At 45.0% G+C, this 57,671-nt stretch carries 42 protein-coding genes and 3 tRNA genes; 25 read left to right on the forward strand and 20 right to left on the reverse strand.

What is annotated here, in order from left to right:
- Positions 1-231: 231 nt before the first annotated feature.
- Genes lpxA through DWU89_RS10345 form a run of 4 tightly spaced genes read right to left on the reverse strand, consistent with a single transcriptional unit; the run spans position 232 to position 6,879 of the window.
- A complete protein-coding gene (gene lpxA, locus DWU89_RS10330) occupies positions 232-999 on the reverse strand; it encodes an acyl-ACP--UDP-N-acetylglucosamine O-acyltransferase (RefSeq protein ID WP_115499570.1) in 768 nt (255 codons plus the stop codon).
- A gap of 22 nt (positions 1,000-1,021) precedes the next feature.
- The gene (locus tag DWU89_RS10335; protein ID WP_115499571.1) at positions 1,022-2,410 is read right to left on the reverse strand and encodes an efflux transporter outer membrane subunit; all 1,389 of its coding nucleotides are present in this window, start codon (positions 2,408-2,410) and stop codon (positions 1,022-1,024) included.
- A 3-nt stretch (positions 2,411-2,413) separates the two neighbouring features.
- Positions 2,414-5,635, reverse strand: coding sequence for an efflux RND transporter permease subunit (locus tag DWU89_RS10340; protein WP_115499572.1), 3,222 nt, complete (start codon positions 5,633-5,635; stop codon positions 2,414-2,416).
- A 32-nt stretch (positions 5,636-5,667) separates the two neighbouring features.
- Positions 5,668-6,879, reverse strand: coding sequence for an efflux RND transporter periplasmic adaptor subunit (locus DWU89_RS10345; RefSeq protein ID WP_115499625.1), 1,212 nt, complete (start codon positions 6,877-6,879; stop codon positions 5,668-5,670).
- Positions 6,880-7,352: 473 nt separating this feature from the next.
- On the opposite strand from DWU89_RS10345, the gene DWU89_RS10350 reads away from it, so the two are divergent.
- The 5 genes from DWU89_RS10350 to DWU89_RS10370 all read left to right on the forward strand — a co-directional run bounded on the left by DWU89_RS10350 (position 7,353) and on the right by DWU89_RS10370 (position 12,289).
- Positions 7,353-7,985, forward strand: a complete 633-nt coding sequence (locus DWU89_RS10350; protein WP_115499573.1) for a hypothetical protein — start codon at positions 7,353-7,355, stop codon at positions 7,983-7,985.
- Between the two features lie 65 nt (positions 7,986-8,050).
- Positions 8,051-9,106 carry a LacI family DNA-binding transcriptional regulator gene (locus tag DWU89_RS10355; protein ID WP_115499574.1) on the forward strand — a complete coding sequence of 352 codons (1,056 nt, stop codon included), beginning with the start codon at positions 8,051-8,053 and terminating at the stop codon, positions 9,104-9,106.
- A 131-nt stretch (positions 9,107-9,237) separates the two neighbouring features.
- On the forward strand, positions 9,238-10,050 hold the full coding sequence (locus DWU89_RS10360; RefSeq protein WP_115499575.1) for an SDR family oxidoreductase: 813 nt from the start codon (positions 9,238-9,240) through the stop codon (positions 10,048-10,050).
- 22 nt (positions 10,051-10,072) lie between these two features.
- Entirely contained in the window at positions 10,073-11,245 is a 1,173-nt protein-coding gene (uxuA, locus tag DWU89_RS10365; RefSeq protein WP_115499576.1) for a mannonate dehydratase, read from the forward strand.
- Between the two features lie 195 nt (positions 11,246-11,440).
- A complete protein-coding gene (locus DWU89_RS10370) occupies positions 11,441-12,289 on the forward strand; it encodes a M23 family metallopeptidase (RefSeq protein ID WP_115499577.1) in 849 nt (282 codons plus the stop codon).
- Positions 12,290-12,296: 7 nt separating this feature from the next.
- On the opposite strand, the gene DWU89_RS10375 is transcribed toward DWU89_RS10370, so the two are convergent.
- Positions 12,297-12,896, reverse strand: coding sequence for a MarC family protein (locus tag DWU89_RS10375; protein WP_115499578.1), 600 nt, complete (start codon positions 12,894-12,896; stop codon positions 12,297-12,299).
- A gap of 190 nt (positions 12,897-13,086) precedes the next feature.
- On the opposite strand from DWU89_RS10375, the gene DWU89_RS10380 reads away from it, so the two are divergent.
- The 6 genes from DWU89_RS10380 to DWU89_RS10405 all read left to right on the forward strand — a co-directional run bounded on the left by DWU89_RS10380 (position 13,087) and on the right by DWU89_RS10405 (position 22,113).
- Positions 13,087-13,758 carry a YczE/YyaS/YitT family protein gene (locus tag DWU89_RS10380; RefSeq protein WP_115499579.1) on the forward strand — a complete coding sequence of 224 codons (672 nt, stop codon included), beginning with the start codon at positions 13,087-13,089 and terminating at the stop codon, positions 13,756-13,758.
- A 102-nt stretch (positions 13,759-13,860) separates the two neighbouring features.
- Positions 13,861-14,439 (forward strand): RNA polymerase sigma factor, encoded by a 579-nt coding sequence (locus tag DWU89_RS10385; RefSeq protein ID WP_233547683.1) that lies wholly within the window; start codon positions 13,861-13,863, stop codon positions 14,437-14,439.
- 56 nt (positions 14,440-14,495) lie between these two features.
- Positions 14,496-15,656, forward strand: coding sequence for a FecR family protein (locus DWU89_RS10390; RefSeq protein WP_115499580.1), 1,161 nt, complete (start codon positions 14,496-14,498; stop codon positions 15,654-15,656).
- A 158-nt stretch (positions 15,657-15,814) separates the two neighbouring features.
- A complete protein-coding gene (locus tag DWU89_RS10395) occupies positions 15,815-19,201 on the forward strand; it encodes a SusC/RagA family TonB-linked outer membrane protein (protein ID WP_115499581.1) in 3,387 nt (1,128 codons plus the stop codon).
- 18 nt (positions 19,202-19,219) lie between these two features.
- Positions 19,220-20,935: a RagB/SusD family nutrient uptake outer membrane protein gene (locus tag DWU89_RS10400; RefSeq protein ID WP_115499582.1), complete on the forward strand. Its 1,716-nt coding sequence runs from the start codon at positions 19,220-19,222 to the stop codon at positions 20,933-20,935.
- Between the two features lie 62 nt (positions 20,936-20,997).
- Positions 20,998-22,113 carry a glycoside hydrolase family 88/105 protein gene (locus DWU89_RS10405; protein ID WP_115499583.1) on the forward strand — a complete coding sequence of 372 codons (1,116 nt, stop codon included), beginning with the start codon at positions 20,998-21,000 and terminating at the stop codon, positions 22,111-22,113.
- A 56-nt stretch (positions 22,114-22,169) separates the two neighbouring features.
- Here the strand turns inward: DWU89_RS10405 and DWU89_RS10410 are convergent, their stop codons facing one another.
- The 14 genes from DWU89_RS10410 to DWU89_RS10475 all read right to left on the reverse strand — a co-directional run bounded on the left by DWU89_RS10410 (position 22,170) and on the right by DWU89_RS10475 (position 37,557).
- Positions 22,170-22,379 (reverse strand): hypothetical protein, encoded by a 210-nt coding sequence (locus DWU89_RS10410; RefSeq protein ID WP_115499584.1) that lies wholly within the window; start codon positions 22,377-22,379, stop codon positions 22,170-22,172.
- A 10-nt stretch (positions 22,380-22,389) separates the two neighbouring features.
- On the reverse strand, positions 22,390-22,860 hold the full coding sequence (locus tag DWU89_RS10415) for a cold-shock protein (protein ID WP_115499585.1): 471 nt from the start codon (positions 22,858-22,860) through the stop codon (positions 22,390-22,392).
- Between the two features lie 198 nt (positions 22,861-23,058).
- Complete coding sequence (locus DWU89_RS10420; protein ID WP_115499586.1) at positions 23,059-23,364, reverse strand: RNA recognition motif domain-containing protein; 306 nt, start codon at positions 23,362-23,364, stop codon at positions 23,059-23,061.
- 296 nt (positions 23,365-23,660) lie between these two features.
- A tRNA-Asp gene (locus DWU89_RS10425) sits at positions 23,661-23,734 on the reverse strand.
- A 17-nt stretch (positions 23,735-23,751) separates the two neighbouring features.
- A tRNA-Asp gene (locus tag DWU89_RS10430) sits at positions 23,752-23,825 on the reverse strand.
- Positions 23,826-24,030: 205 nt separating this feature from the next.
- Positions 24,031-25,275, reverse strand: coding sequence for an ABC transporter permease (locus tag DWU89_RS10435; RefSeq protein WP_115499587.1), 1,245 nt, complete (start codon positions 25,273-25,275; stop codon positions 24,031-24,033).
- Entirely contained in the window at positions 25,275-26,474 is a 1,200-nt protein-coding gene (locus tag DWU89_RS10440; protein WP_115499588.1) for a pyridoxal phosphate-dependent aminotransferase, read from the reverse strand. The genes DWU89_RS10435 and DWU89_RS10440 overlap by 1 nt, the downstream gene beginning before the upstream one ends.
- A 145-nt stretch (positions 26,475-26,619) precedes the next feature.
- Positions 26,620-27,519 carry a YitT family protein gene (locus DWU89_RS10445; RefSeq protein WP_115499589.1) on the reverse strand — a complete coding sequence of 300 codons (900 nt, stop codon included), beginning with the start codon at positions 27,517-27,519 and terminating at the stop codon, positions 26,620-26,622.
- A 131-nt stretch (positions 27,520-27,650) separates the two neighbouring features.
- Positions 27,651-28,007 carry a hypothetical protein gene (locus DWU89_RS10450; protein ID WP_115499590.1) on the reverse strand — a complete coding sequence of 119 codons (357 nt, stop codon included), beginning with the start codon at positions 28,005-28,007 and terminating at the stop codon, positions 27,651-27,653.
- Between the two features lie 315 nt (positions 28,008-28,322).
- Positions 28,323-29,501 (reverse strand): DUF4221 family protein, encoded by a 1,179-nt coding sequence (locus DWU89_RS10455; protein WP_115499591.1) that lies wholly within the window; start codon positions 29,499-29,501, stop codon positions 28,323-28,325.
- Positions 29,502-29,507: 6 nt separating this feature from the next.
- Positions 29,508-31,820: a hypothetical protein gene (locus DWU89_RS10460; protein ID WP_115499592.1), complete on the reverse strand. Its 2,313-nt coding sequence runs from the start codon at positions 31,818-31,820 to the stop codon at positions 29,508-29,510.
- A 3-nt stretch (positions 31,821-31,823) separates the two neighbouring features.
- The gene (locus DWU89_RS10465) at positions 31,824-32,999 is read right to left on the reverse strand and encodes an MFS transporter (protein WP_115499593.1); all 1,176 of its coding nucleotides are present in this window, start codon (positions 32,997-32,999) and stop codon (positions 31,824-31,826) included.
- Between the two features lie 38 nt (positions 33,000-33,037).
- The gene (locus DWU89_RS10470) at positions 33,038-34,921 is read right to left on the reverse strand and encodes an ABC-F family ATP-binding cassette domain-containing protein (protein WP_115499594.1); all 1,884 of its coding nucleotides are present in this window, start codon (positions 34,919-34,921) and stop codon (positions 33,038-33,040) included.
- 812 nt (positions 34,922-35,733) lie between these two features.
- A complete protein-coding gene (locus DWU89_RS10475) occupies positions 35,734-37,557 on the reverse strand; it encodes a fibronectin type III domain-containing protein (RefSeq protein ID WP_115499595.1) in 1,824 nt (607 codons plus the stop codon).
- A 192-nt stretch (positions 37,558-37,749) separates the two neighbouring features.
- Between DWU89_RS10475 and nhaD the strand changes: the two genes are divergently transcribed.
- From nhaD to DWU89_RS10495, 4 genes are all read left to right on the forward strand, one after another.
- Positions 37,750-39,180 (forward strand): sodium:proton antiporter NhaD, encoded by a 1,431-nt coding sequence (nhaD, locus tag DWU89_RS10480; RefSeq protein ID WP_115499627.1) that lies wholly within the window; start codon positions 37,750-37,752, stop codon positions 39,178-39,180.
- Positions 39,177-39,839, forward strand: a complete 663-nt coding sequence (locus tag DWU89_RS10485; RefSeq protein ID WP_115499596.1) for an MgtC/SapB family protein — start codon at positions 39,177-39,179, stop codon at positions 39,837-39,839. The genes nhaD and DWU89_RS10485 overlap by 4 nt, the downstream gene beginning before the upstream one ends.
- Positions 39,840-39,906: 67 nt before the next feature.
- Positions 39,907-40,542, forward strand: coding sequence for a hypothetical protein (locus tag DWU89_RS10490; RefSeq protein WP_115499597.1), 636 nt, complete (start codon positions 39,907-39,909; stop codon positions 40,540-40,542).
- Complete coding sequence (locus DWU89_RS10495) at positions 40,542-41,126, forward strand: uracil-DNA glycosylase family protein (protein WP_115499598.1); 585 nt, start codon at positions 40,542-40,544, stop codon at positions 41,124-41,126. Before DWU89_RS10490 ends, DWU89_RS10495 begins: the two co-directional genes overlap by 1 nt.
- Before the next feature lie 80 nt (positions 41,127-41,206).
- Here the strand turns inward: DWU89_RS10495 and DWU89_RS10500 are convergent, their stop codons facing one another.
- Positions 41,207-42,709: a glutamine synthetase family protein gene (locus tag DWU89_RS10500; RefSeq protein ID WP_115499599.1), complete on the reverse strand. Its 1,503-nt coding sequence runs from the start codon at positions 42,707-42,709 to the stop codon at positions 41,207-41,209.
- 123 nt (positions 42,710-42,832) lie between these two features.
- Here DWU89_RS10500 and DWU89_RS10505 point away from each other — a divergent pair.
- The 10 genes from DWU89_RS10505 to DWU89_RS10550 all read left to right on the forward strand — a co-directional run bounded on the left by DWU89_RS10505 (position 42,833) and on the right by DWU89_RS10550 (position 57,377).
- Positions 42,833-42,905: transfer RNA gene (locus DWU89_RS10505), tRNA-Trp, on the forward strand.
- Between the two features lie 155 nt (positions 42,906-43,060).
- Complete coding sequence (locus tag DWU89_RS10510; RefSeq protein WP_115499600.1) at positions 43,061-44,227, forward strand: Gfo/Idh/MocA family protein; 1,167 nt, start codon at positions 43,061-43,063, stop codon at positions 44,225-44,227.
- A gap of 31 nt (positions 44,228-44,258) precedes the next feature.
- Positions 44,259-47,357: a glycoside hydrolase family 2 TIM barrel-domain containing protein gene (locus DWU89_RS10515; RefSeq protein ID WP_115499601.1), complete on the forward strand. Its 3,099-nt coding sequence runs from the start codon at positions 44,259-44,261 to the stop codon at positions 47,355-47,357.
- A gap of 232 nt (positions 47,358-47,589) precedes the next feature.
- Positions 47,590-49,176: an SUMF1/EgtB/PvdO family nonheme iron enzyme gene (locus tag DWU89_RS10520; protein WP_115499602.1), complete on the forward strand. Its 1,587-nt coding sequence runs from the start codon at positions 47,590-47,592 to the stop codon at positions 49,174-49,176.
- Positions 49,177-49,211: 35 nt separating this feature from the next.
- The gene (locus tag DWU89_RS10525) at positions 49,212-50,606 is read left to right on the forward strand and encodes a Gfo/Idh/MocA family oxidoreductase (RefSeq protein ID WP_115499603.1); all 1,395 of its coding nucleotides are present in this window, start codon (positions 49,212-49,214) and stop codon (positions 50,604-50,606) included.
- Positions 50,607-50,609: 3 nt separating this feature from the next.
- Positions 50,610-51,551 (forward strand): sugar phosphate isomerase/epimerase family protein, encoded by a 942-nt coding sequence (locus DWU89_RS10530; RefSeq protein WP_115499604.1) that lies wholly within the window; start codon positions 50,610-50,612, stop codon positions 51,549-51,551.
- 22 nt (positions 51,552-51,573) lie between these two features.
- Positions 51,574-52,263 (forward strand): helix-turn-helix transcriptional regulator, encoded by a 690-nt coding sequence (locus DWU89_RS10535; RefSeq protein WP_187574930.1) that lies wholly within the window; start codon positions 51,574-51,576, stop codon positions 52,261-52,263.
- 13 nt (positions 52,264-52,276) lie between these two features.
- On the forward strand, positions 52,277-52,855 hold the full coding sequence (locus tag DWU89_RS10540) for a response regulator transcription factor (protein WP_115499606.1): 579 nt from the start codon (positions 52,277-52,279) through the stop codon (positions 52,853-52,855).
- A gap of 111 nt (positions 52,856-52,966) precedes the next feature.
- A complete protein-coding gene (locus DWU89_RS10545) occupies positions 52,967-55,285 on the forward strand; it encodes a TonB-dependent receptor (RefSeq protein ID WP_115499607.1) in 2,319 nt (772 codons plus the stop codon).
- A 10-nt stretch (positions 55,286-55,295) separates the two neighbouring features.
- The gene (locus DWU89_RS10550) at positions 55,296-57,377 is read left to right on the forward strand and encodes a TonB-dependent receptor (protein WP_115499608.1); all 2,082 of its coding nucleotides are present in this window, start codon (positions 55,296-55,298) and stop codon (positions 57,375-57,377) included.
- The last annotated feature ends 294 nt before the right edge of the window (positions 57,378-57,671 follow it).

The raw sequence follows: 57,671 nt of genomic DNA on the forward strand, positions 1-57,671 counted from the left end.
ATCGTGAAAAGAGTCAATCCAAAACCGATCAAGATTTCGGACGAAATAGAAAAATAGCCGAAACAGGGGGTTATTGTATATTTTGTTATTTTCAGGAGGCTTAAAACTAAGAAGTTTTGAATCAAAAAAGCAGACCTCGTAGTGGCAGTTCACGAACCGCCTCTACGAGGTCTGTTTACTTTATATTTGTCAAGAAGCGAACTTGTTCACTCCCTTGAATATAAAACATATTTATTTGATAATACCCAACTTAGACTCACCGATAAAATCAATGATATGCTGGATATCTTCGCTCATCGGAACCTGGTCCTTGATCATCAGCAAGGCATCGAAGATACTCGTATTGCCCTGGTAAATGATACGGTAGGCATGGCTGATGTGCTTGATTACCTTTTCACTTACACCTTCGTGCAAGAGGATCACGGAGTTGACACCGTAATAGGTCGTCGGTTCCTGTGCGGCCACGATATAAGGAGGCACATCCTTACGGAAGCGGCAACCGGTCTGCGTCATCGACCATTTCCCGACACGGCATCCCTGGCTGACCAGGACATTTCCACCGAAAATAACATAATCTTCGATCATGCAGTTACCGGAAATCTTGCTGCCATAACCGAATACGCTATGGTTTCCGATATGTGTGTCGTGGGAGACATGGACGCCTTCGTGCAGGAAGTTACCGTTACCGATAACCGTCTTGCCTTCGGCAGTCGTGGCGCGGTTGATCACCACGTTTTCACGGATCACATTGTCATCGCCTATCTCAACGATCGTATCACCTCCTTTATATTGGAAATCCTGCGGTTCGGCAGCGATCACGGCACCGTTAAAGACACGATTCCGTTTTCCCATACGCGTACCGCTCATGATACTGGCATGCGGCATAATTTCGCAGTCATCGCCTATTACCACGTTCTTATCGATATATGCAAACGGATGAACGGTTACGTTCGCTCCTAATTTTGCACTTGCATCTACATAAGCTAACGGACTAATCATAATAATTCGAATTTAAAAGTTATTATTCTCTTCCGCCACCGACAGCACTATACAAGTTGATGACAGCTTGCATACGCTGGACATTGTCGGAAACTTCAGTCAATTGTGCACTCAAAAGGCTCTGTTGAGCAGACAGTATCTCCAGATAAGTGGACTGTCCGGACTGGAACAAAGCATTTGTGTAGGTAACGGCCTTTTCCAGTTGTTCAATCTGAGACTTGTCCTGGACCAGCTTTCTGTTAGTCGCATCATAGAGATGAAGAGCATCGCTTACTTCCTTTCCGGCTTCGAGGATTGCCTGCTGGTAATTCATCTGGGCGATCTTCTCTTCGGCTTTCGACACTTTCAGGTTGGCAATCAGCTTACCGTTGTTGAAGATAGGCTGTGCCAGGGAAGCCAATGCCTGAAACATGAACTGTCCCGGATTAGCCACCGATACGCCGGAACCATTCGTCCAGCCGGCAGTAGCCGTAATGTTCACACCCGGATAAAAAGCGGCACGGGCCCGGTTGGTCGTATAATAAGCACTGGCAAGCGTCATCTCGGCAATCTTCACATCCGGACGGTTTTCCAGCAATTGCAAAGGAACGCCGGCCATCAGTTCTTCCGGTATCAGCTGTTCATCCAGCGTACCGCGGTCGATCTGCTGGGGAGCTTTTGCCAGTAATACGGACAAGGAGTTCTCCACTTCACGCACCTGGCGTTGCAACTCGATCAATGAACCGGATACCTGATGATACACGGCACGCATCTGGGCAACGGCAGCTTCCGTCGTCATACCGGCCGTCTTCATGGCTTCCATGACGCGGACATTTTCCTTATAGATACCGACAGTCTCGGTTGTGATCTCCACCTGACGATCGAGCATCAACAGGGTAAAGTAGGTATTGGCAATACCGCCGATAAGCTGCGAACGTACAGCCTGCTGCGCATATTGGCTCTGCAAATAAGTAGCTTTCTGATCGCGGCTTGCGTTCAACAGTTTTCCGAACAAATCAACCTCCCAGCTTGCGGCAGCCGGCAGTGTGTAAGCTTTTACATAACCGGTGCTTTCCATCTTGGTGATGGTTCCCTGCGGGGCCAGGTTAAGTGATGGAAGGAAAGATAAACGGGCCGAAGTCAACAGCGCCTTTGCTTCTTCCACCCGGAGAATGGCGGCTTGCATATCTACGTTGTTTGCCAATCCTTCTTCAATCAATGCCTGCAGTTTCGGATCACGGAAAATGTCCTGCCAAGGCAGGTTTCCCATATTGGTCGTATCTGCCGCCAACGTGTCTACGGCCGATACCGGATCCCGGTAAACACCGGAAGTTTCAATCGTGTCCGGACGGTCGTATGCTTTATAGATGTGGCAACTGCTCAGAAGAGCGGTTGCACACACCATATATATAATCTGATTCTTCATTGTCATCTCTTATTTTGTTTTTGCGTACTGTTCTATTTCCGTATTCAGGTCGCTGTTGTCCAAATCTTCCCATTCAATCGGTTTGAATTTCTCCTGCAAGTACTGGAATACCACGAACAGGGTCGGCACAATAAATATCTGGCAAATCATACCGATAAACATACCGCCGATAGCAGCAGTACCCAACGTACGGTTACCATGAGCACCTACACCGAATGCGAACATCATAGGCAACAAGCCGACAACCATAGCCAATGATGTCATCAGGATAGGACGCAAACGGGCAGCGGCACCCAAGACGGCAGCCCACGTAATGCTCATACCCATACGGCGGCGTTCGAGGGCGAACTCAACGATCAGAATCGCGTTCTTCGCCAACAGACCCACCAACATGATCAAGGCAATCTGCATATAGATATTATTGGACATCGTACCTAAGATCATCTTCAGAGCCGGGATATTACCCAAAGCGGCCCATCCCTGCACGAACAGGAAGCTACCCATCAAACCGAACGGAATGGAGAGCAATACGGACAACGGCAGGATGTAACTTTCATACTGGGCACTCAGCAGCAAGTAAACGAATACGAAACAGAGCAGGAAGATCAAACCTGTCGTACTACCGCTGGTTTCAGCCTCTTCACGCGCCATACCTCCCAATTCGTAACCGAAACCGGCAGGCAGGTTGGTCGCAGCCACCTCTGCAATCGCTTTCAACGCCTGACCGCTGGTAAAACCGTCGGCCGGAGCAACCATCACCTTCATGGATGTGTACATATTAAAACGGCTGATAATATCCGGGCCATATACCTTTGTCATACTAATGAACTGGGAAATCGGAGCCATCTTATCTCCATTCTTTACTTTGATATTCTTCAGCGATTCCATATTCGTTCTCAAAGTAGGATCAGCCTGTACCATTACACGATACATCTTTCCGAAACGGTTGAAGTTGGATGCATACAAACCTCCGTAATATCCCTGGAGCGTCATCAGGATATCGCTCGGGCTGATGCCCACCTTCTTACAGGCTGCCGCATCGATATCGATCATGTATTGCGGGAAGTTGGGGTTGAAAGTCGTCTGCGCGGATTTAATTTCCGGACGGGCGATCAATGCTGCCATATAATCTTTTGACACATCAAAGAATTTCTCCAGGCTACCACCTGTCTTATCCTGCATGTTCAACTCGATATCACTGGATGCCGAATAACCCGGGATCATAGGCGGAGTAAAGAACAACACCTGTCCATCCTTTATAATCTTCTGCGCACGCATGAACAAACTACCGTAAACAACATCCGAACTTTGCATGATCGAACGTTCATCCCAGTCTTTCAATTTAATGATAAACGAACCGTAAGAAGGTCCCTGACCACCGATAAAGCTGAAACCGGTAATTGCCGTACGTGATTTTACAGCCGGATCAGAAGCGATCAGGCTATCGACGCGCTGCATAATTTCCTGCGTACGTTCCATTGATGTTCCCGGCGGCAATGTCACTGCTCCCATGATCGTACCGGTATCTTCATTCGGCACCATACCTGTCGGCGTAACTTCCATGAAGAAGATCAACAGGGCAATAGAACCGATAACTGTCCCGAACGCTAACCATTTCTTCTGGATAAAGAATAAGACACGTTTCTTATATCCCTTCAGCAACGAGTCATAAGCCGCATTGAACGATTTATGGAAACGCGTGACAAACGTCGTCTTCTTATTCTCATGTTCTTCTTCGTGGGGCTTCAGGAACATCGCACACAGCGCCGGGCTCAAAGTCAAGGCGTTCAAGGCAGACAAACCGATTGCGATCGCCATCGTCAGACCGAACTGGCGATAGAACGTACCGGCTGTTCCGCCCATGAAACTTACGGGGATAAACACGGACATCATGACCAATGTAATGGAAACGATAGCACCGCCCAACTCGCTCATCGCGTCGATAGAAGCTTGCTTAGCCGACTTATATCCCTGGTCCAGTTTGGCATGGACCCCCTCGACGACCACAATCGCATCATCGACCACAATCGCAATGGCAAGCACCATAGCACAAAGGGTCAGCAAGTTGATACTGAATCCGATCATTGAAAGCAAGAAGAATGTACCGATCAAGGCAACCGGGATGGCAATAGCCGGAATCAACGTGGAGCGTAAATCCTGCAAGAAAATATACACCACGATAAACACCAGGATAAAGGCCTCCAACAGTGTCTTGATTACTTCATGGATAGAAGCATACAAGAAGTCGTTGGCATTCATGGACACTTCGACTTTCATTCCCGGCGGCATCGTCTTCTCGGATTCCACCAGCAGGTCTTGAATGTTATTGATAGTCTCGGTCGCATTCGTACCGGCCATCTGGTAGACGATACAAGCTACGGCATTATGACCGTTTACTTTATTGGAGAAGTTATAAGTCAAACGTCCCAACTCGATATCCGCGATATCTTTCAGGCGGAGCACTTCGCCGTCGGGAAGGGCTTTTACCACCATATTCTCAAACTCTTCGGCAGTCTGCAAACGTCCTTTGTAACGGATCGTGTACTGGAACGTCTGGTTTCCCTGTTCACCGAAAGATCCCGGAGCCGCCTCGACGTTCTGTTCAGCCAAAACAGTCGAAACATCCGTCGGAACCAAATGATACTCGGCCATCACATCCGGCTTCAACCAGATACGCATGGAATAGTCGGTACCCAACACGTTTGCATCACCGACACCGGGTACACGCTGTACTTCCGGGATCAGGTTGATCTTGGCGTAGTTTTCAAGGAACTTCTGGTCGTAACGGTCTTCCGCATCATACACGGCAAATACGATCAACATGGAGTTCTGGCGCTTCTGCGTCGTCACACCGATCTTTGTTACTTCGGCCGGCAGCAAACCTTGCGCCATAGAGACACGGTTCTGGACATTGACAGCTGCCATATCCGGATTCGTTCCCTGTTTGAAGTAAATGGAAATATCGGCAGAACCGTTGTTTGATGCATTTGAAGTCATATACATCATATTCTCCACACCGTTGATCTGGTCCTCCAGAGGCGCGATCACACTATTCAATACGGTCTGTGCATTGGCACCCGTATAAGTGGCCCTCACCGACACGGTTGGAGGTGCAATGTCCGGATATTGGGTAATAGGCAAGGTCAACAAGCCTAAGATACCCAGGATTACAATTACGATGGAGATCACCGTAGAGAGCACCGGGCGATTTATAAATCTATCTAATTTCATATTTTCTGTTTTTAACGAACAAATGGGAGTAATTAATTAAATGCGGTCTTCAGATTACCGTCATGCTGGTCTTTCAAAGCCTGATCGTACTTGGCTTTCTGCTGTTCCGGAGTAATCGGCTCGATAGCCTGGCCGTCTTTCAGCTTCTGTACGCCTTCAATCACGATCTTGTCACCGGACTTCAAGCCATTCGTAACCAGATAGCTCTTCCCATCATCCAGATTTGAAACCCGGATTTCCGTATTCTTCACTGTGTTGTCAGACTGCAGGACGAAAACGAACTTCTTGTCCTGGATTTCTACCGTAGCAGCCTGAGGAATCATAATGATATTATCCATCGTGTACGGGAAAACGATATTACCCGTTCCACCGCTTCTCAGAATATTCTTGTCATTCGGGAAAATGGCGCGCATGCTGACAGAACCGGTAGACTGGTCGATCACACCGCTTACGGCATCGATCTTTCCTTCTGCATGGTAGAGCGAGCCGTCGGACAACTGCAATTGCACAGCCGGCATTTTTTCCAGCTGTTCTTTCAGTGTACCACCGGCTTTCGTCAATCCTAACAGTTCTTTTTCCGTCATGGAGAAGTAAACATAAACATCCCCGATTTCAGACACAGTCGTCAATGGCTGTGCAACGGAAGGGCTTACCAAACTTCCGATACGGTACGGGAAAGTACCGACAACGCCGTTCGACGGGCTCGTCACCGTACAGAAAGACAGGTTCTGGCTCGCACTGACCAAAGACGCTTCTGCCTGGGCCAGACTTGCCTTAGCCGACATCAACTGATTGATGGCTGTCTGATATTCAAAATCACTGATAATCTTCTGATCGAACAATGCCTTTTTGTTCTTTTCGGTCAACGTCAAAGTACTCACATTTGCTTTGGCCATTTCGACGGCAGCTTTCGCCTGCCCTACCGCAGCGGCATACTGCGTCGGATCGATCTGGAATAAAGCCTGCCCCTTGCGGACAGTCGCTCCTTCATCCACACACAACTTCACAATAAAACCCGAAACCTGGGGACGGACTTCAATATCCTGCGTACCTCTGATTGTTGCCGGATAGGATGTTGACTGGTCACTGGTTGTTGAACTGACTGTCAGAACAGCATATTCATTATCCCCTAATTTCATACCGCCCTGGCTGTTTCCACAAGCGGTTAATAAAGACACCCCCACTGCAAATAAAGCGATTTGCCTCAATTGGGTAATAGTAGTTCTCAACATTTGTTTATCCATATTCATTATTAATATATATTCAATACCTATTTTCTTTCCCGTTTAGTTTCACGTTTTCTACCGGGTGAAACTTTTGTTTCATGCCCGTGAAACTTTTGTTCCATGCTCGTGAAACTTTTGTTCCATGCCGATGGAACTTTTATTCCATGCCGTTGGAATGATCATTTTCTGCCTTTAGAACTCTTCTTTTTATACACAAAATTGGAATTTTATCGTCCAATAGTTACTATCAGCGGGCTACACTTGCTAAAAAAACGTACAAATGTAGAATCTTTTTATTGTACTTTTCCCGTTTATACATTCTTTTATACTAAAAAATTGCTTATTTTATATTTCTGTATCAGAGACATATCAAGACTTTGACCGATCGAAAATATATTCGTTCGAATTGCTACATAATTTTAACGGGTAATTTGTTTATTCAATAATTTATCCTAATTTTACGCCATATATAACCTAAATAATCAATTCACATGGAACCAAAGTTTATGATCTCAGAAGTGTTCAGCACTTCATGGAAGTACACTAAATCACAGATTTGGGTACTGGCAGGGCTGTTTATCGGATATTTTATCCTATCATCAATCATCAGTTTGTTCGGCATGCCGGCGCAAGGTTCGATGGTCGGCAAGATTGTCGTTAATCTGATCAGCGCTATCATCGGTTGTATTTTCATGTTAGGGTATTTCAAAAACATGTTCCAGACAATTGACGGTGAAGAACCACAATTCTCTGCTTACGGGCAGCAATCCCGCAAGATCGTCACTTATTTTGTCGCCAGCCTTATTATGGGTATTGCGGTTAGTATCGGTACAATATTACTGATTGTCCCGGGCATCTATCTGGCTCTCCGCCTGCAATTTTATTCGGCTTATATAGTTGAAGAAGATTGCGGCATTATAGAATCCCTTCAAAAAAGCTGGAAGCTCACCGAAGGGCAGGTTATGCCTTTGTTTTTGCTGGCATTGGCGATGATCGGTATTGCAATAGTGGGCTGTATCCTGTTTTTTGTCGGTCTTTTCGTTGCCGCACCACTGATATACATGATGCAGTGCTATACATTCAGAAAATTAAATTCTATTTCGACAACAACAGAACAACAATAATCATTATAAAACAGACAGGCAGCCCGCAAAAAGAAAACTTCTGCGGGCTGTAACTTTTCCAGCTTATGGGTAAGACATACAGAATAAAAGACATAGCAGAAATGTCCGGCGTATCTACCGGAACCGTTGACCGCATATTACACAATCGGGGTAAGGTGTCGGAAGAGGCACAGAAAAAGGTCGAAAAAGTATTAAAAGAGATAGACTATCATCCTAACCTGATAGCACGTTCCCTTGCACTGAAAAAGAACTATCATTTCATCACGCTGATCCCCTCTTTTGCAAAAGGCGAATATTGGGATAAACTGTGCGAAGGCATAGACAAGGCGGAACAAGAGATGTTCAGCTATAATGTTGAAGTCGAGCGCATGTGTTTTAACCAGTATGACAAAGGCAGCTTCGACGAGCTTATCCCCCGGATCGAGAAGGCGGACTGCCAGGGCGTCGTGATTGCGACACAGTTCCGCGAAAGCGTGGTCAAGCTGACCTCCCGGCTGGACCAATTACAGATTCCATATGTTTTGATTGACGCATTCATCGAAAACACGAATTGCGTGGCTTACTACGGGACCAACTCGTATGACTCCGGATACATCGCCGGTCGTCTTCTTTACGAACAGATCAATCCGACAGAGAATATCGCCATCTTCCGCTTTATCCGCAAAGGAGAAATGCAGGTGACACAAGTCATGAAACGGGAAGAAGGTTTCCGGAATTATCTCACAGAAAAGGACTACGACGGACGGATTTATTCCGTACAACTGCATGCCGACGAACCGGAAAAGAACATCCAGGTTCTGGATGCCTTCCTCAAGGAACATCCGGAAGTCAGTGCCGGTATCATATTCAACTCGCGCGCTCATTTATTAGGCAAATATTTCCAGGCAAAAGGAGAAAAGTTCAGGCTGATCGGTTATGATGTGATCGATTCAAACATCACCTGCCTGAACAACGGCAATATCACCCATCTGATCGCCCAACGGCCGGAGGTACAAGGATTCAATTGCATACGGGCTCTGTTCCGCCATCTGGTCCTGAAAGAGAAAGTCGAGCAGATCAATTACATGCCGATCGACATTCTGATAAAAGAGAATATCAAATACTACAACAATTATATTTGAAAACATAAAAAGGTATTTTTTCCTTGTTTTCTTTTTGTTTGATAAATAAATACTATACTTTTGTGCCCGATGTGTGCGCGAGCACAATACAACAGAAACAATGGAATTATCACAACATAAACAATAAAAACATGGCTAATTTATTTTGCGTTAAAGACAAAGTCGTTATCATTACCGGCGGAGCCGGAATCCTTGGTCGGGGTATTGCAGGCCACTTGGCTGAAGAAGGTGCTAAAATCGTGATTCTCGACCGTGCAGCAGAAACAGGAGAACAGATTGTTGCCGAAATCAAGGCAAAAGGAGGAGAAGCGAGCTTCTACCTGACTGACGTGTTGAACAAAGAAGTCCTGGAACAGAACAAAAAAGACATCTTAGCTAAATACGGCCGTATCGATGCATTGCTGAATGCAGCCGGCGGAAATATGGCAGGTGCGACTATCGGACCGGACAGCACTATTTTCGACCTGAACATAGATGCATTCCGCAAAGTGGTTGATCTGAACCTGTTCGGAACAGTTCTTCCGACAATGGTATTTGCTGATGTAATGGCACAACAGAAAGAAGGTGCGATCGTGAATTTCTCTTCCGAATCTGCTTTGCGTCCGTTGACACGCGTGGTCGGTTACGGTGCTGCCAAAGCGGCTATCTCCAACCTGACTAAATATCTGGCTGGCGAACTGGCAATCAAATTCGGTGAAGGTTTGCGCGTGAATGCGATCGCTCCGGGATTCTTCCTGACCGAGCAGAACCGTACTTTGATGACTAATCCGGACGGTTCTTATACTCCGCGTGCCGAATCAGTCATTGCACATACTCCGTTCAGACGTCTGGGTTCACCGGAAGAATTGTTCGGAACAATCCAGTATCTGATCAGCGACGCTTCTAAATTCGTAACCGGAACAATTGCGATTGTAGACGGTGGGTTTGATGCATTCTCTATTTAATCCTAATTAATAACAAGACATTATGTATTTATGCGAACAAACTTGGCGCTGGTACGGACCAAACGATCCAGTTAGCCTTTCCGATATCCGCCAGGCCGGCGCAACCGGAATTGTAAATGCCTTGCACCATATCCCGAACGGAGAAGTATGGACAGTAGAGGAAATCCAGAAACGTAAAGATATGATCGAAGCTGCCGGCTTGCGCTGGAGCGTTGTGGAAAGTGTTCCTGTACACGAACATATCAAGACACAGAGTGGAGACTTCCAGAAATATATCGATAATTATAAAGAAAGTATCCGCAATCTGGCTGCTTGCGACATTCGTGTGATCACGTATAACTTCATGCCGGTTCTGGACTGGACGCGTACCAACTTGGCTTACACCATGCCGGACGGTTCCAAGGCGTTGCGCTTCGAACGTGCCGCTTTCATGGCTTTCGACCTTTATCTCCTGAAACGCCCTGCTGCCGAACAGGAATATACGGACGAAGAAAAAGCAATCGCAAAAGCCCGTCTCGATGAAATGACGGAAGACGACAAGGCATTGCTGGTCCGGAATATGATCGCAGGTCTGCCCGGCTCGGAAGAGAGCTTCACACTGGACCAGTTCCGTGCAGAACTGGATCGCTACAAAGATATCGACGCGGAAAGACTTCGTGCCAACCTGATCTATTTCCTGAAAGAGATTACTCCGGTTGCCGACGAAGTTGGCGCACGCATGGTTATCCATCCGGATGATCCTCCTTATCCTATTCTCGGTTTACCACGTATCCTGAGCACAGAAGAAGATTTCTGCAAACTGATCGAAGCGATTCCGAATAAGAGCAATGGTTTGTGCCTTTGCACCGGTTCGTTCGGTGTGCGTGGCGATAATGATCTGGCCGGTATGATGAAACGCTTCGGCGACCGTATCGACTTTGTCCACATACGCAGTACAAAACGCGACGAAGCCGGAAACTTCTACGAAGCAAACTTGCTGGAAGGCGACGTAAATGTTTATGAAGTTATGAAAGCGCTTCTCGAAATCGAGCAGGAGCGCGGTTGCTCGATCGCCATGCGTCCGGATCACGGCCACCAGATGATCGACGACTTGCATAAAAAAACAAACCCAGGTTATTCCTGCATCGGCCGTCTGCGCAGCTTGGCTGAATTACGCGGTTTGGAACTGGGTATTGCCCGTTCTTTATTCAAATGATAAGTGAGTAATCACAAATAGTTTGGCATTCAAAGGCTTCCGAAGCAATTTCGGAAGCCTTTTTTCACTTAATCCCTCTCAAATTCCGCTACAATAATAAATATAAAGAAATCGGAATGATATGTAAACAAATAAAAAGGAGATATTTTCTTTAGCCGTTTTTCCCTATTTTTGTAGCGCTAACAATTTCACAAGATGTTTAAAACACACTATAGTCTACTGTTAATCATCATATTATTTGTATTAAGTGCCTGCCACTCTTTGTGGACGGCTCAAACGCAACCTGTCCCGCAACAAGAATCAATTTTGGTCCTGCCGGTAACAGAAGTGCCTCTTCCTGCCACAGATTTCGCTTTTTTGTTCCCGGAAGAACCGGAACTGAACCCGCAAACATCTCCACGTAAAAATATAACAGAGAACTTTTCAGCCAGAGAGAAAAGCGATATCGCCGTAGCGGATCCGAAGCTGATGGCCGACGAAACATCCATGCTGATCGACCTCAGCCTCATACAAAAAGAGGATTATGCATTTCCCTTACCCGGAGCCAAAGTAATCTCTCCTTATGCCGGGCGCAGAAGACATCATTCGGGTGTGGACTTGAAAACTTGTGCAAACGACACAATCGTATCCGCTTTTGAAGGGATCGTTCGTCTGGCAAAACCTTACTACGCATACGGGAATGTAGTCGTAGTGCGCCATTATAACGGGTTGGAAACCGTCTATAGCCATAATTCCAAAAACCTCGTTAAACCGGGCGACCACGTAAAAGCAGGCCAGCCGATCGCACTGACAGGGCGCACCGGACGGGCAACAACCGAACATCTCCATTTTGAAGTACGGGTGAACGGGCAGCATTTTAATCCGAATATGGTATTCAATCTGGAAGAAAGAAAACTAAACGACCAGTGTCTGGTATTTACGAAAAAAGGGAACAGCATTGCTGTTAAATCCGTAAACTTGATGCCTAACCAGTTAGCCGGAGATTACAGCAGCTATTCGGTTGTCCCAAAAGGACAGGTAAAAAACAAAAAGGAAGCTTTATAGTTCCTGCTCAATGCCCTTGTATCGCTTCCATCAACAGATTGATATTAACCGTGAACAAGCGGACCGATATCGCCAGTAGAATAATGCCGAAAAACTTCCGGATAATATAAATTCCGCCTTTCCCGAAAAAACGTTCGATACGAGTCGTCATCCGGACAACAAAATACACCCATACCATATTCAGTATTAACGCGATCACGATGTTAACATTGGCATATTCCGCCCTCAAAGACAACAACGTAGTAAATGAACCGGCGCCGGCCAGCAGAGGAAAGACCAGCGGCACAAGCGTCGCCTCCTTTATCGGACCCTGGTTTTTAAAGATTTCTATGTCCAGGATCATTTCCAGAGAGAGCAGGAAAATCACAAACGATCCCGCCACTGCAAACGACTCGATATCCACATGGAAAAGCCGCAGCAAAACATCACCCGCATAAAAGAACCCGATCATCAATAAAAAAGAGATAACCGTAGCCTTCATGGCGTTCACATCCTTACCTTTTTCTTTCAGATTGATTATGATTGGTATAGAACCAATTATATCAATCACAGCAAACAATACAATGAATGCACTGATCATCTGCTGAAAATCAAAATGTTCAAACATAAGATACCCTGTTTAGTTGCTCTAAAGATACAAAATCTTTCTATCCTTCCGGCGAATACACAATAAAAATAGCCCTCACGAATAACGTTTTTTCACCCAAAATACAATTTGCTTCACAAAAAAATAGCGACATTTGCATACACTTAATTGCGGGAAGCAATTAGATCTGATTAAATTATTGTCGTGAGATATGAATATAAAAATCATTTTAAAAAAGTATTTGGTATTTATCATCGGATTATATTTTTTAGCAGCCGGAATTGTATTAATCATACACTCTACATTAGGGACAACTCCCATTTCAAGTGTAAACTATGTATTAAGCCTCAACAGCCCGCTTTCTTTAGGGACTTGCACTTTCATTGTCAATGTATTACTTATATTAGGTCAATTCTGGCTTATACGTGGAATCCAAAGCCGCCAGGACAGGATTTCGATCCTTCTGCAAATCCCGTTTTCATTCCTCTTTTCTGCCTTTATCGATTTTAATATGGCAATAACAGAAGGTTTACAGCCTTCCAATTACATCATGTCGATCGGGTTATTATTGATCGGATGCGTTGTCCAGTCTATCGGTGTCGTGTTAGAGATTAAGCCTCAGGTAGCGATGATGAGTGCCGAAGGATTTGTCAATTATGCCTCACGCCGTTATAACAAAGAATTCGGCAAGTTCAAAGTCGTATTTGACTTTACCCTGGTAACGATTGCAATTCTACTATCGCTGATCTTCACACGACGGATTGAAGGAGTCAGGGAAGGCTCGCTGATAGCCGCTTGTATCACCGGCTACATAGTCAGTTTCCTGAATAACAAAATCATGACGCGAAAAATGCTTTCAAGGGTTACATCCATACTGAAATAGCTAATAAATAGCTTAATAGTGATACATAACAAATGCTTTTCATTCCGGAATAGTATTTTTTACTACATTTGTATTCAATAAGAAAAGAAGATCCGTTTTTGAGTGAGTAATATAAGCGAACACGACGAAAATAAAAAAGCAAACGACGAAGAGGGGCAGTTTCTGCTATTTTCATTCCTGAAAGGAGACAACAATGCTTTTTCATTGATATATAATAAATATGTCGACGAACTGTTCGCCTATGGCATAGGGTTAGGATTCGAACGGGAAACGCTCAAAGATGCGATACAAGATACTTTTTTCAAGTTCTATATAAACAAGAAGCAACTGGAAGGAATCACACATTTGAAATACTATTTATTCCGAATGCTCAAAAACCGCCTGTTCGACATCTATAAATCCCTCAATAAAGAAAATATCGTTGAAGCTCCGGACTTACCGTTTTTAATCGAACCTTCTGTTTTAGATGAGTTGATCGCTAATGAAGACAAGCTGGCTCTTGAAACAGAAATAAAGACTTTACTGGAAATCCTGACAGATAGACAGAGAGAAGCTGTCTATTTACGCTTCATACAAGAAATGGAGTACGAAGATGTGGCAGACCTGTTGGATATGACCGCCCCTGCTGTAAGAAAACTTATATCCAGAGCAATAAAACGCATGCGTGACGAAAATATTTAGAAAAAATGGGAACAAAAAAAATTCCGGATCGTCTATATTATGAAAATTAATCGAATATGCTATCGAATCAGTGGTTACAGAATAAGTCTTTTATACAATGGAGATTGTTTCCGACTCAGGAAGACAATCTTTATTGGGAGCAATTTATTAAGGTAAACCCACATCTGACAGATGAGATAGAAGAAGCGATAAGCATCTTAAAATCAATAAAATTGAACACTCAAAAACTTTCTCCGGAAGAGAAACGGAACTTATTTGATTTAATACAGAAAGATATAGAAAACAGGAATAAACGACGTCGATTCCGGATATATCTGACAGTATCAGCAGTAGCCTGTGCCGCCCTGCTTCTGGTTCTGTTGCAACCATTCTTTTCTGGCAAGAATGAAGTTCCACACGAAAACCTGCTTGTTGTAGCAGACAGCAGCACTGTCAATCAAAAAGATATACAATTAGTGTTGGCCAATAACAGAACTATCACATTCGAAGAAGATGCAGATATTAAATATGACAAGAAAGGAGAAATCACCGCAAACGCAGGAGTTGAACAAATAAAAGTTTCAAAAACAGAAGAAGAAGAAACTGCATTAAACACCTTGATTGTTCCCAAAGGGAAACGATCGAGCCTGACGTTAGCCGACGGTTCCAAAGTTTGGGTTAATTCCGGCTCCACACTTAAATTCCCGACAACATTCAAAATTGATAGAAGAGAAATCTGGGTCGACGGTGAAATATATATTGAAGTTGAGAAAAATAAGGCCAAGCCTTTTTATGTCAACACCTCCCACATGACTATAAATGTCGTGGGAACTCAATTCAATGTCACAGCCTATGATGAAGATACTGATTATTCAGTCGTATTGGTGGAAGGATGTGTGGATGTCAGCATTAATAAAGAAAAAGCTCGCTTAAAGCCCAACCAGATGTTATCCGTATCGATGGATAAAATATCCGTCCAACAGATAGATGTCAATAATTATATCAGTTGGAAAGAGGGTTACCTTCAGTTTGCAAGCGAGCCGTTATCCAATATATTAAAACGTTTGTCCCGCTATTATGATACACCCATCGATTATGATGAAAACATTGCACAACTGAAATGCAACGGGAAATTAGTTTTATTCGATAACTTGGAAGATGTCATGAAAACCATATATAACACGATTCCGATTAAATATTCGCAGAAAGCAGATCGGATATTGGTACAAAAGAAATAGGAATAATCACATTTGCTAACAATAAGTCTAATTTAAATTGAAATGCCTATGAAACATCCATTATGAAAAAAAGTATGCCGGACAATATTGCAGTATTACCCGGCATAAGATTCCAAAGTTATTATCACGTACTAAACTTTTAAAATCACTACAAATATATGAAAATAAATCATTATCTCGATAGATCGTGGTTTAACGGTCTACGTTATACCTTACATATTATGAAAATCATAATCATTTTATTGGTCTTAAGCATTGGAAATTCATTTTCTATGACCTATTCTCAAAATACGTTACTTTCGCTCGACGTCAACAAGCAGTCGATAAAAGAAGTAATCGGAGTTATTGAGAAAAAGTCGGAGTATGTTTTCTTTTTTTCCGACAATGTCCGTCAAGACTTGGAAAAGAAGGTTGACATAAAAGTCAATTCTAAAACTCTTGATGTTATTTTGAATAATCTTTTTGCCGATACAGATCTGGCGTATACCATAAACGACCGCCAGGTTTCAATCGCCAAATCAAAAAAGGCAAATTCCTCTTTTCCAATATTACAGCAAGAGACAAGAACCATTACCGGGACAATTGTCGATAACACAAAAGAACCTTTAATCGGTGTGAATATCGTGGTGAAGGGAACAACTACAGGTACTGTGACCGATATAGATGGCAGATTCTCGTTGTCTGTCGCGGAAACAAATCCGGTACTTGTTATTTCCTATATCGGTTATCAAACACGGGAAATAAAAGTGGGCAGCCAGTCAAACCTGAACATTACGTTGGAAGCAGAGACATTGGGACTTGAAGAAATTGTCGTAGTAGGATACGGAACCGTTAAGAAGAAAGATCTCACCGGTTCGGTCTCCTCTGTCAATTCGGAAACAATTTCCAAATCGCCCGTTACAAGTGCAACTCAGGCCATCCAAGGACGTCTTCCCGGCGTATTCGTATCCAATTCAACAACGAAACCCGGTGAAAGCGCTTCTGTTGTCATCAGAGGTAAACGCTCTATCAGCGGTAGCAGCGATCCTCTTTATATCGTGGACGGTATTCCTGTCGTGGGAGGTCTCAATGAAATCAGTCCTTCGGACATTGAAACGATAGATATTCTTAAAGATGCTTCTGCAACCGCGATCTATGGTGCAAGAGGTTCAAACGGTGTTATCCTGATAACTACTAAAAAAGGGAAAGCCGGAAAAACCCAGGTCGACTATAACGGATACATAGGTTTCCAGACCGTGCTGAACCAGTTGGAATATATGGATGGTGCAGCTTATGCGGAAACCGTTCGCGAATCCTACCGTTCCACAGGTAAATATCTCTCGGCAACACCAAGTTGGGAAGAAGACCAGAAGATCGGGTCTTTCGCCAACGATCCTTACACGTTGGAGTCTTTACGAATGGCCTACGATGAAAACGGCAATTACGATCCTTCAAAAGTCCGCTCAGGCAGTAAGTGGTGGGATGCCGTACAACGTACCGGTATGGTTACCGATCATCAGCTGAGCGTACGTGGAGGTACAGACAAAACCAGCTTCACATTCAGCGGTTCATACTATGATTACAAAGGGCTTGTTAAAGATGAAGACTTTTCACGCTATTCAATCCGTTTGAATCTCGAACACTCGGTTAATAAATACATCAAGTTCGGGGCATTTACAGGATATACCCACTCCACACAGGAAAGAGGTTCAACCCTGTTCAACTCTTGGCGTGTCATGCCTATGGGACGTTTTTATGACGACGACGGCAATCTGTTGGAAAAAGTCTCAGGGACGGATGACCAATGGCGTAACCCATTGCTCCGGTTAGCTGAAGGAGCAGTCTCGAATCCTTTAAAGATAAACCGATTTATCGGTAGCTATTATGCCGACATCACATTACCGCTGAAAGGACTCCGCTTCCGTACGAATTTAGGTATAGACTATGAGACCAGACAGGATTATAATTTCCAATCGGCTGAAGCACGGGGCAACACCATGAATTACGCCAGAAACGGTACGGAAAACAGATCTATGTTTACCTGGGAGAACTTGTTATTCTATGACAGAACTTTTGAAGATCATACGATCGGTGTGACCTTACTCCAGTCGATCAATGAATACCTCCGGGAATACAACAAAATACCTGTCCAGGGGATCCCCGCTGACGAATTGCTATACAACGACGTAGGTTCCGCCTCCAATCCCGAAAAAACGGAAAGCGGTAAGACACAGTGGAAGTTGGCCTCCTTCATGGCTCGATTGAATTACAGTTTTAAAGGGAAATATCTGGCAACCGTTTCAGCCCGATATGACGGGTCTTCACGTCTGGCAGAAGGACATCAATGGGTCGCTTTTCCGGCTGCGGCATTGGCTTGGCGTATTAATGAAGAGTCATTCATGCAAAATGCGACATTCCTCAGTAACCTGAAATTGCGCATGGGCTACGGTGTTGTTGCCAGCTCGGAAGTAGATCCTTATGAAACAAAAGGGACATTGACACAAAAGCCTTATAATTACGGCAGCGAATCGATCTTTGGCTATGCTCCTGATAAAATGCCTAATACGACATTGACCTGGGAGACTACAGGCCAATGGAATGCCGGTTTTGATTTCGGATTCTTCGGAAACAGGCTTAACGGAACAATTGATCTGTATTTACAAAACACAAAAGACTTGCTGTTAGACAGACAATTGCCCATTGTTTCCGGTTTCAACCAGATAAAATCGAATGTAGGAAAGACACGTAACAAGGGAGTTGAGCTTACGTTGAACTCACTGAATGTCAACAACAAGAATTTCACATGGTCGACAGACTTCATGATGTATGCCAATAAAGAAGAGATCGTAGAGTTATATAACGGTAAAGAAGATGATCCTGGTAGCGCCTGGTTCATCGGTGAAGCAATCAACGTATTCTATGATTATAAGAAAGTCGGTATCTGGCAAGATACTCCGGAAGATCGTGCCGAAATGGAAAAGTTCAATAAAAACGGAAGTAACTTTTCTCCGGGAACAATCCGACTGTGGGATAATGGCGATTACAAAATCACTTCTGACGACCGTGTTATCCAAGGACAGCAAAGACCTAAATTCATATTGAGTTTAAATAACACATTCAGATATAAAGATTTTGATTTCAGCTTCTTCTTCGAAGGTAACTTCGGTGCTATGGTTAAAAATAACATCAGTTATCTGAATCAGGCTCACAGAAACGGCAATGTGAAAGTCGATTACTGGACTCCGACAAATCCGACAAACGCATTTCCCCGTCCGATCGAAGGTGTCGATTATCTTCCGTATTATGAAACGTTACATTACGAAAAAAGCGATTTTATTAAACTTCGTAACGTAACCTTGGGATACACCATTCCAAGTCAGATTACAAAGAAATGGGATATCTCACGTTGCCGTATCTATGTTCAGGCACAAAATTCATGGATGTGGACAAACTTTAGCGGAGTTGATCCGGAAAATACGCTGAACCAAAGTGTTGACGGAACATATGCCGGTTATACACGTCCAACCCCCTCAACCTGGTTGGTAGGTCTTAATATAAGTTTTTAATCAAAAAAATAAGAAACAATGAAAGAATCTAATAATATAAAGAAGATCGTTCTTCTTAGTCTGGCAAGCGCATGCTTCGGACTGACAAGTTGTGATGATTATCTGAAGGAGAAAGACCTTCCCCGTTTAACTCCTGATTATTATGGGACTGTTGCAGGTGTTGAATCTGCGGCTACAGCGACTTACAGCTTTATGCGCTGGGGAGCGGGCAATGAAAGATATAATGTACTGACAGAATACGGCACTGATCTATTCACACAAGGAGAAGATCCAGGAAAGCAAGCTGACGCCTTCAACAAATACGGAAGCCAGTTGAACCCGGATGCCAGTGTTTTATATGAATTCTGGGAAAACCATTATAAAGCGATTAATACTGCGAACTTAGTAATTCAGCAAGTAGAAGGCTCTACCTCGATGACGGAAAACCAAAAGCAAGTGGCTCTCGCCGAAATGTCTTTCCTTCGTGCATTTTTCTATTTCGAACTGGTACAACAATTCGGAAATATACCTTTGGTATTGGATGTATCTTTCGATGTGAGAACTGATTTCCCGCGTGCTTCAGTCGCCGACATTTATAATCAGATCATCAAAGACTTGGAGTATTCGGTAGAATATTCTCCCGAGAAACCGGCCAAGACAGGAAAAGCCGCCAAATATGCCGCCGCCCACCTGTTAGCCAAAGTGTATCTTACACGCGGAAGTGCAGTCAGCGACCAACGCGGACAGCAACCTACAGATATGGAAAATGCTTTGAAATATGCAAAAATGGTCATTGAAAGCGGGCAATATGAATTACTGTCTGATTTCGCCAGCTTGTGGGACATCAATAATCAAGGCAACAAAGAAGTGATCTTTTCAGTCCAGTTCACTACCGATCCTGTTTACCGGGGAGACGGTAATACCTTCCATTTATATTGGGGTTCCTGGTATGAAGACCAACCGGGTATGACGAGAGACCTTGAAAACGGGCGCCCATACAGAAGGCATCTTCAATCACAAAGAACAATGTTGCAATTGTTTGACCGTAAAAACGACTCCCGTTTCTACAAGAGCTTTAAATGGGTCTATTATGCCAACCGCGAAGGCGCAGGACTGGAAGTGGGAGATACTGCTATCTATTATAGTATCAACCCGACTACAGAAACGTATCGTTACAAATATTTCGCCTGGGATAGAGAAGATGTTACTAAAAACAACCGCTACTATCCTCCCCTGCTGAAATATTTCGATCCTTTACGCTTATCCGTAAATGACGGACAAGGGGGACGCGAATGGGTAAGGATGCGTTTGGCGGAAACCTATCTGATTGCAGCGGAAGCAGCCGGGCGTAATGGAGATTACCAGACGGCAGCCGACTATATCAATATAGTCCGTAAACGTGCAGCATGGCAAGATGGCGAAACCAAAATGCCTCAATACTGGCGTGAAGAAGGTGGACAAATGGGAGATACCAATAATACTTTTGCAAGTATTCAAGTAACGGCGGCAGATCTCCAAAGTAATTTCATCGACTTCATATTAGACGAACGTGGACGTGAACTGTTAGGTGAAACCTGCCGTTGGACTGATTTAGTACGATGCGAAAAACTGGAAGAGTACGTTAAGAAATGGAACACTGAAGGAGCCGTAACCTTCAAATCACACCATAAACTTCGCCCGATTCCTCAAAAGCACATAGACCGCTTGAATCCAAGAGGAACGGATGCTGAAGAACAAAATCAAGGTTACTATTAATTAAATATGTCTAATCGAAGCTACCCGAATTCAACGGGTAGCTTCCTATTTATTAAACTAATATGAAAACAAAATTCTTTATTCCATTAGCATGTCTATTATTTTTTACACAATGCGCAACGAGTTCCAAATCCGATTTCGACAATTTTCCGGAAGGCTATACACCTAAAGAGGTAGGGAAACTGGTAAGCAAACGATTTATCTCTACCAAGCATATGTTTCATAACAAGAATGGAAAAGATGGCATCCATTATGCAGAAGTTTGTACTTGGTATGGAGCCTTAAAATATGCGACAGTAACCAAAGACAACGAGCTGTTCAAACAACTTCAAAACAAGTTCGAACCACTGTTTACCACTGAAGCGGACTATCGACCGCTCATGTACCACGTAGATTTGAATATGTTTGGCTGTCTGCCGCTTGAGTTTTATCAAATCACAAATGACAAACGTTATTTGGATATGGGTATGCCATATGCGGATACGCAATGGCAAGTGCCCGACAGCGCAACAGCTAAAGAAAAAGAATGGGCTGAAAAAGGATTCTCCTGGCAAACCCGTCTATGGATCGACGATATGTTTATGATCACGATCATCCAATCACAGGCATACAAAAGCACAGGGAAAAGAGAATATATAGACCGGGCCGCCCGTGAAATGGTGATGTATCTGGATGAACTCCAACGTCCCAATGGCCTGTTCTTCCATGCTCCGGACGTGCCGTTTTTCTGGGGACGTGGAAACGGCTGGATGGCTGTTGGCATGACAGAATTGCTTCGTTATTTACCGAAGGACAATAAGGATCGCCCCCGCATATTGGAAGGATATCTCTTAATGATGAAAAGCCTGAAAGAATATCAATTGCCGGGCGGCATGTGGAATCAGCTGATAGACGATCCTGAATGCTGGCCGGAAACATCAGGCACAGCGATGTTTACATACGCCATGATCACAGGTGTCAAATCGGGATGGCTGGATAAAAAAGAATATTCTCCGGTTGTGCACAAAGCTTGGATGGCATTAGTTCCTTATATTAATAAAGAAGGAGATGTTACAGAAGTGTGTGTCGGAACCAATAAAAAGAATGATAAGCAGTATTATTATGACCGTCGAAGAATAGCAGGTGACTATCATGGACAAGCGCCTGTACTTTGGTGTTGCTTTGCATTAATGGAATAGCTTATCATTCAAATAAAGAGCGGTTGTCTTCACCGACAACCTTTTCTTTTATCATTCTATACCTTAGAGCTATGCAGCTTTTTGTAAAGTTCTATGCGGACATCCCTCTCTGCTTGCGACAGGTTAGCAGGGAGTTCGATTGTCGTACGCGGGCTAATAGCGACAAGCACCACTTCCCCTACTCTTTTCTTATGTTCTTTCAGAGCATTCTTTGTTAACTGACTGGATAAATTTGCATCCGACCTCATGGTCTCACCTTTTTTCATATCTTAAATTTTATTTTTCGTTTTCCGATTCATTTTCAAGACTAATATTTATAGCATTCATACCTCTCAGGCCCCGTTCGAGGTCAAAGGTAACAATATCATTTTCAGAAATATCGGCAAGAGAATTATTGCTCACATGGAAAAAGTATTTCTCATTACCATCAAGGTCTTTAATAAAACCATAACCTTTCGATTCATTATAATAATCTATGCGTCCTCTCAGAACGGAAGGGGTCTCTATTTCTTCTTTTTTAGGGACTGATATAAGAATTTCTTCCTGCTTTATCTCTTCTTTGTTAGGATTGAATTCCGGGGGAGTAGATGTTATGACTCCATTTTCATCAACATAAGCGATCATATCATCAAAGCTACTGGCTTTCCCAAGCAACTTTCTATCTTCTTTCTTCTTTTGCTTTTCTGCTCTTCGGGCTTGTTTCTTTTTTTCGTTTTCTCGTTTATTAAATGTTACGGATTTTGCCATGTAATATATATTTATTTTATTAATTATCAATCTATCATATAAAGACTTGAGTAGAATGCAAAATAATTTCTAACACAGGAAAATACAGGATTTGAGAGTCCTGATATTGCATTAAGGGGCAGGTGCTAACTAAACTGTAAGGAAAGAATATGTCAAAAACCTGTTATAATTTTTGACATATCCTCATATAAAAGAAAACTAATATCTTCTATTGTTATAACCTCCTCTATCACGGTATCCACCACCGTTTGAAGGTCTTTCCGTCCGGGGACGTGCAACGCTTACTGAAATAACTTTCTGTTCCAATTCCGTTCCGTTAAGCGTATCGATTGCTTTTTGGCCTTCTGCATCGTTCGGCATTTCTACAAAGCCGAATCCTCTGGATCGCCCTGTTTCTCTGTCCATAATAACTTTTGCAGAAGTAATTTCTCCATACTCCGCAAACAGATCATTTAAGTCAGCATCATTAATGCTATAGTTCAAGCCTGTAATGTAAATGTTCATTTGAAATTTTATTTTTATTAATTACTAATAGGGTATGAGGAGGAAAATTAATGGAGAGACCTACTTTTTGAAAAGAAGAACTATACGATAATAATACGTAACTCAAACTCTGATACAAAGATAATACTATAAATCGGATAAGCAAGTTTTATTGTTCCATTTTAAAAGAAAAAGCGCTTTGCATATCTATTTAACAAGCTTCAAAAAAGAACTCATTACTGTCGTCCGACATCATAATAAAGCAGGAAAGGTATGATATAAAAAAGCCCCGGAAGTATTCACTTCCAAGGCTTTCGCGGTGCGTACGGGACTCGAACCCGTGACCCCATGCGTGACAGGCATGTATTCTAACCAACTGAACTAACGCACCAAAATGTTTATTTTGAGCGGTCCGGACGGGACTCGAACCCGCGACCCCATGCGTGACAGGCATGTATTCTAACCAACTGAACTACCGAACCATTATTTCTTTTTTCACCGCCATTCCTCTGAATTGCGATGCAAAAGTAGGTGGTTTATTTGAATTATGCAAGAGTTGCCGGCATATATTTTTCATCATTTTTCAATCATCACTGATAATAAACCTTTTATCTCCGCACTTTTTTCATCTGTCACATACAACAGTCCTCGTTTTTCCACCGCCAGGCGACCAAAGCCATAAATAAATCATTCAAACCGTATGCTTTTAGCCGGCTCGATACGGGTTATCAGGTAGGAAGGCCCTAACAGCATCAACATGGAGGCGGCCAGCGTACCGACATTCAGCAGGACAAGAGATAATACCGTCAAGTCGATAGGTACTGCATCCAGATAATAGATGGACGGATCCAGTTTCACAACATGGAAAAAGGATTGGATTAGGCAAAGCGCAATTCCAATCACATTCCCCCAAATCATCCCCTTGCCGATCAGGAAAAAGGAGATATAAAGAAATATCTTACGAATGCTGGTATTGCATTCTCCCAACGCCTTCAGGATACCGATCATATTGGTACGTTCGAGGATAATGATCAAAAGCCCGGAAATCATCGTAAACCCGGCAACGGCAAGAATCAGAACAAGAATCACGACTACATTAATGTCCTGCACATCCAGCCAGTCAAATATCATCGGATTCATTTCCTTGACGGAGCGGGTATAATAACTATTGCCGTTCCGGTCCTGTTTCTCTGCAATATCGAAATACAGATCTTCTGCAATCTGATCCAGATGGTCATAATTATCCACTTGAAGCTCCAGACCGCTAACCTCGTCTGCATCCCAATCGTTCAGGCGACGGGTTTGGCGAATATCAGCCATCACAAATATCTTGTCGTAATCGACAAAACCTGTCTCGTAAGTACCTGTGATATGGAATTTGCGGGGACGGATATTCTCACCTACGAAATAAGTCAGGAACGAATCACCGACTTTCAATCCGAGCATATTAGCCAGATAACAGGAAATCAGCACATCGGTAGAGGTCTTGTCTTTATCAAAAACAGGAATCTCTCCCTCTTTCAGATTATTACGAAAGAAGGTCCAGTCGTAGTTCTCATCCACCCCTTTCAGAACAATTCCCTGGAAATCGGTATCTGTTTTCAGAATGCCCGGTTTCGTAGCAAAGGCCTCCACATGCGTGATGCCGGGAAAGGATTTAAGATGATTGAGCAACGTATCGCTTACCGCAACAGGCGTCGATTCGTAGGATGTGTTATTATCGAAATTCGTGATCTGGATATGGGATCCGAAACCGATCACTTTGTTCCGGATCTCCTTTTTAAAACCAATGACTATAGCAACAGAAAGAATCATAACAGCTAACCCCAAAGCTATGCCGACCATAGCGATACGAACGACCGGAGGCGTAGCTTTCCGCTCCCCCTCCTTGCTGAAATAGATTCTTTTTGCTATAAATAGTTCTAAATTCATTACATAACTCTACCCGGATAAGCCTCCAGCGCCTTCTGAAGCACCACAAGCGCTTTTGCCAGGTCTTCTTTTTTCAGGACGTATGCGATACGGACTTCATTCTTTCCCAAGCCCGGAGTCGTGTAGAAACCGGAAGCCGGAGCCATCATGACAGTCTGACCTTCATATTCGAACTCACTCAGACACCAGGCACAGAATTTATCAGCATCATCCACCGGTAGCTTGGCAACGGTGTAGAATGCCCCCATCGGTATCGGCGAATAGCAGCCGGGAATACGGTTCAGGCCGTCTATCAGGAATTTACGGCGTTCCACATATTCGTTATATACATCCAGCATATATTCTTCCGGAGTGTCGAGCGAAGCCTCGGCAATGATCTGGCCGATCAAAGGAGGGCTCAGACGGGCCTGGCACCATTTCATAACATTTTCCTTCACCATCTGGTTCTTCGTGATCAGCGCTCCGATACGGATACCGCACTCACTGTAACGTTTCGATACGGAATCGACCAGCACGACATTATTCTCGATCCCTTTCAGGTGGAAGGCGGAAATGTAGGGCGCACCCGTATAGCAGAACTCACGGTAAACCTCATCGGAGAACAGGAACAGGTCATATTTCTTTACGATATCGCGAATCTGGTCCATCTCCTTCTGCGTGTACAGATAACCGGTCGGGTTATTCGGGTTACAGATCAGGATCGCTTTCGTGCGCGGTGTGATCAGCTCCTCGAACTTCTCCACGGAAGGAAGGGCAAACCCTTCGTCAATCGTAGACGGTACCGTCTTGATCACGGCACCGCTCGAAATGGCAAACGCCATATAGTTGGCATAAGCCGGTTCCGGCACAATAATCTCGTCTCCCGGGTCCAGACAAGCCATAAAAGAGAAAAAGACGGCTTCCGATCCGCCGGTCGTGATGATGATATCGTCAACATCCACAAGGATATTGAATTTCGCATAATATTTCACCAGCTTTTCACGGAAACTGCGGATACCCTCACTCGGAGAATACTCCAACACTTTACGGTCGATACGGCGCATCGCTTCCATCGCGACTTCGGGCGTAGGCAGATCGGGCTGGCCGATATTCAGATGATACACCTTAGTACCTTTAGCTTTAGCCTGATTGGCAAGCGGAACGAGCTTTCTGATAGGAGAAGCCGGCATGTTGACTCCTCGTTGTGAAATATTAGGCATTTCTTTCTTACAGTTTGTTTTTAAATGTGGCAAAGGTATGTATTTTAGTTGAAAGTTGAAAATTGAAAGTTGAAAGTTATTTTTGCTACCACTTTTTAACTTTCAATCCACCTCTTCCAACTTTCAATTCTCAACTTTCAACTCTTTAGATTCCCGGTCGTGGTGAATCCTTGCTCGCGTGCATGGTGGAGATAAAGGCATTCGGGTCGATCTCCTTCACCTCGTCTTTCAGACGGGGCAGGTCTTTACGTTCAGCAATGGTAAAGATGATTTCTTTTTCCTTGCCTTCATACATACCACGTCCGTGCAAAAAAGTACCGCGCATTCCCATCTTCCCGACGATCAGCTCCTTTATTTCCTGTGTTTTCCGGGATACGATAAAGACAGCCCGGTTGGGATTCTCGGTCTGGAACATCTCCACGATTTTCCCGTAAACGAAGATAGTAAACCACGAATACAAAGGAACCGCCCAATCGCGGAAAACAATCAGCCCCAACAAGACTACCAATGAATCCAACACGATAATCATATTACTGACTTTCAGATTCGAATTATTGGCAATCACACGTGCCAGTACATCCGTTCCCGCACTGGTACTCTGCGCCCGGAACACGCAAGTCACACCGATACCCAGGATTGCGCCGCCATAGAAACAAGCGATAAAGCTATCGTTCTCAACCAAAGGCTGATTTCCCAACAAATAGGACAATGAGTCCGTAAAGGTGGAAATTAACACAAACGTCACGATCGTTTTAGGCCCGGACGCCAAACCGATCTTTTTCATTGCCAGAATCATCAGCGGGATGTTGAAGCAGAGGGCCGTCGCACCCATCGGAAGACCATCGGGCATAAAAGAGAAAACTCCTTTTGTTACATAATGAAGTACGATCGAGATACCATACACACCTCCCGGTACGATCTTGTACGGAGCAAGAAAGAGGACGTAACTAAGTGCCTGGAAAAAAGCACCAATAACAATCAAAGTGTAGTCTGCTACATTTCTTTTCAATGCGGCATTAGAGGCCAGATTAAGCGGTTGTTCCATGTTTGCGTTGTTGTTTCGATTTATATGTGTTCATTATTTGTTAAAAAACAGCGCAAAGATAGATAAAAAAAGAAGAGATTGCACACTTTGTGTGTGCAATCTCTTCCGTTATCAGAAATAACCTTTTTGAATCAGAAACTCAACGTACGGTTATTATTGTTGGTCACATTCAACAGGATCACATATTTGCGATACTGCTCCGGTGTAAGAACCTTCTTCATCAATTTCAGATTCCCATAAACAGCCTGGCGCATCTTCTTGTCGCGCATCTGTTCGCTTGACCTGAGACTCTCCTTCTGCATATCCTGAAAATACTCGTTGATGTTTGCCACTTCATTAGCCTGATAAGATGACAACTGCAAATAGTTGCTCAATTTTTCAAAGTTAATAGCAAACGGTTCTTTACTCACATTGTTACGGTTTTCGCGTGCAAAACCCATCGTTGCACATAATAAAACGGCTGCAACAGCCATACCTAAACGTCTCATAATACCTAAACATTAAATTGTTAAACCTAAACACGGGGACCGCTGTCCCCTATCTTTTCACCTTTTATCTTTTTGCTGCTACAAATATAACAACATGTTTTAGAACATTGTTCTTGAATACAGTAAAACTTTGTTAACTAATATCAAAACGAGCACAATTTAACAATATAAGAATCTTTTTGAAGCACAAACGAGACACATATTACAAATAAGACACAATATCACGATTATATAGACCGAATCGATATTTACATAAACACAATCTATATAAATTCATTTCTATAAGTTTGCCCACCGACCGGTCTGCTCATACTATCATAAATCTTTCAGATTAAACAAACCGAAAGTCAGAAAATCGTCATCTTCGGGTTCATCTCCGATATGCTCTATATTCAACCCTTCGGCCGTAACAAAAGAGTTCGTCCAATTCCATTCCTGCCCCGTACCGATTTCCGTCTCGCCCAGATAGCGGAATTGATCGTCCATTACGATAATTGTCAACGGCTTGCTATCAAGAGGAGTTTTCAGATCCGCATCAGGCAAGCCACGTTGCAAATACCGGTAATAGACTTTACGGAATGGATCGTAAATGAGCGCAGCGTATAAATCCTGCTGCATATAGCAAGCATAAACAAGTTCGTCCGGCGTTCCTTTAGCTTCATGGTCAATAGAACGGATCGTTCCGGCAGTATTACCACCTCCATAAACTTTAGTTTCGGCTTCATTCTTCCAATCCGAAATATAAAGATCATGCGAGCAGGTAAAGCTATGAACCATCTTCCCTTCCGGACTGATAGCCGGATAAGGTTGAAGAATCAGGTCTCCACCCCAATTGTAGCCGTTACCGAACAATTCTTCCGGATAGAGATGGTGATATTCCGCTTTGTTTGTCGCCAGATCGATACAGGTGGTAAAACGGAAGTTTTCCCTATCTGCCAGATTTTCAGGAAAAGGAGACATTCCGGGCAAAATCAGATGATTCTCAATCAACATCAACGGTACGACAGGCGAAAACAGATATTGCGGATTATGCAACGCCCATTCTTTATCTTCCTTATCCAACAAAGTGACACGATTATGCACATGACCGGAACTGTCCGCCAAAGCGATTTCGATCAATGGGCGGTTGAACACATAGATCGAATCCGGACTTTTGACATAATAAGCACCCGCGCTCATGATCGCATCGGCCCCTTCACGCTCAAATGCAATCTGCTTAAGATAAGTCGTATCCGAATAGCGATAGAAATAAATAGCATTCTTCCGGTTATTCAAAAATGTCAACAAACAATCGCCCGCATCATCGGTATAAATCTGTATATAAGGAGGCTTCACTTTCGTATCCGTATCGAGCCGGAATTTCTTCTCGCCCGTTTCCACCAATTGTTTGGTAGCTACCAACTTTCCTCTAAACTCGTTCTTCACACTTCTCCCGTTACCGGAACAAGCAGTGACCAACAACAACGCCAACAAATAACAATAACAACTTTTCATATCATTCTATTTTCTTATCACTCTGAATTCGCATTTACCGGAGCCAAGCAATCCTGTTCCATCAACCCCTTCCGCCACTCCGATAAACCCGGTATTGATATCGGAACAAAAGAAAGTAACTTCCGCCTCCCCTTTTTCATCTGTTATCACAGAAGGCTCCCATAACAAAGTATTACGGGCATCGGGAGTTGACAATTGCATGTCTATTTCGTCCGGCTTGTAAAATTCGCGTTCGGCATAATAGCCTTTGGCTCGCCAAATGTTATTCATACGGAGCAGTTCTGCTTCCGAATACAGCGGACCATGATAAACGACCAGCTGTTCGTCAATAACCCGGAAAGGTATGCCAACTCCGGAAGATTGAAAATGTTCAAATTTAGCAATCCTGTAAGTTTGCCCATCAACAGGTCTACTCATACTGTCAGCCCGACAACCGTTTACCGCATGATGTCCGTCATATCCCGGTTTATAATTCAGTAACAGACCACAGGAATTACAAACCCAGATATTATTCAAATCCTTTTGTGCCAGACTATCCAACCGCCCCATAAACTTATCCCGAAACGCCCTCCGCGCTTTCCCTGTCACCGTTACACCGTCCAGCAAGACCGTACTGTCACTGCTCACTACAGGCAAATCAAGGATTAGCCCGTTTTCATCCTGCTCCGGCTCTGCAGACGGATAATATCTGGATTTCTTTTTCCTTATGCTATCGATTTGAGCGAAACAATCTTCTATCTCAAGTTTAGGTTTATATTCATTCGACAACATCGGTTTCAAATATACATAACCGCCCCGAAGTTCTTTCAACATATCCGTACCGACGGTAAAAGAACCGGTTGAATCGGCCCATATATACATTGAATTACCCTCTGCCCCGGATATCTGGATAAGCTGTTCCGTCCCCTGCGCTTTTTTTCCCTTTTTCTTACTGCCAACAGATTGTATACCCATTATTTCATCAGATAAAAACAGATTCTCATGATCAGGAGCATTTTCTATATTCCAGACATACCGCCTCCACCCCTGCGTCAGCAACAATAAATCCATTGCCGACATACGATCTTTATTCTTATCATCGAAATAATAAAGCGGATTATGGATTTTCCCGCGTACTTGGGAAGACAAATAACAATGAGTCAATATATTTACCGGATCAGCCGGATTATCATAGGCCTTATCAAACACACTAATGCCCAAATTCGTTTTTAACGGTCTGCCATTCTCATCCGTAACCTTTATTTTCAATGTCGCTTTTTCACGAATGGCATATGTTTTCTTATCCGGTTCAATCTTTATCCGCATCTTCTTTTCCGGATTCACATAAACCAACCTCTCTGCTACCGGTTGCATATTACCATTAAATAAAGTAAACTCTACGATTCCCTGATAAGGAAACTCATTAAGCGGCATTTTTATTTTAAGCCGGTCCTTCAACACACCCTTTGCCACACAACAAATCATTCCACGAATTTGCCCTAAAAGACAAATCTCCTGAGCAGGCGAACCTTCCGCTTGTGAGATAAAAAATTCCAGGTGTTTCTTGTCTTGTTTAAATAAACATAAAGTCATTCCTTGAAGATAAATCTCCGGTAGAGAATACTTTGCGCCATTATCTAACTCTATACGATACTTCTTTTCCGAATCAGGCGTAAAGAAGAAAGCTCCCATTCCATCATGACGACTTTCAAACCGAATGACCGGAGCATCTCCTTGATACAAAGTGCCCTTTACTGCTACCGGATATCCTCTGCCATTCGTCGCCTTAAAAGCCACACGCGAAGGCAAGCCCGAAACCAGGTTTCCTCCCTCCGGAAAAAGATCAAACTGCAAACGATCTTTTTCAATGTTCTCCGGTTGTTGACTGTCATGAGCGATATTTTTAACTACCCTTATTTTACGGGATGAAATAATTCCTGTTGTGTCATTGTGAAAGGAGTGGCGGGTATAGGCTTCCAGAAAATAATCTCCTTCCGACAACTTCTCACTTACATAAACGTGGCCGAATGCCATACCATTTTCTACCGGATACTTTTCTTGCCAGACGATACTATCTTCGCAATTTATCATTTGCAGATACAATGTCTTGCTTTGATCCGACAAACCGAAAGACTGGGCATTCAACTGGTAGGCTTTAAACCAAAGGTCTTCACCTATCTCATAAATACCTTTGCTGACTTGGAGATAAATAAGTTCAGAAGGGAAAACGGCATATTCTTTATCAATAGAAGCAACCCATGCTTCATCAACTGCCTGCTGACAAAAGCATGGCAAACAGGTATATGTCAGTAAAAAGATGGTTAACAGAATGCTTTTCATACATCAAACTAATAATTTATATTTCTCATACGACGGCCGTACCCAACGCAAATAGACAAGCAGAGAGAGCAGACAACAACCACCTCCCACACCATAAGCCATAGCCAGCCCCGCATGGGAAGCGATAAAACCGGCTGAAAGCATACCAATCCCGACACCCAGATCAAAAGAAGTCAGATAGGTAGAAGTTGCCGTCCCGCGCATATTATGCGGAGCGACGTTGACAAAAAGACATTGGAAGGCAGGCACTCCCACGCCATACCCGATCCCGATCATCAAGGCGCAAACGAAGAAAGCCACAGGATGATGAACGGTTGCAAACACAGCGAACGTCACCAACAGACAGACGGACGAACAGACCGAAACCCAATGAATCTTACCATGATCGACCAGACGGCCGGATATCAGACGCGACGTCCCCACGCCAACCGCCATATAAATAAAGAAGTAGCCGGGATTGGCCACCTCGATCTCTTTCCCATATAAAACGACAAAAGAGGTAATCATCCCGTAAGGTATCGCCACCAGGATATAAGCCAACGCAGCCGGCAACGCCTTCACCAGGATAAAACGATCCAGGGAAAAATGAGGACGCGGCATTTTCTCCCGCTTCGGATAGCGGATCAGGCACACGGACCCGACACCGATGAAAGCAGCAACTAACCCGACCAGCACCAACGGATGAAATCCCCATTTATCATAGATAACGACTGCTACCAACGGAGCCAGCGACATCGCCAGATTGATCGTCAAACCATAGAATCCCATTCCTTCACCCCGCCGCACAGACGGAATCACATCGATCGCAATCGTATTGCCGGAAACGGAAGTAAGCCCCATAAAGCCGCCCTGTACGAACCGCACCGCCATAATCGTCAGCATAGTCGCCGCGACTAAATAGCCGCCAAACATAACGGCAAAAACAAAGAATGCCAATAAATACAACGGCTTACGCGAGAAGCAATCCACCAGGAAACCGGAGAAGGGACGGACACAAAGCAGCCCGATCGTATAACTCGACAATACAATCCCCACATTTGCCGTGTCGATCCCCAAAACCTCCACCAGATAAAGCGGCATCGTCGGCATCAACAGGTAGAAAGAGAAATTCATCAGGAAATAGGAAATGCAACATTGCACAAAGTTCCGGTTCCACAATATCGGCTTCTCCGTATTCATAATTGGCACATTGGCATATTGACTCATTGGCACATTATTCACGCCAACTCGCTCAATTCGAGCCAGCGCATTGTCTTTTCGTCTATTTCATCTATTACTTTTGCAATCCGTTCGGACTTTGCCAGCAACTCGTCGTTGCTGAGCGTGCCGCTGCTCATCGCCACTTCCAGCTCGGCTTTTTCGGCTTCGAGCTGCGGTATTTCGGCTTCAAGCGCTTCAAACTCTTTGCGTTCCTTGAAAGTGAGTTTCTTCTTCTGTTCTTTTTCGGGACGGGACGTTTTATCGGCTACCGGAGCCTGTTTCGGCTGGCGGGCGGCTTCGGCTTCTTTTTCCAGTTGGTCCTGCACCTCTTTCCAGTCACGATATTGCGAATAGTTTCCGGGAAAATCCTTGATGTCCGCATTGCCCCGGAACACCAGCAGATGATCGACTACCTTATCCATGAAATAACGGTCGTGGGAGACGACAATCGCGCATCCTTTGAAACTCCGCAGATATTCCTCCAACACGTTCAGCGTCACGATATCCAAGTCGTTCGTCGGCTCGTCCAGCACAAGGAAATTCGGGTTGCGCATCAGGACCGTACACAGGTACAAACGCCGCTTCTCCCCTCCGCTCAGCTTATAGACATAGCTATGTTGTTTCTCCGGAGCAAACAGGAAATAGTTCAGGAATTGAGAAACGCCCATCTTCTTCCCGTCGCCCAGATCTACATATTCGGCAATATTCTGGACCACATCGATCACCTTCATCTGCTCGTCGAACTGAAGGCCGTCTTGGCTGTAATAGCCGAAACGAACCGTTTCACCCACATCGAACCGTCCGCTGTCCGGCTCCACCTCTCCCATCAACATCTTGATAAAGGTCGACTTCCCGGTCCCGTTGTTCCCGACAATCCCCATCTTTTCGTAACGGGCAAATATGTAGTTGAAATCTTCTACGATCTTCAGGTCGCCGAAACGCTTGCAGACATGTTCCGCCTCGAAAATCTTGGAACCGATATACGACGCCTTCACATCCAGGTTCACGTTGCCTGCGTCATGCTGCTGCTTCGCTTTCTTTTCCAGTTCGTAGAAAGCGTCGATCCGGTATTTGGCTTTGGTCCCGCGAGCCTGCGGCTGACGGCGCATCCAGTCCAGTTCCTTGCGAAGCAGGTTGCTTGCCCGGTCGACTTCCGTATTCAAAGCCTCTATGCGTTCCTGACGTTTTTCCAGGTAATAGCTGTAATTTCCTTTATACTGGTAAATCTGCTGCCGGTCTATTTCGATGATCTCGCTACAGACACGGTCCAGGAAATAACGGTCGTGCGTCACCATCAATATGCTAATGTTCGCACGAGACAGGTATCCTTCGAGCCATTCGGTCATCTCCAGATCCAGGTGGTTGGTCGGTTCGTCGAGGATAATCAGTTCCGGATCGGTAATCAGGACGTTTGCCAACGCCACGCGCTTCAGCTGTCCGCCGGAAAGCGTTTCCACCTTCTGATCGAAATTCTGTATCTTCAACTGCCCTAAAATCTGTTTCGCCCGCTGTTCGTAGTCCCATGCCTTCAGGTTATCCATCCGGAGCAATATGTCTTCGAGATTGGAATGATCGCCGCTTGCCATCGCCTGTTCGTATTCGGCAATCAGGCGCACCGTCTCGTTCGGCGAATAGAAACAAGCCTGCAAGACAGTCAAGCCGTCCGGATAATGCGGCGTCTGCTCGAGATATCCGACGCGCAGGTCGTTACGGAACACAACCGCCCCGCTGTCATAATCTTCCTTACCGGCTATGATATTCAGCAAAGTCGTTTTACCTGTACCGTTCTTGGCTATCAGCCCGACTTTCTGTCCTTGCGCAATTCCAAAAGTAATATCCTCAAAAAGAACCAGGTCGCCGAAGCTCTTGGTCAGCTTATCTATCTGTAAGTAGCTTATCATATATTCATATCTGCTTAAAATGCAGGACAAAGATACAAAAGATTAAGCAGAACCAACTTTTTGACGTTCGAAAAGCGGATTAACATTTACAGGTTCGAAAACCGCATGTCTTAAACACGAAATTTACAATAACCCCCTTTTTAGCTGTTTTTCTATTTCGTCCGAAATTTTGATCGATTTTGGATTGACTCTTTTCACGGTTTAAGCTTCCCTTTCTGACAATAGGAAAAACGAGGTGCGCACCCCATTTCGAAAAGCGTGCAATTTGATTGCCGAAAGACGGAAACACCGACAAAGTGATAAACCTTAACTCCCGGAGAATCGAATATTTGAAAACAAAACGGACGGCGTTCCAAATATCCCAAGGAAATTCAGGGGCTTTTTTGCCATGAAAACGGTCCTCTTTTCAATTACGACCGTTCTAATCGCCATTACGACCGTCCTAATCTTTGCGAGGTGCCGAGTGCACTACACATTAGCACGGTCGTAATGGCGATTAGGACGGTCATAATTGCGAAAAACGCTCAAAAAAGGCGAAAAAGTCCCTTTTTGAGGTCAAAAAAGTGGATTAACATTTGTTTGGTTTCGAATGTCTTTTGAGGCTGAAAAATGCGTTTTATACAATAAGGGGATGTGTCAAAAGTCCTATTTATAGCGTCTGTGTCTTGGCGGTCCCGGATCAAGTCCGGGATAACTGCACCTGCCATCTCATCCTAATTACTGTAAATCAGTTTAGTATAAGGTTGCGGGTCAAGCCCGCAATGACACGCTAAAGCGTTAGAACTTACTTTTGACACACCCCCTTATCCTGGTTATTTTTTCATTACCTTGGAGAAGAACAAGTCATTCTCAGCAGTGATTTTTACCACATACATACCGGTCGCCAGCGAACTTACATTCACTTCGTTGCTATTTCTGGCTACTTTAACCAAATCTCCGTTCATCGAGAAGATTTCCACTTTGTCGGCAATCACTCCGTCGATACGGATTACATCGGATGCAGGATTCGGCGCAACCGTTACCTGAGCCGATTTGAGAACGCTTGTATTGGCTGTCGCATCGTCTTTGACCACCGTGAAAGAGTCGAACAAAGAAGGTTCGCCCAGATCGTTGACCGTATAGGTTTCAATCTCGATTTTATCCGTACTCATATTGACACGGCTGAAAGTAGGTTCGCCCGTCTGGCCGAATTTGCCGGAGAAAAGCCCCCAGTAATTAGCTACCTCATGTTTGTCCAAAGATGCAATCATGGCAGCTTCGTTACGCGGTTCGTATTTTTTCTTACCGGCGGAATTGTTCAAGAAATAAAGCGTCCCGTCTTTTACATTAAACACGCCGCCCTTCTTTCCGGTCATATTCTCGCGAGCACCCGGCTGGCCGACAACTTCTACGTTCTGGACAGCATCGGCGACCAACGTCTTGGCAGTGTTGCTGACCGGGCCGATCACCTCATAGATATGGTCGTGTCCCTGAAGCGCCAGATCAATCTTCAACTCATCGAATATCGGAAGCATGGCGGCACGGACAGCCTTACCGTCGGCATCGTCCTGGTGGGAGTTGCTACCGGTAAACATATTCTTATGATAAGTAGCGATACGCCATTTCACATCCTTATGAGCATCTACCTGCTTGCGCATCCAAGCCTTCAACTCATCAAAATATCCTTCGGCGCTATAATCTTCGTAGTTGATTACCATGAAGAGCGCATCTCCGTAAACAAAGGAGTAGATAGTTCCATCCATAGCAGTCTTGGCCGAAGAATTTTCATTGAATGAATTATCCGTATTGAAATGTTTGGCAAAATTGCTGTCACGCACGCTCCGGTCATGATTTCCCTGTGCCGGAACCAACGGTTTTTGCATCCATACATCCTGCATGGTTGAGAACCACTGTTCCCACTCCCATTCGGATGAGAAGTTTTTGTCTACATCAGCAGTTTTTGTCGCACCGGTCGTTTCAACAAAGTCACCGTTGCAAAGTACGAACTGCGCATCCGGGACAAGACGTTGAGCTGCGTGAATCGTCTTCTGCGACACATCGAACATTTCATCATACTGGGCTTGTGTATCCGTTATATAAATAAAGGAATAGGCACTCTTATCGTTCTTAGCGGTTGTAAAACTACCAATTTCACTCCAAGCTCCGGGCATACCGACGCGGAATGAATAAGTTGTACCCGGAGAAAGCTTATCGACCAGTGCTTTATGACTGGTGTAAGCCATATCCGTTTTCGACTCGATACCGGCATCCACCTTATTGGCATCTACCAGATAATTCACAGAAACATGCTCGATTGTTGCATCCTGAGTAATAATAGAACCTTCGAAATCCTTTTCTGTTGCATTTGCTTTCTTTACGATCTGAACCATCCCCTTTTCCGAAGTCGGATTCGTAAACCAGGCAAAACCAAGCTGTGAAGAAGGATCGCCGTTTATTGTCATATTAATACTGTAAGGCAGTTTGCCATCGGCGGCCTTCGATGCGCGCAACAACTTCGTCCAGGTAGGAACGGAAAAGTCCGCCTTATTCAATGTAAGAGTTGTTTCCTGTGCGGAAAGCGGCTGTACGCCAGCCGTTAAAGAAACAAGTGCAGCAGCAACCAGAGACTGCACATTAAGAAGTAAACTTTTTTTCATACACAATTGTATTTAGTGGATAAATGTATTTCCGCTGCAAAAGTCCTCCAACTGCATTTCAACATAATGACTAAGGTGTTACAGGAAATGAAAATCCAGTTACATTTATATTTAGAAAAAGCGTCTCCACAACAGTGTTAGTTCCATATAAATTGATAATTTTGCGGATATAAAGCAATTAATACAAATATGATGTTGACAGCAATGATCATCGTGTTCCTGGTCGGATATTTACTTATCGCATTGGAACATCCTCTAAAAATCAACAAGGCGGGTACAGCGCTCCTGACAGGGACGATTCTTTGGGTCTTATACACCTTTGGATCACCACAATTTATCCCGACGGCTTCCGCCGAAGAATTCAGTCTTTTCCTGGACGCTTTTCCTTTCATGAAGGATTTGCCATACGCCGATCAATGTATCCGTTTTGTCATCGACCACCAGATATTAGATAGCATCGGTGAGATTGCCGAGACACTGATTTTCCTGATCGGGGCCATGATCACAGTCGAGCTGGTCGATTCGCACGGGGGCTTTATGTTCATCACCAACCGTATCACGACCAATAGCAAACGCAAACTGTTATTCGTTATCGCTACTATAACATTCTTCATGTCAGCAGTCCTGGACAACCTGACTACTTCTATCGTAATGGTCATGCTGATCCGGAAACTGATCGGCAACTACAAGGAACGCTGGATTTTCGGCAGTATCATCGTGATTGCAGCCAATAGCGGCGGAGCCTGGTCGCCTATCGGTGATGTGACGACCATCATGTTGTGGGTCAGAGGAAACATCTCGACTTCGGCTACCATCCCGCATTTGTTTTTGCCAAGCCTCGTGTCGGCACTGGTTCCGGTGTTGCTCATCTCCCGCTATCTGCACGGGAAGGTGACGCCGCCTAACGCTTTCGAGGAAAACAGGGATAACCTGCTCTTAAAGGTATTAAAGGCAAATGAAAAGTTGGCGATTCTTTGCATCGGCGTGTTCTGCCTGCTGTTCGTGCCGATATTCAAGACAATCACGCATCTGCCCCCGTTTATGGGGATTCTGATGGGAGTCGGGATTTTGTGGGTATTTACCGAACTGATGTATCGACGGACGCCGATCAACGAAGACCTGAAACTGCGCCTGTCGAAAGTAGTCAGCCGCATCGACGGGGCGACTCTGATGTTTTTCCTCGGCATCCTGCTGGCTGTAGACGCGCTGCGTTGCAGTGGCGTTTTAGGTAGTTTCTCACTTTGGCTGGACGACACGATCGGAAATGTGTATGCGGTCAACCTGATTATCGGAACCCTTTCAGCCGTTGTCGACAATGTTCCGCTTGTCGCCGGAGCTATCGGCATGTACCCGATCGCTTCGGATGCGATGATTGCGACAGCCGCCGATCCGGTTTATATGACTCATTTCGTGCAGGACGGCGTGTTCTGGCAGTTCCTTGCCTACTGTGCCGGAGTCGGAGGCAGCATGTTGATTATCGGGTCTGCTGCCGGAGTCGTCGTAATGGGCTTGGAAGGGATTAACTTCCTTTGGTACCTGAAACGGGTCTCCCTGCTCGCAATGGCCGGCTATTTGTCGGGCGCCGCGGTTTACATACTGCAGAATATAATATTTTTATCATGATATGGGATTTTATTTTAAGACTATTCGTGGCTGGCATCCTGGGAGCCGTGATCGGGCTCGACAGGGAATACAGGGCTAAAGAGGCGGGGTACCGCACTCACTTCCTCGTTTCTTTAGGAAGTGCACTGATTATGATTGTTTCGCAATACGGCTTCCAGCAAATCATCCTGGAAGACAGCGTATCACTCGACCCGAGCCGTGTTGCGGCACAGGTTGTCAGCGGTATCGGTTTTATCGGGGCCGGCACCATCATCATACAGAAACAGTTCGTGCGAGGTCTGACCACAGCCGCCGGGATTTGGGCTACGGCCGGTATCGGGTTGGCTTGCGGTGCCGGTATGTACGGCATCAGTATTGCCGCAACCATTCTCACGCTGGTCGGGTTAGAGCTGCTAAGCGTTATCTTTAAAAGTGTGGGAATGAAAAGTTCGCTGATTGTTTTTTCCACGACAGAGAAAGATATTATTAAAAAGATCATACCCGTCATATCCGAACGGGGATATCTGCTCGCCTCTTACGAGCTAAAGGAGTTAAGCCATACGGCCACAAACACTTACCTCGTGTCATTAGTTGTGAAAGCAAAGAAATATTCGGATGACAGCCCGCTCCTCTGGTTCACGGAGACATTCCCGGAAATAACGATTGAACGAATTGAGTAGGAAGAATGCCTGTCGGCGGGACAAGTTTTAGTATATTTGCCCCCAAATTATCATAACGAACATACAAATGAATATCATTTCCAAACTATTCAAGAAGAAAGAAGAAGAAGAAACAGTCGTATCGAAAGGCTCCGTCGAGGAGTTTGTTACGCTGATCCGCGTGTATTATCAGGCAGTAATGGCCGTACAGTTAGGGATCACGAACCTCAACATATTGAACGATATGGCGCTGTTTAAACGGATGCTCAAAATCCCGACACAGAACAATAAGTTAGGGATCGCCGAGAAATCGCGTGCCCGCAAAATACTGATGCAGGAATACGGCCTGAACGAAAACTTCTTCAAAGAAATCGACGCCTCCATCAAAAAGAACTGCCGGACGCAGAACGACATTAAATCTTATTTCATCATGTACCAGGGATTCAACAACGACCTGTTCTCCCTGCTGGACACTCTGATGCAATGGAAGTTCCGTTTCTCCATGCTGGTAAAGAAACTTTTATATGCCCAGACACAGAAGACCATCCACGAGATCGTAACCCGCTCGGAATGGAAAGAAGTCAGCACACAGAAAGTAGCCTGGAGAATACGGAAATACAAAGAGTCACTCGGCTACTCGGAAGAATGGATGACCGATTTTGTCTACAATGTCGTGTTGATGGCAAAGGAAGATGCCAAGAGACAAAGGAAAGAAGATAAATAATGGAGAAGAAAGAGGTCGAACAACATCCTTTAGGATTCTTCCTGCCGGAGAATACGAAGTTACTGATGTTAGGAAGCTTCCCGCCTCCGCTCGCGCGCTGGTCTATGAACTTCTACTACCCGAATATCCAAAACGACATGTGGCGGATACTTGGCCTGATTTTCTATCATAACAAGGAATACTTTCTGGAAACAAAGAAGGCTTTCAGCGAAGAAAAAGCGAAAGCTTTCTGCCGGGAAAAAGGAATCGGGATCGGCGATACGGCAATGGAGGTAATCCGTCTGAAAGGCAATGCATCCGACAACTTCCTGCAGGTTGTCACTCCATTGAACCCGGCCGAAGTTCTGGCCAAGATTCCCGCATGTGAAGCCATTGTCGTAACAGGACAAAAAGCGATGGATACATTAATTGCCATGCTGCCTCCGGTAGAAGAACCCAAAGTCGGCTCCTATTCCCGTTTCACCTTGTTGGGCCGTGTCTTCCGCCTTTACCGCATGCCTTCTTCCTCCCGGGCTTATCCAAAACCATTGGAAGAAAAGGCCGCTGCCTATAAAGTAATGTTTGAAGAACTGGATATCAGTTGAAAATTGAAAGTGGAAAGTGGAAAGTTAAAATATCGCTTGCCGCAACTTTCAACTTTCAACTCTCCACTTTCAACTATATCTTACCCACAATGGAAATACCGGTTCACCAGTTCCAGCATTCCTTCGGTGTGGCCTTCCAAGTCTTTGCGCAACATCGTATCGCAATAACTTTCCAGTTTCTTTATGATACCGTCGATCATACTCGGACTGAACACATTATATTGTTCGAATATCGCTCTCTGCTGTTGCAAACGTTTAGCTGAAGCGACACAGCTGTCCGGTAACTGATCTAAAGATTCCAACCGCGCTTTGTTTTCAGCCTGATGGATATTCACATTCACATACGTTTTTTCCGCAACATCCAACGCATCCGGGATTTCGAATCCATACCGGCAAGCGACTGCCAATCCTGCCAATAATTGATAAAGATCAGCCGATCCGTCCGGCGAACGCATCTCGACTGTCTGCTTTTGCGTCGTATCGTAATGGCTGTCCGCCTCAAGCGGATTCGCCAGCGAACACATATCTTTCTTGGCTACCCATCCCAACGGAACACGTACCAAAACGGAACGGTTACGATCGCCCCAACAAATATTAGTCGGAGCCTCCTGATGGGGAACCAGACGGAAATAAGAAGTCGGATTGGTATTGCCGAATGCCGTAATAGACGGTGCCAGCTTCATCATTCCGGCAATTGCCCGGCGGGCTGTTTCCGACAAAACACCATCCTGCAACATTTGGTTCTTGCCGTCTTTCATGACGCGCATATGTATATGCAAACCAGAACCGGCCTTCCCAGCCGTAATCTTCGGGGCAAAAGTAATATCAAGACCATATTCGTATGCCAGATTCCGGATCACCCATTTGGCAATCATCAACTGGTCGGCTGCGTCTTCCACTCTCGTCGGCAGGAACTCGATCTCATTCTGTTCATAGATCTTCCCGTTCAGGGTAAAATTACCCACTTCCGAATGTCCGTATTTGATCTGTCCGCCTGCCTGTGCGATATATTGCATACACTGCGTACGGAACTGATTAAATTTGGCATACGGCCCTGATTCATGATAACCACGCTGATCTGTTGCCGGGAACAGCTCTTCCTCTTCTGCGATTACATAATATTCCAACTCGCCCATCGCCTCGAACTCCATGCCGGTCACATCCGTAAAAGCCTTGCTTGCCTTGCGCAATGTGTATTCAGGTGAACTTTCCAGCGGCTCCCCATCTTTATTAAAGAACGAACACAGCATACTCAACGTCGGTAATTCGGAGAAAGGATCGACAAACGCCGTCCGGAAACGCGGGATCACATACAAATCGCTACTTCCCGCCTCGATAAACGAGAACAGGCTGGAACCGTCCACACGCTCACCGCAAGTCAAAATTGCATCCAGATAAGCCGCATTGTTAATTACAAAATTCAGCGTTTTCAACCGTCCGTCACCGGCAGGATACATAAAGTTCACCATCCGGATGCCTTTATCCTTTATATAAGATACAATATCCGCCTTTGTAAATTCGGAAGATGGCTTCTGAAGATGCTCAACCAAAGGGTTGGCGTTCATTTCTAATTCGTTTTTCATGTTTTTGTTGATTGATTTATGGAACACACAAAGATATTCAAAACATTCTCAAAGTACAAAGTGAAGAATTTATATTAAGGGCTTGGTTATTCAAAATAATATCTTACCTTTGCACCCGCAAACACGGAAGTAGCTCAGTCGGTAGAGCACTGGTCTCCAAAACCAGGTGTCGGGAGTTCGAGCCTCTCCTTCCGTGCATTCCTCCAGAAAATCATTTCGATTTCAGCAAATCAGCAATCTGTTCCCCACGATTTATAAACAAATTAATACTGTAACATTATTGTACATCTTACAAGATTTTGTAACTTTGGGCAGTATCTCAATTCATTAAATTGCTAATTTAATAATATCATGAAGAACAGAAAATTAAGAATGGGTATGGTTGGCGGAGGAAGCGACGCTTTTATCGGGGCAATCCACCGCCGGGCAGCCTTTATGGACAACCAAATTGAATTAGTTTGCGGATGTTTCAGCGTAGACCCTGAGATATCCAAAAGTTCCGGTTTATCCTATTTCTTGCCGGAAGACCGGATTTACAGCACTTATCAGGAAATGTTCGAACATGAAATGACCTTGCCGGAAGACGAGCGGATGGACTTTGTTACCATCGTGACTCCCAACCGTTGGCATTTCGAACCAGCTATGATGGCACTTGAAAGAGGATTTCATGTGGTAGTGGATAAACCGATGACATTTTCACTGGAAGAAGCTAAACTCCTGCAGAAAAAAGTTGAAGAGACGGGACTTGTCCTCGCTTTGACACATGTATATTCAGCCTATCCGGCCGTAAAAGAAGCGAAAGCACGTATTGCGAATGGCGAACTCGGCAAATTGCGCCGTGTATATGTCGAATACACACAAGGATGGCTGGCTGAGCGCATCGAGCTGCAAGGCGGCAATAATGCCGGGTGGCGCACAGACCCGAAACGCTCCGGCAAGGCTGGTTGCGTAGGCGATATCGGAACACATGCCTGGCATCTGAGCGAATATATTACCGGACTGAAAGTACAAGAACTGTGTGCAGACCTGAAAGCCTTCGTTCCCGGACGTCCGATCGATGATGACGGCGCCGCATTCCTTCGTTACGAGAACGATGTGACAGGTGTCCTGACGGCAACCCAGATAGGAACAGGCGAGGCCAACAATATCCGCATCCGTGTATATGGCGAAAAAGGCGGGCTCGAATGGCATCAAATGGAGCCGAACACACTGACCTTGAAATGGGGCAACCGTCCGGCAGAAATATTGAATATCGGTAATAACGGCTATCTAAGCGAAAAGGCATTGTGGAATACCCGAACCCCGGCCGGACACCCGGAAGGCTTCATTGAAGCTTTCGCCAATATCTACCGTAATTTCTCACTTACTGTAAGAGCTATCAAAAACGGCGAAACCCCAAGCGGAGATTGCCTGGACTTCCCGACTGTCCATGATGGCGTAAGAGGCATGCAATTCATTGAAACAATGGTTGAAGCCGGATATAACGATAATGTAAAATGGCAAAAATGGATTGATTAAATCCTGAAAAACCGTAAATAAATAACATCTTATGAAACTAAACGTACTTGCTGCTTGCTGCCTGTCCCTGATCGGGACAGCAGCTTTCGCTCAAAAAAATGAGTGGAGAGACCCTAACGTAAACGAAATCAACAGGGCTCCCATGCACACAAATTATTTCGCATACGAAAACGAAAACAGTGCATTAAAAGGATGTAAAGAATCCTCTGAAAATTTCATGACTTTGAATGGAAACTGGAAATTTTTCTGGGTTAAGAACGCTGATATGCGCCCGACAGATTTCTATCAGGTAAATTACAACGACAAAGGCTGGGCCGATATGAAAGTTCCCGGCTTATGGGAATTGAACGGATTCGGTGACCCGATCTATGTAAACGTAGGTTATGCATGGAGAAGCCAGTTCGAGAACAACCCTCCCGAAGTTCCGACCGAAAACAACCATGTGGGATCATACCGGAAGGAAATAATCGTTCCGGCAGATTGGAAGGGAAAAGAAATCTTCGCCCATTTCGGTTCTGTCACATCCAATATGTACCTGTGGGTAAACGGACAGTTTGTAGGCTATAGCGAAGACAGCAAACTGGAAGCGGAATTTAACCTGACTAAATATCTGAAACCGGGGAAAAACGTGATCGCGTTCCAGGTATTCCGCTGGTGTGACGGCACTTATCTGGAAGACCAGGATTTCCTACGTTTCTCGGGTGTCGGACGTGACTGTTACCTGTATGCCCGTAATCCGAAATATATACAGGATATCCGCGTAACTCCGGATCTGGATGCACAATACAAAGATGCGACTTTGAATGTATCGCTTAATTTGAAAGGAAGCGGCACAGTGGATCTGAAATTGTTGGATAAGGCAGGAAAAGAAGTTGCCACTTCATCCGTAAAAGGTGCCGGTAAAATTTCAACAGATATCGCAGTCAGCAATCCTGAAAAATGGTCGGCAGAAACTCCGGTCCTCTATACCCTGACAGCAACTCTGAAAGACGGTAACAATACGGAAGTAATTCCGGTCAAAGTCGGTTTCCGTAAAATCGAACTGAAAAATTCACAGATATTGGTGAACGGACAACCGGTATTGTTTAAAGGTGCCGACCGCCACGAAATGGATCCCGACGGTGGATATGTTGTTTCACCGGAGCGTATGATCCAGGATATCAAAGTGATGAAGGAATATAATATCAATGCCGTACGTACCTGCCACTATCCGGACAACAACCTGTGGTATGACCTTTGCGATCAATACGGTATCTATTTAGTTGCCGAAGCCAACATCGAATCGCACGGTATGGGATACGGCGACAAGACACTGGCTAAAAATCCATTATACGCAAAAGCGCATATGGAACGAAATCAACGTAACGTGCAACGCGGATATAACCACCCGTCCATCATTTTCTGGTCGTTAGGTAATGAAGCCGGTATGGGTCCTAACTTCGAGGCTTGTTATACCTGGATTAAAAACGAGGACAAAACGCGTGCCGTACAATATGAACAAGCACGGACAAGCGAATTCACTGATATCTATTGCCCGATGTACCTGAACTACGAGAGAAGTGAAGAATATAGTAAAGGTAGCATTGACAAACCCCTTATCCAATGTGAGTATGCACATGCCATGGGTAACTCGGAAGGCGGATTTAAAGAATATTGGGATCTGGTTCGTAAATACCCGAAATACCAGGGTGGCTTTATCTGGGACTTCGTAGACCAGTCCTTACGCTGGAAAACAAAAGACGGTGTTCCTTTCTATGCTTATGGCGGTGACTGGAATCGTTATGATGCTTCCGACAACAACTTTATGGACAATGGCTTAATCAGTCCGGATCGTAAACCGAATCCGCATATGTACGAAGTAGGCCATATCTATCAGTCCATCTGGGCTACTCCCTCCGATTTGGCTAACGGCGTCATCAATGTTTATAATGAGAACTTCTTCCGCGACCTGAGCGGCTACTATGCAGAATGGGAACTGTTGGCTAATGGAGAAGTCGTTCAAACAGGTATGGTGAAAGATTTGGAAGTTGCTCCGCAGCAGACTAAATCTGTCAAGTTGAATTACAGCACAGAAGGTATCTGCAAATGTAAAGAGATCTTACTGAATGTAGCTTTTAAATTAAAGAAAGCGGAAACATTGCTTCCTGCCGGTTACACGGTTGCCAAGAATCAAATGACAATCCGTCCGTATGAAGCTCCGAAACTGGATCTGCAAAACAAACAAAAAGTAAACATTGCCACAGTCGTTCCGACTATTAAAGAGAATGATTTCAACTATCTGATCATTGAAGGAGAAAACTTCCGGATGGATTTCAACAGACATGACGGATTCCTGTGCAGATATGACGTAAACAGTATGCCTATGCTGAAAGAAGACGGAAAACTGACTCCGAACTTCTGGCGCGCTCCGACGGATAACGATATGGGTGCCAACCTGCAGAATAAATATGCAGCATGGAAAGAACCGGGACTGAAGCTGACCTCTCTGACAAACAAAATCGAAAACGACATGGCAATTGTCAGTGCTGAATACACAATGGATGCTGTCAAAGCGAAATTGTATCTGACCTATACGATCAATAATGAAGGTGCTGTTAAAGTTACACAAAAAATGGTAGCCGACAAGTCCGCAAAAGTATCTGATATGTTCCGTTTCGGTATGCAAATGCAAATGCCGAAATGCCTGGATCAAATCAATTATTACGGAAGAGGTCCTATTGAAAACTATTCCGATCGTAACAATGTAACTGATTTAGGAAACTACAAACAGACCGTAGACGAACAGTTCTATTCATATATCCGCCCGCAGGAAACAGGGACAAAAACAGATATCCGCTGGTGGAAACAAATGAATAAGGGAGGTAACGGGTTGATGTTTATTTCTGAAGCTCCTTTCTCTGCTTCCGCATTACATTATTCGATCGAGTCGTTGGATGACGGCACACAGAAAGAACAAAGACATTCGGAACTTGTACCGCAGATAAACTACACCAATATGTGTATAGACAAGGTACAAATGGGATTGGGTTGTATCAACAGCTGGGGAACCCTGCCGCTGGAACAATATCGTATTCATTATGGGGATTATGAATTCTCATTCATCATGAAACCGATCCAGTCTAATTTATAAGCTTTTACTAAAAAACGCTTGTTTCCGCGACGATATGGGATTCTTAAAAGCCGATATATCAAGCGGGGACAAGCGTTCCTTTATAAAAACTGATAAAAAAGTATAATTCCTGTGCATATTTCGTTAAATAGCCAGTATAGACTTTCGTTTTATACCGGAAAACACTACTTTTATTCCCGATTTTTAAATCTAATTCAAGACTAATTGTAAAATCGCTTACCATAAGAAACAAATGGCTACTAACAAGAATTTGAATCGCTATCCTTCAGGGAAAAAAGGAAGATTTTTCAAAGGAAAGACCTTTATTCTCTTGATCGGATTACTTCTCGGTGCAGGCATTATGGTTGCCGTATATAAGACATCCGTTTACTTTTCATCCGACGAATCGTGTATGATGTGCCACGTACATCCACACGTTGAAGACAGTTGGAAACTTTCCAAACATGTAAACAACGGAAGTGGGGTTAAAACTCATTGCGTAGCTTGCCACCTCCCGCCTCAAAGTGATACATGGAACCATTATACGGCAAAAGCCAAATTAGGATTAAAGGATGTATGGTCCTATATGACAAAAGACAGCGCTGATTTCGATTGGGACACAAAATCGGAATTGGAACACGCGGTTAAATATATCCCGAACGAATCTTGTAAAGAATGTCACCAGAATTTGTTTCCGGAAGGAATCAATCAGGATGGCATTACCGCACACCTCTATTATGATGAAAACGAAAAGAAACTGGATTTACAATGCATCAGTTGCCACCTTGACGCAGGACATTATAATCCGGATTACAAACACGGCAAATTGACAGGCATTCCCGGCGCAAATACGACAGCATCCATAGACACCAGCATGTATTTTAAAACAGCTACACCTGTCACGTCTTTTGCCGATTATACGGAACAAATCCCCGGAACGCCCGTTTCATTCAAGATGGTTGCCATACCGGGTGGTACATTCAAAATGGGTAGCACCGAAAAGGAAGCATTCCACAAGGAAGATGAAGCACCCGTACGGAACGTAACAGTCAGTCCGTTCTTCATTGCCGAAGTCGAGGTTACCTGGGATCAGTACTGGGCATTCTATGGACAGACCATGAGTGAAGGACGTACGCCTCCGGAAACGGTGTATGCCAATAACAGCAACCCGGATGTAGATGCGATTTCCGGTCCGACTCCACCGTTCGGGTTCCCCGACCAGGGATGGGGTGGCGGCGATCGTCCGGCAATCACAATGACCCACTATGCTGCAGAAACGTTCTGCCAGTGGTTATCTAAGAAAACAGGAAAGAAATACCGTCTGCCGACTGAAGCAGAATGGGAATATGCTGCTCGTGGAGATACGGAAACCCCTTACTTCTTCACCGGCAACCCGAAAGATTTTTCAGACCAGGGATTCTGGCGTAAGTTCTTCGATGCAAAAACAGACAGCATCAGTTCATTCGTAATTTATGTAAAGAACAGCAAGAACAGGACACAGGAGCCAAATGAAGTGAAAGCAAATCCGTTCGGCTTGAAAAATATGTTGGGTAACGTAATGGAATATTGTGCTGACAAATATGATCCGCAAGCTTATAGCAAAGGCGGTGAAAACGTAACAAACCCATTGGTCACAGAGGGTGAAGAATGGGTTGTACGTGGAGGTAACTACACTTCCGATGCAGCAGATGTTCGTTCTGCAGCCCGTGATTATACAAAGCATGATGCTTGGTTAAAAACAGACCCGCAACAACCGAAGAGTATTTGGTGGTATTCGGATATCCGTGGTATCGGTTTCCGTGTGGTTTGCGAACCGGACCCTGCGATTGGAGCAAAATAACAGATGATTAATTGATACCTATAATTTACTATATCATGAAGCGAGAAAACAGTATTAGCAGAAGATCTTTTTTGAAAAGTACAGCTATGGCCGGTGCACTGGGTGCTATCGGTACAGGTAGTGCGAGTGTATTAACCTCATGTGCCGGTGGCGGTAGCGAAAGTGCAGCAGCCAACAAACCGCTGAAAGAACCCGGAACATATTATATCCCCGAATTGCCTGACTTGGCAACAGACGGTAAAGAACTGAAAGCCGGTGTTATCGGTTGCGGCGGACGTGGTTCCGGCGCTGCTGAAAACTTCCTGGAAGCAGCAAACGGCGTAACAATCGTTGCTTTGGCTGATACTTTTAAAGAACGTGTAGACGGGTTGGCTGATAAATTGAAAGCAAAAGGATGTGATATTCCTGCCGACAAACGCTTCGTTGGCTTAGATGCTTACAAACAATTGATCGATAGCGGTGTAGACGTAGTTATCGTAGCAACTCCTCCGGTTTTCCGTCCGGTTCATTTCCAATACGCAGTTGAAAAAGGCAAACATTGCTTCCTGGAAAAACCGATTTGTGTAGACCCCGTAGGTTACCGTACAATTATGGCTACGGCTAAACAAGCCCAGGCCAAGAACCTGTGTGTCGTAACAGGTACACAACGTCATCACCAACGCAGCTATGTTGAATCTTATAAGAAAATCATGGAAGGCGCTATCGGTGAAATTACCGGCGGTGTTGTTTACTGGAATCAGAATATGCTTTGGTTCCGCGAACGTCAGAAAGACTGGAACGATTGCGAATATATGATCAAAGACTGGGTTAACTGGAAATGGTTATCCGGTGACCATATCGTAGAACAGCATGTACATAACATTGATGTATTTACATGGTTCAGCGGTTTGAAACCGGTTAAGGCTGTAGGTTTCGGTTCTCGTCAACGCCGTATCACGGGTGACCAGTATGACAACTTCAGCATTGACTTCACGATGGAGAATGGTATCCATATGCACAGTATGTGTCGCCAGATCGACGGTTGCGTAAACAACGTCAGCGAATTTATCCAGGGAACAAAAGGTACTTGGTCAACAGCTAACGGTGAAACAGTAATCAAAGACAATGCCGGCAATGTTGTTTGGAAATATGATTCCGAAGCTGAAAAAGCAAACACAAAACAGCAGAATCCATATGTATTGGAACACGTAAACTGGATCAACTGTATTCGTGGCGGCAAGAAAATCGAACAAGCTTCCGAAACAGCAGTGGCCAACATGGCTGCCATCATGGGACGTGAATCAGCATACAGTGGGATGGAAACAACATGGGAAGCGATGACTGCATCTCCTCTGGACTATACTCCAAAAGACCTGAATCTGGGTAAGATGGACATGAGTGGATTTACAGTTCCGGTACCGGGTAAACCTCGTGACGAAAAGAAAAAATAACATATGGCACTGAACAGAAGAAACTTTTTAAGAACGACTCTGGCAGGTGCGGCTGTTGCAGCCGGTAGTTCAGCTCTTGCTGCCTGTGGTGGCAAAGGGGCTTCTGCTGAAGGTTGTCCGACCGACAAGAAAGCTTGTTGCAATAGCAAAGCCGAGTTGAAAATATCCTTCCAGGAAGGTATTGCGCCGGGTGAAAACCTAAATCAGAAACTGGACCTGATGGAAAAGTTGGGTGTTGTAGGTTTCGAACCGGGCGGACGTGGACTGAAAGACCGGGTGAAGGAAATCAAGGATGCTTTGAACGGACGCAATATCAAAGTGAGTGCGATCTGTGCAGGTTTCGATGGTTTCATCCTATCAAGCGATCCGGAAAAAAGCAAAAAATGCATGGACACCATGAAGGAAATCATTGCTCCCGCAGGAGAGCTTGGTTCCGTCGGTGTAATTATCGTTCCGGCATTCAATTCGCAGTCTCCGGTAATGCCTCATACGCAGGAAACACGCGATTTCTTATGCGAACAGTTCAATGAAATGGGCAACTTCGCTAAGGAGCACGGTACGACAGTAATCTTTGAACCGCTTAACAGAAAAGAAGCATTCTACCTTCGTCAGGTAGCAGATGCCGCTTCTATCTGCCGCGACATCAACAATCCGGGCGTACGCTGCATGGGTGACTTCTGGCATATGACATGGGAAGAGACAAGCGACATGGGCGCATTCCTTTCTGCAGGCGATTACCTGCAACATGTACACATTGCCAGCCGTAAACGCCGCAGCATGCCAGGTGAAGACGGAGATGCAGATAATTATGTAAACGGCTTCAGAGGTTTGAAAATGTTAGGTTATGATAAATATGTAAGTTTCGAATGCGGATGTCAGGGTGACCGGAATGTTTTGGTTCCTGCCGCAGTTGAATTATTACGTAAACAGTGGGAAGAAGCATAATATGCCATTAGTATATCCTAATATGCAAATGAGTGAGGTGGTGGAAGAGCACCCCTCACTCATTCCTGTGATCAACCGGTTTGGAATCCGTCTGGGATTAGGCGACAAATCGGTCAAAGCAATTTGTGAAGAATATCAGCTGGATACCGACTTCCTGTTGACGGTGATCAATACGTTTCTCAATGAAGAATATTTCCCTGAAAAGAAGTTACAAACATTCCATACTTCACAGATCATCGATTACCTGACTAAAACCAATCAATATTACCAACGTTATCAAATCCCGAATATAGAAAGGCATCTCGGTTCATTCATTTCCATGAGTACACCGGGAAATAATACGCTTAACCTGATCGGGAAGTTTTTCTCTTCATTCAAAGAGGAACTGACTTCACGGATAGAGAAGGACGAACAGGTTTGGTTCCCCTATTGTTTATCATTAAGCGAACAGTTGAAAAACTATCAATCATCCGGACAAGTCGAAGCTCTTCACCTGGGTTCCGAACAACGGCTGGAAGATCCGATAGAAGCACTGCTGGCCGATTTGAAAAGCATTATGATCAAGCATTTATCCGGCGATTATAATGAGAACTTATGTTACGCCGTCATATTTGCTGTCAGCAGTTTGGAAAAAGACATCAAACAACACAACCGCATCCGTTACCGGATACTGACTCCTATGGTTTCTGCAATGGAGAAGCTGTGTATTTAACAAATTCGACCGGATGCACCACAACAAGCAAATAGCAATCATACTGTCCGACACACTGCAAAGCACGGGACTGCAAAGTATGCTGATCGACTATTTTCCACCGGTAGAAATCAGCCATTATCCCACATTCGAAGCCTTGTCGACTTCGGGGAACGACACATTTGACTACTATTTCACCAATTCTACCCTGTTTGTACTGAATGCAGACTTCTTTCTGCCCCGACGCAGTAAGACAATGGTATTAATAGACGGAACAGAAGGAGAGGGCGGCTTGTCAACCACAAACCATATCACAATCAAAGCTCCGAAGGAAATCATCATCGAGCAGTTGGAACAACTATTTGCAGGAGACAGCAGCTGCTATCCCGGCGAAAACAATAAAGACCTGTCTATCCGTGAAACAGACGTTCTCCAGTTGATCGTCAAAGGCAGCACAAACAAAGAAATCGCCGACAAACTGAACATCAGCCTTAACACCGTTCTCACCCATCGCAAAAACATCACTACCAAACTCGGTATCAAAACAGTTTCCGGACTCACTTTCTACGCCATCATGAACGGCATTATCTCGGGCGACGAAATCGAACTTTAAAGTTGAAAGCTGAGAATTGAAAGTTAAAAATCACTACATATAGTGATTGACAGCCTTGAATCTTTCTCGTTCCTTTGTAAGCGTAAAATACTAATAGTTTACAACAACACGATGAACAAACGCTACCTCTATGCTCTTGTTGCGAGCTCACTGATCGGCCTGCAAACATTAAAGGCAGAGCATGTTAATATTAACGACACGATTAAAACTTACAATATCGACGAAGTGGTGATCACCTCATCGACGAAGGAGACGAACGAGCTGCGCTTGCTTCCCGGAGCAGTTTCCATTCTTTCACCCCAGGCGATAGCTGCTCGTCAGATAGATGCACTGAAGGACATCAGTGCATTTGTCCCCAACTTGTACATGCCGGATTATGGGTCAAAAATGACTTCAGCCATCTATATCCGCGGAATCGGGGCACGAAGCAGTGGGCAATCTATCGGACTTTATGTTGACAACGTCCCCTACCTGGACAAAAGCGCTTTCGACTTCGAGCTGAATGACATCCAACGCATCGAAATCCTCCGTGGTCCGCAGGGAACTCTTTACGGGCGTAATGCAATGGGAGGAATCGTCAACATCTATACCCTCTCGCCCTTCACCTATCAAGGAACGAAGATATCCATGTCGATGGGTAATTACGGAACAGCTAAAGCAAAGGTTTCCCAATACAGCAAACTCAGCGAAAACGTCGGTATTTCAGTCAACGGTTATTATGACCGGAACGACGGTTTCTTCATCAACGAATACGACAACAGTAAAGCAGACAAAGAGGAGTCGGCCGGCGGACGATTCAAGCTGGACTGGCGCATAACGGACAAGCTCATGGCCCAATACACGTTCAATTACGATTATGTCACCCAGAAAGCCTTCCCATACGGTCAATACGATCCGGCAACCGGAGCCGTACAGCCGATCCGCATCAACGACCCAAGCTCCTACTGGCGGCGAACACTCAACAACAGCCTGTACCTGGAATGGAAGACAGACCAGTTTACCCTCTCTTCCACCACCGCCTACCAATATCTGAAAGACGACATGAAGATGGACCAGGATTACACGGAACTCTCCATTTTCACCCTCAACCAGAAACAAAAGCAATACGCTTGGAGCGAAGAACTGGCAATTAAGTCCAACACCAAAAGTAATTACCAGTGGAGCTTCGGTGCATACGGCTTCTACAACAGCCTGAACACCGACGGCCCCGTCGTCTTCAAAAAGGACGGGCTCAGCGGCATCCTGCAAAAAGCATTCGACGACATGCTGGCCAATAATCCGAAAGCGCCGAAGCTAACAGTCTTGGGCGACGAATCGAACCAGATCTATTTTCCCGGAAACTTCGACACACCGACACACGGATTTGCAGCGTTCCACCAATCGACTTACAATAATTTGTTTATAGACGGCCTCTCCATCACCGCCGGCATCCGACTGGATTACGAAAAGGCGGAACTAACTTACCATTCGGCTGTCGACAGCATGAAGATCGGCGTACAAATGGGCCCGATGAACATGACGCTTCCCGTCAACACGGTGATGGATGGCAACATCTCGCAAGATTTCCTCCAGGTGTTACCAAAAGTGTCACTACGCTACCAGTGCACACCGGGGACATTCACCTACGTTTCGGTTGCCAAGGGCTACAAGACCGGAGGATACAATGTCCAAATGTTCGGCGACCTCGTCCAGGCGGAAGCGCAATATGAACTCCAGTCGAAATTCATGCCCGACGGAGCCAAAAAGCCGGGCGACGTGAAAGACGTTGCCTCCTACAAACCCGAGCACAGTTGGAACTACGAAGCCGGTATCCGCAGCGAACTGATCAAAGGCCGCCTCAGCAGCGAACTGACCCTTTTTTATATGGATATCCGCGACATCCAACTGACTTCGTTCGCCGAAAACGGCAGCGGCCGCCTGATCACCAACGGAGGGAAGGCAAACAGCTACGGTGTGGAAGTGAGCCTGCGAAGCCGGATCACTGAAGGGCTGACGGCCGACCTCAACTATGGCTTTACACATGCCTCGTTCCGCGATTACGTCTTCACCGACAAAAATGAACAAGGCCAGATAGTCGAAACAGACTGTAAGGACAATTATATACCTTACACCCCACGCCATACGGTCAGCTTAGGAGTGCAATACACGAAGTTGTTGCATAATAAGCCGATCGACCAGTTCACCGCCTCCGCCCAATTCACCGGAGCCGGCAAGATATTCTGGACGGAAAAGAACGATATCAGCCAGCCCTTCTACGGTCTGCTGAATGCCAAAGTCGGAGTCCGCAAAGGGATCGTAAACCTGAACCTGTGGAGCAGGAACATCACTAACACAGACTACCAAGCGTTCTATTTCGAGTCATTCAACCGTTCGTTCATCCAGAAAGGCAAACCTTTCCAGATCGGCGGCGAAATAACGGTAGCATTTTAAGAGATAAAACATGAAACTATTATATTTCCTCCCGGTTTTCTTCTTTCTCTCCCATACGGCAAAAGGAGAAGAAATAGAGAAAGACACGTCGAAGATACGGAACGTGGAATTGAACGAGATCGTCGTTCAATCCTTCAAGCAGCAACGCGACCTCCGGCTCGAACCCCTCTCGGCCACTGCCGTTACAGGTACAGCCATACAGAACCGTAACATTACGGGGATCAAAGAGTTCAGTTCCTTCATCCCGAACCTCTTCATGCCCGATTACGGATCGAAATTGACGTCGCCCGTCTACATCCGCGGAATCGGTTCGAAGATCAACTCGCCGTCGGTCGGCCTCTACGTCGACGGAATCCCCTACTTCGAGAAATCAGCATTCGATTTCGACTTTGCCGAAGTAGACAGGATAGAAGTGTTGCGCGGTCCGCAAGGAACACTCTACGGGCGCAACACGATGGGCGGCATCATCAACGTCTACACCAAATCTCCCCTGAAATATGAAGGGACAAACCTGTGGCTTTCCAACGGGACCTATGGTTATCGCGACTATTCCCTCTCCCATTACAATAAAATCGGCGAGAAATTCGGGTATGCCATCTCGGGCAATTACACTAACAGTGACGGATACTTCACCAACCTCTATACCGACAAGAAAGCGGACGACTCGAAAGCCGGTTCCGCCCGCATCCGCCTGGAATGGAAACCCAACACGCGGCTCTCGCTCGGACTGATGAGTTCGTTCGACCGCTCGAACCAGGGAGGCTACCCCTACGCCGTCTGCGACTCGGTGACACACCGCCCCGGCGACGTGAATTATAACGATTACAGCTTCTACAAGCGGACACTCTCCACCACCGGATTTTCGGCCGACTATCAAGGCGCGGGCTACAGCATCAACAGCCGTACAGCCTTCCAATATCTCTCGGACCACCAGGGCATCGACCAGGATTTCTCGCCCCGAAGCATCTATTTCGCCCGCCAGGATATGAAGCAGAAGATGGTTTCCGAAGAATTAAACATCAAATCGACCACTACCGGCCGCTATAAATGGCTTTTCGGCGCCTTCGGATTCTGGCAAGGCATCGACAACACAGTAATTCTCGATTATTTCAACAAAGGCTATACGACACGCAAGTTATACGACACTCCCACTTATGGCGTCGCCTTCTATCACCAATCGACGATAGATGATTTGCTGACGCGTGGCCTCTCGCTCACCTTCGGACTCCGCTACGATTACGAACACGCCTCCAACGATTACCTTTTCTATAAAGAGGCAGACGGTGGCAGCCAGCAGATGGACGCTTTCGACAACAAGCTCAAGTTCAGCCAAGTGACGCCAAAGATCGCCCTGCAATATATGTTCCCATCCACCGGAATGATCTACGCCACCGCGACAAAAGGCTATAAAACAGGCGGCTTCAACACCTCATTCGATCGAGAGGAGGACCGCAGCTTCAAGCCCGAGACGAGTTGGAACTACGAGTTGGGCGCCAAACACCCGTTCCTCGACAACCGCCTCAACGCCGAGTTCTGTTTCTTCTGGATCGACTGGAAAAACCAGCAGATTTATCAGATGCTCGCCACGCAAACCGGACAATTCCTCCGCAATGCCGGGCGAAGCGAAAGCAAAGGCATAGAAGTCAGCTTGCAAGGAAACCCGGTGAACGGGCTGATGGTGCAGGTCAACTACGGCTTCACGCATGCCACCTTCAAGGATTATAAAGACAACAGGAAAGGCATCGACTATGCCGGCAATTTCCTTCCGATGGTGCCCCGCCACACGTTTGCCGCAGGCGCCGACTACACGATCCCACATCCTTGCACGCATATCGACCGCTTCACTGTCAGTGCCGGCTATACCGGAACAGGGCGCATCCTGTGGAAAGAAGACAACAAGGTGTCGCAATCTTATTACGGACTGTTGAATGCGAAAGTATCTGCTACCAAAGATTTTATTACCTTTGCAATCTGGGCGAAGAATATTACCAATGCCGATTATGTGGCCTACTATTTTGAAAGCGCCGGCAATGGCCTGGCACAAAAAGGGCGGCCGTTCACGATCGGAGGCAATATCCAATTGAGTTTTTAAAATTTTCGGAAAGTTCCGAAAAGCCGGAAAATGATTTTTGGAGACGTCGGAACTTTCCGAAAGCCAAAAAATCATTTTTGAAGATGTCGGAACTTCCCGACAATGCAAAAAATCATTTTCTGAGACGTCGGAATTTTCCGAAAGCTCAAAAAATCATTTTTGAAGGCTTCGGAACTTCCCGACAATGCAAAAAATCATTTTCTGAGACGTCGGAACTTTCCGAAAGCTCAAAAAAGCATTTTTTAAGACGTCGGAACTTCCCGAAAGCCTCAAAAAGCATTTTTGACATTTTCC

This window comes from Parabacteroides acidifaciens (genome assembly GCF_003363715.1).
Lineage (GTDB): Bacteria > Bacteroidota > Bacteroidia > Bacteroidales > Tannerellaceae > Parabacteroides > Parabacteroides acidifaciens.

Bases quoted from the DNA above. Each gene is read 5' to 3' on its own strand.
- lpxA (WP_115499570.1), bottom strand. From the start codon at position 999: ATGATTAGTCCGTTAGCTTATGTAGATGCAAGTGCAAAATTAGGAGCG.
- DWU89_RS10335 (WP_115499571.1), bottom strand. From the start codon at position 2,410: ATGACAATGAAGAATCAGATTATATATATGGTGTGTGCAACCGCTCTT.
- DWU89_RS10340 (WP_115499572.1), bottom strand. From the start codon at position 5,635: ATGAAATTAGATAGATTTATAAATCGCCCGGTGCTCTCTACGGTGATC.
- DWU89_RS10345 (WP_115499625.1), bottom strand. From the start codon at position 6,879: ATGGATAAACAAATGTTGAGAACTACTATTACCCAATTGAGGCAAATC.
- DWU89_RS10350 (WP_115499573.1), top strand. From the start codon at position 7,353: ATGGAACCAAAGTTTATGATCTCAGAAGTGTTCAGCACTTCATGGAAG.
- DWU89_RS10355 (WP_115499574.1), top strand. From the start codon at position 8,051: ATGGGTAAGACATACAGAATAAAAGACATAGCAGAAATGTCCGGCGTA.
- DWU89_RS10360 (WP_115499575.1), top strand. From the start codon at position 9,238: ATGGCTAATTTATTTTGCGTTAAAGACAAAGTCGTTATCATTACCGGC.
- uxuA (WP_115499576.1), top strand. From the start codon at position 10,073: ATGTATTTATGCGAACAAACTTGGCGCTGGTACGGACCAAACGATCCA.
- DWU89_RS10370 (WP_115499577.1), top strand. From the start codon at position 11,441: ATGTTTAAAACACACTATAGTCTACTGTTAATCATCATATTATTTGTA.
- DWU89_RS10375 (WP_115499578.1), bottom strand. From the start codon at position 12,896: ATGTTTGAACATTTTGATTTTCAGCAGATGATCAGTGCATTCATTGTA.
- DWU89_RS10380 (WP_115499579.1), top strand. From the start codon at position 13,087: ATGAATATAAAAATCATTTTAAAAAAGTATTTGGTATTTATCATCGGA.
- DWU89_RS10390 (WP_115499580.1), top strand. From the start codon at position 14,496: ATGCTATCGAATCAGTGGTTACAGAATAAGTCTTTTATACAATGGAGA.
- DWU89_RS10395 (WP_115499581.1), top strand. From the start codon at position 15,815: ATGAAAATAAATCATTATCTCGATAGATCGTGGTTTAACGGTCTACGT.
- DWU89_RS10400 (WP_115499582.1), top strand. From the start codon at position 19,220: ATGAAAGAATCTAATAATATAAAGAAGATCGTTCTTCTTAGTCTGGCA.
- DWU89_RS10405 (WP_115499583.1), top strand. From the start codon at position 20,998: ATGAAAACAAAATTCTTTATTCCATTAGCATGTCTATTATTTTTTACA.
- DWU89_RS10410 (WP_115499584.1), bottom strand. From the start codon at position 22,379: ATGAAAAAAGGTGAGACCATGAGGTCGGATGCAAATTTATCCAGTCAG.
- DWU89_RS10415 (WP_115499585.1), bottom strand. From the start codon at position 22,860: ATGGCAAAATCCGTAACATTTAATAAACGAGAAAACGAAAAAAAGAAA.
- DWU89_RS10420 (WP_115499586.1), bottom strand. From the start codon at position 23,364: ATGAACATTTACATTACAGGCTTGAACTATAGCATTAATGATGCTGAC.
- DWU89_RS10435 (WP_115499587.1), bottom strand. From the start codon at position 25,275: ATGAATTTAGAACTATTTATAGCAAAAAGAATCTATTTCAGCAAGGAG.
- DWU89_RS10440 (WP_115499588.1), bottom strand. From the start codon at position 26,474: ATGCCTAATATTTCACAACGAGGAGTCAACATGCCGGCTTCTCCTATC.
- DWU89_RS10445 (WP_115499589.1), bottom strand. From the start codon at position 27,519: ATGGAACAACCGCTTAATCTGGCCTCTAATGCCGCATTGAAAAGAAAT.
- DWU89_RS10450 (WP_115499590.1), bottom strand. From the start codon at position 28,007: ATGAGACGTTTAGGTATGGCTGTTGCAGCCGTTTTATTATGTGCAACG.
- DWU89_RS10455 (WP_115499591.1), bottom strand. From the start codon at position 29,501: ATGAAAAGTTGTTATTGTTATTTGTTGGCGTTGTTGTTGGTCACTGCT.
- DWU89_RS10460 (WP_115499592.1), bottom strand. From the start codon at position 31,820: ATGAAAAGCATTCTGTTAACCATCTTTTTACTGACATATACCTGTTTG.
- DWU89_RS10465 (WP_115499593.1), bottom strand. From the start codon at position 32,999: ATGAATACGGAGAAGCCGATATTGTGGAACCGGAACTTTGTGCAATGT.
- DWU89_RS10470 (WP_115499594.1), bottom strand. From the start codon at position 34,921: ATGATAAGCTACTTACAGATAGATAAGCTGACCAAGAGCTTCGGCGAC.
- DWU89_RS10475 (WP_115499595.1), bottom strand. From the start codon at position 37,557: ATGAAAAAAAGTTTACTTCTTAATGTGCAGTCTCTGGTTGCTGCTGCA.
- nhaD (WP_115499627.1), top strand. From the start codon at position 37,750: ATGTTGACAGCAATGATCATCGTGTTCCTGGTCGGATATTTACTTATC.
- DWU89_RS10485 (WP_115499596.1), top strand. From the start codon at position 39,177: ATGATATGGGATTTTATTTTAAGACTATTCGTGGCTGGCATCCTGGGA.
- DWU89_RS10490 (WP_115499597.1), top strand. From the start codon at position 39,907: ATGAATATCATTTCCAAACTATTCAAGAAGAAAGAAGAAGAAGAAACA.
- DWU89_RS10495 (WP_115499598.1), top strand. From the start codon at position 40,542: ATGGAGAAGAAAGAGGTCGAACAACATCCTTTAGGATTCTTCCTGCCG.
- DWU89_RS10500 (WP_115499599.1), bottom strand. From the start codon at position 42,709: ATGAAAAACGAATTAGAAATGAACGCCAACCCTTTGGTTGAGCATCTT.
- DWU89_RS10510 (WP_115499600.1), top strand. From the start codon at position 43,061: ATGAAGAACAGAAAATTAAGAATGGGTATGGTTGGCGGAGGAAGCGAC.
- DWU89_RS10515 (WP_115499601.1), top strand. From the start codon at position 44,259: ATGAAACTAAACGTACTTGCTGCTTGCTGCCTGTCCCTGATCGGGACA.
- DWU89_RS10520 (WP_115499602.1), top strand. From the start codon at position 47,590: ATGGCTACTAACAAGAATTTGAATCGCTATCCTTCAGGGAAAAAAGGA.
- DWU89_RS10525 (WP_115499603.1), top strand. From the start codon at position 49,212: ATGAAGCGAGAAAACAGTATTAGCAGAAGATCTTTTTTGAAAAGTACA.
- DWU89_RS10530 (WP_115499604.1), top strand. From the start codon at position 50,610: ATGGCACTGAACAGAAGAAACTTTTTAAGAACGACTCTGGCAGGTGCG.
- DWU89_RS10535 (WP_187574930.1), top strand. From the start codon at position 51,574: ATGCAAATGAGTGAGGTGGTGGAAGAGCACCCCTCACTCATTCCTGTG.
- DWU89_RS10540 (WP_115499606.1), top strand. From the start codon at position 52,277: ATGCACCACAACAAGCAAATAGCAATCATACTGTCCGACACACTGCAA.
- DWU89_RS10545 (WP_115499607.1), top strand. From the start codon at position 52,967: ATGAACAAACGCTACCTCTATGCTCTTGTTGCGAGCTCACTGATCGGC.
- DWU89_RS10550 (WP_115499608.1), top strand. From the start codon at position 55,296: ATGAAACTATTATATTTCCTCCCGGTTTTCTTCTTTCTCTCCCATACG.